The sequence below is a fragment of the Lactococcus sp. FSL K6-0773 genome (genome assembly GCF_038006485.1).
GTDB lineage: Bacteria > Bacillota > Bacilli > Lactobacillales > Streptococcaceae > Lactococcus > Lactococcus lactis.
In genome coordinates this window covers 1-57,671 of sequence record NZ_JBBOVF010000003.1, presented here as the reverse complement: position 1 = coordinate 57,671, position 57,671 = coordinate 1, and the positions used below count along the sequence as shown (strand labels likewise).

59 protein-coding genes and 6 pseudogenes (1 of these 65 running past the window's edge) are annotated in these 57,671 nt (G+C 32.7%); 45 read left to right on the top strand and 20 right to left on the bottom strand.

Features of this window, described 5'->3' with window-relative positions; translation table 11 throughout:
• Nucleotides 1-514 carry the 3' portion of a CPBP family intramembrane glutamic endopeptidase gene (locus tag MHB61_RS13375; protein ID WP_017865272.1) on the top strand. The gene continues 350 nt to the left of window position 1, outside the view, so 514 of the gene's 864 nt are visible here — the last part of the coding sequence; its start codon lies off the left edge, out of view; it ends in the stop codon at nt 512-514.
• 515 nt (nt 515-1,029) lie between these two features.
• Here the strand turns inward: MHB61_RS13375 and MHB61_RS13370 are convergent.
• Entirely contained in the window at nt 1,030-1,194 is a 165-nt protein-coding gene (locus MHB61_RS13370) for a putative holin-like toxin (protein WP_162531832.1), read from the bottom strand.
• A 356-nt stretch (nt 1,195-1,550) separates the two neighbouring features.
• Here MHB61_RS13370 and MHB61_RS13365 point away from each other — a divergent pair.
• A pseudogene (locus MHB61_RS13365) lies at nt 1,551-1,796 on the top strand (IS6 family transposase); the annotation flags it as partial.
• 84 nt (nt 1,797-1,880) lie between these two features.
• Here the strand turns inward: MHB61_RS13365 and MHB61_RS13360 are convergent.
• The gene (locus tag MHB61_RS13360) at nt 1,881-2,585 is read right to left on the bottom strand and encodes a CPBP family intramembrane glutamic endopeptidase (protein ID WP_017865276.1); all 705 of its coding nucleotides are present in this window, start codon (nt 2,583-2,585) and stop codon (nt 1,881-1,883) included.
• Between the two features lie 110 nt (nt 2,586-2,695).
• On the bottom strand, nt 2,696-2,845 hold the full coding sequence (locus MHB61_RS13355) for a lactococcin family bacteriocin (protein WP_017865277.1): 150 nt from the start codon (nt 2,843-2,845) through the stop codon (nt 2,696-2,698).
• A gap of 156 nt (nt 2,846-3,001) precedes the next feature.
• On the opposite strand from MHB61_RS13355, the gene MHB61_RS13350 reads away from it, so the two are divergent.
• Entirely contained in the window at nt 3,002-3,682 is a 681-nt protein-coding gene (locus MHB61_RS13350; protein ID WP_262652344.1) for an IS6 family transposase, read from the top strand.
• Nucleotides 3,683-3,970: 288 nt separating this feature from the next.
• The gene (locus MHB61_RS13345; RefSeq protein ID WP_174131687.1) at nt 3,971-4,525 is read left to right on the top strand and encodes a recombinase family protein; all 555 of its coding nucleotides are present in this window, start codon (nt 3,971-3,973) and stop codon (nt 4,523-4,525) included.
• A 380-nt stretch (nt 4,526-4,905) separates the two neighbouring features.
• Here MHB61_RS13345 and MHB61_RS13340 read toward each other — a convergent pair whose 3' ends face one another.
• Nucleotides 4,906-4,998, bottom strand: coding sequence for a KxYKxGKxW signal peptide domain-containing protein (locus MHB61_RS13340; RefSeq protein ID WP_137016019.1), 93 nt, complete (start codon nt 4,996-4,998; stop codon nt 4,906-4,908).
• A gap of 200 nt (nt 4,999-5,198) precedes the next feature.
• Between MHB61_RS13340 and MHB61_RS13335 the strand changes: the two genes are divergently transcribed.
• From MHB61_RS13335 to MHB61_RS13325, 3 genes and pseudogenes are all read left to right on the top strand, one after another.
• Nucleotides 5,199-7,265, top strand: a complete 2,067-nt coding sequence (locus tag MHB61_RS13335) for a heavy metal translocating P-type ATPase (protein WP_262652340.1) — start codon at nt 5,199-5,201, stop codon at nt 7,263-7,265.
• Between the two features lie 118 nt (nt 7,266-7,383).
• The gene (locus tag MHB61_RS13330; protein ID WP_137016522.1) at nt 7,384-7,551 is read left to right on the top strand and encodes a transposase; all 168 of its coding nucleotides are present in this window, start codon (nt 7,384-7,386) and stop codon (nt 7,549-7,551) included.
• A pseudogene (locus MHB61_RS13325) lies at nt 7,529-8,096 on the top strand (IS3 family transposase); the annotation flags it as partial. The gene MHB61_RS13330 and the pseudogene MHB61_RS13325, both read left to right, overlap by 23 nt.
• Nucleotides 8,097-8,219: 123 nt before the next feature.
• On the opposite strand, the gene MHB61_RS13320 reads toward MHB61_RS13325, so the two are convergent.
• Nucleotides 8,220-9,331 (bottom strand): IS3 family transposase gene (locus tag MHB61_RS13320; protein WP_137016147.1). Its coding sequence is split into 2 segments (ribosomal slippage): nt 8,220-9,115 and nt 9,115-9,331, totalling 1,113 coding nucleotides; the frame shifts between segments, so codons are not numbered across the junction.
• A gap of 151 nt (nt 9,332-9,482) precedes the next feature.
• Nucleotides 9,483-9,866 (bottom strand): DDE-type integrase/transposase/recombinase, encoded by a 384-nt coding sequence (locus MHB61_RS13315; RefSeq protein ID WP_046124035.1) that lies wholly within the window; start codon nt 9,864-9,866, stop codon nt 9,483-9,485.
• Nucleotides 9,867-10,147: 281 nt separating this feature from the next.
• On the opposite strand from MHB61_RS13315, the gene MHB61_RS13310 reads away from it, so the two are divergent.
• Together MHB61_RS13310 and MHB61_RS13305 are read left to right on the top strand one after the other, a co-directional pair.
• A complete protein-coding gene (locus MHB61_RS13310) occupies nt 10,148-10,846 on the top strand; it encodes a CPBP family intramembrane glutamic endopeptidase (RefSeq protein WP_021721726.1) in 699 nt (232 codons plus the stop codon).
• 367 nt (nt 10,847-11,213) lie between these two features.
• Nucleotides 11,214-11,495, top strand: coding sequence for a hypothetical protein (locus tag MHB61_RS13305; RefSeq protein WP_137016144.1), 282 nt, complete (start codon nt 11,214-11,216; stop codon nt 11,493-11,495).
• 185 nt (nt 11,496-11,680) lie between these two features.
• Here MHB61_RS13305 and MHB61_RS13300 read toward each other — a convergent pair whose 3' ends face one another.
• Entirely contained in the window at nt 11,681-12,508 is an 828-nt protein-coding gene (locus MHB61_RS13300) for a hypothetical protein (protein ID WP_058225184.1), read from the bottom strand.
• Nucleotides 12,505-12,822, bottom strand: coding sequence for a PadR family transcriptional regulator (locus MHB61_RS13295; protein ID WP_046124268.1), 318 nt, complete (start codon nt 12,820-12,822; stop codon nt 12,505-12,507). The genes MHB61_RS13300 and MHB61_RS13295 overlap by 4 nt, the downstream gene beginning before the upstream one ends.
• Before the next feature lie 193 nt (nt 12,823-13,015).
• Here MHB61_RS13295 and MHB61_RS13290 point away from each other — a divergent pair.
• The 24 genes and pseudogenes from MHB61_RS13290 to MHB61_RS13175 all read left to right on the top strand — a co-directional run.
• Nucleotides 13,016-13,204 (top strand): annotated as a pseudogene (locus MHB61_RS13290) (replication protein); the annotation flags it as partial.
• Nucleotides 13,205-13,340: 136 nt separating this feature from the next.
• Nucleotides 13,341-13,481, top strand: coding sequence for a lactococcin family bacteriocin (locus tag MHB61_RS13285; RefSeq protein WP_081041458.1), 141 nt, complete (start codon nt 13,341-13,343; stop codon nt 13,479-13,481).
• A complete protein-coding gene (locus MHB61_RS13280; RefSeq protein WP_011834671.1) occupies nt 13,478-13,780 on the top strand; it encodes a hypothetical protein in 303 nt (100 codons plus the stop codon). Before MHB61_RS13285 ends, MHB61_RS13280 begins: the two co-directional genes overlap by 4 nt.
• Before the next feature lie 593 nt (nt 13,781-14,373).
• Nucleotides 14,374-14,544 (top strand): DUF805 domain-containing protein, encoded by a 171-nt coding sequence (locus tag MHB61_RS13275; RefSeq protein WP_262652336.1) that lies wholly within the window; start codon nt 14,374-14,376, stop codon nt 14,542-14,544.
• A 14-nt stretch (nt 14,545-14,558) separates the two neighbouring features.
• Complete coding sequence (locus MHB61_RS13270) at nt 14,559-14,927, top strand: hypothetical protein (RefSeq protein ID WP_262652334.1); 369 nt, start codon at nt 14,559-14,561, stop codon at nt 14,925-14,927.
• A 100-nt stretch (nt 14,928-15,027) separates the two neighbouring features.
• Nucleotides 15,028-15,696 (top strand): CPBP family intramembrane glutamic endopeptidase, encoded by a 669-nt coding sequence (locus MHB61_RS13265; RefSeq protein ID WP_167593682.1) that lies wholly within the window; start codon nt 15,028-15,030, stop codon nt 15,694-15,696.
• Between the two features lie 266 nt (nt 15,697-15,962).
• A complete protein-coding gene (locus tag MHB61_RS13260) occupies nt 15,963-16,241 on the top strand; it encodes a hypothetical protein (RefSeq protein WP_137016072.1) in 279 nt (92 codons plus the stop codon).
• A gap of 671 nt (nt 16,242-16,912) precedes the next feature.
• The gene (locus tag MHB61_RS13255; RefSeq protein WP_137016070.1) at nt 16,913-17,314 is read left to right on the top strand and encodes a hypothetical protein; all 402 of its coding nucleotides are present in this window, start codon (nt 16,913-16,915) and stop codon (nt 17,312-17,314) included.
• Nucleotides 17,311-17,802: a hypothetical protein gene (locus MHB61_RS13250; protein ID WP_128268025.1), complete on the top strand. Its 492-nt coding sequence runs from the start codon at nt 17,311-17,313 to the stop codon at nt 17,800-17,802. The genes MHB61_RS13255 and MHB61_RS13250 overlap by 4 nt, the downstream gene beginning before the upstream one ends.
• Nucleotides 17,803-17,816: 14 nt before the next feature.
• Complete coding sequence (locus MHB61_RS13245) at nt 17,817-19,652, top strand: VirD4-like conjugal transfer protein, CD1115 family (RefSeq protein ID WP_137016068.1); 1,836 nt, start codon at nt 17,817-17,819, stop codon at nt 19,650-19,652.
• A gap of 14 nt (nt 19,653-19,666) precedes the next feature.
• Nucleotides 19,667-19,942 carry a hypothetical protein gene (locus tag MHB61_RS13240; RefSeq protein WP_032398578.1) on the top strand — a complete coding sequence of 92 codons (276 nt, stop codon included), beginning with the start codon at nt 19,667-19,669 and terminating at the stop codon, nt 19,940-19,942.
• A 97-nt stretch (nt 19,943-20,039) separates the two neighbouring features.
• Nucleotides 20,040-20,321 (top strand): hypothetical protein, encoded by a 282-nt coding sequence (locus MHB61_RS13235; RefSeq protein ID WP_181022889.1) that lies wholly within the window; start codon nt 20,040-20,042, stop codon nt 20,319-20,321.
• Between the two features lie 25 nt (nt 20,322-20,346).
• Nucleotides 20,347-21,087, top strand: coding sequence for a hypothetical protein (locus MHB61_RS13230; protein WP_012477771.1), 741 nt, complete (start codon nt 20,347-20,349; stop codon nt 21,085-21,087).
• A 2-nt stretch (nt 21,088-21,089) separates the two neighbouring features.
• Nucleotides 21,090-21,458, top strand: coding sequence for a PrgI family mobile element protein (locus tag MHB61_RS13225; RefSeq protein WP_137016065.1), 369 nt, complete (start codon nt 21,090-21,092; stop codon nt 21,456-21,458).
• A complete protein-coding gene (locus MHB61_RS13220) occupies nt 21,400-23,787 on the top strand; it encodes a VirB4-like conjugal transfer ATPase, CD1110 family (RefSeq protein ID WP_347450171.1) in 2,388 nt (795 codons plus the stop codon). Before MHB61_RS13225 ends, MHB61_RS13220 begins: the two co-directional genes overlap by 59 nt.
• A gap of 557 nt (nt 23,788-24,344) precedes the next feature.
• Nucleotides 24,345-25,649 (top strand): CHAP domain-containing protein, encoded by a 1,305-nt coding sequence (locus tag MHB61_RS13215; protein ID WP_170959141.1) that lies wholly within the window; start codon nt 24,345-24,347, stop codon nt 25,647-25,649.
• Complete coding sequence (locus MHB61_RS13210) at nt 25,639-26,229, top strand: hypothetical protein (protein WP_137016061.1); 591 nt, start codon at nt 25,639-25,641, stop codon at nt 26,227-26,229. The genes MHB61_RS13215 and MHB61_RS13210 overlap by 11 nt, the downstream gene beginning before the upstream one ends.
• On the top strand, nt 26,210-26,557 hold the full coding sequence (locus MHB61_RS13205; protein WP_218976155.1) for a thioredoxin: 348 nt from the start codon (nt 26,210-26,212) through the stop codon (nt 26,555-26,557). Before MHB61_RS13210 ends, MHB61_RS13205 begins: the two co-directional genes overlap by 20 nt.
• Entirely contained in the window at nt 26,554-26,781 is a 228-nt protein-coding gene (locus MHB61_RS13200; protein WP_012477778.1) for a hypothetical protein, read from the top strand. The genes MHB61_RS13205 and MHB61_RS13200 overlap by 4 nt, the downstream gene beginning before the upstream one ends.
• Before the next feature lie 103 nt (nt 26,782-26,884).
• Entirely contained in the window at nt 26,885-28,126 is a 1,242-nt protein-coding gene (locus MHB61_RS13195; protein WP_249351719.1) for a conjugal transfer protein, read from the top strand.
• Nucleotides 28,113-29,348, top strand: a complete 1,236-nt coding sequence (locus MHB61_RS13190) for an ArdC-like ssDNA-binding domain-containing protein (RefSeq protein WP_262652316.1) — start codon at nt 28,113-28,115, stop codon at nt 29,346-29,348. Before MHB61_RS13195 ends, MHB61_RS13190 begins: the two co-directional genes overlap by 14 nt.
• Nucleotides 29,345-29,635, top strand: coding sequence for a hypothetical protein (locus tag MHB61_RS13185; RefSeq protein WP_137016249.1), 291 nt, complete (start codon nt 29,345-29,347; stop codon nt 29,633-29,635). Before MHB61_RS13190 ends, MHB61_RS13185 begins: the two co-directional genes overlap by 4 nt.
• 210 nt (nt 29,636-29,845) lie before the next feature.
• Nucleotides 29,846-30,214: a plasmid mobilization protein gene (locus tag MHB61_RS13180; protein WP_014011576.1), complete on the top strand. Its 369-nt coding sequence runs from the start codon at nt 29,846-29,848 to the stop codon at nt 30,212-30,214.
• Nucleotides 30,215-30,218: 4 nt separating this feature from the next.
• The gene (locus MHB61_RS13175) at nt 30,219-31,736 is read left to right on the top strand and encodes a relaxase/mobilization nuclease domain-containing protein (protein ID WP_137016247.1); all 1,518 of its coding nucleotides are present in this window, start codon (nt 30,219-30,221) and stop codon (nt 31,734-31,736) included.
• Nucleotides 31,737-32,211: 475 nt separating this feature from the next.
• Here MHB61_RS13175 and MHB61_RS13170 read toward each other — a convergent pair whose 3' ends face one another.
• From MHB61_RS13170 to MHB61_RS13150, 5 genes are all read right to left on the bottom strand, one after another.
• Nucleotides 32,212-33,360 (bottom strand): replication initiator protein A, encoded by a 1,149-nt coding sequence (locus MHB61_RS13170; RefSeq protein WP_235587401.1) that lies wholly within the window; start codon nt 33,358-33,360, stop codon nt 32,212-32,214.
• Between the two features lie 396 nt (nt 33,361-33,756).
• A complete protein-coding gene (locus MHB61_RS13165) occupies nt 33,757-33,960 on the bottom strand; it encodes a hypothetical protein (RefSeq protein WP_058225200.1) in 204 nt (67 codons plus the stop codon).
• A 76-nt stretch (nt 33,961-34,036) separates the two neighbouring features.
• Complete coding sequence (locus MHB61_RS13160) at nt 34,037-34,879, bottom strand: ParA family protein (RefSeq protein WP_052719839.1); 843 nt, start codon at nt 34,877-34,879, stop codon at nt 34,037-34,039.
• Between the two features lie 204 nt (nt 34,880-35,083).
• Nucleotides 35,084-35,434: a hypothetical protein gene (locus tag MHB61_RS13155; RefSeq protein WP_262652304.1), complete on the bottom strand. Its 351-nt coding sequence runs from the start codon at nt 35,432-35,434 to the stop codon at nt 35,084-35,086.
• A complete protein-coding gene (locus MHB61_RS13150) occupies nt 35,424-36,890 on the bottom strand; it encodes a Y-family DNA polymerase (protein ID WP_262652301.1) in 1,467 nt (488 codons plus the stop codon). The genes MHB61_RS13155 and MHB61_RS13150 overlap by 11 nt, the downstream gene beginning before the upstream one ends.
• A 462-nt stretch (nt 36,891-37,352) precedes the next feature.
• Here MHB61_RS13150 and MHB61_RS13145 point away from each other — a divergent pair.
• A pseudogene (locus tag MHB61_RS13145) lies at nt 37,353-38,669 on the top strand (type I restriction enzyme subunit R domain-containing protein); the annotation flags it as partial.
• A 120-nt stretch (nt 38,670-38,789) separates the two neighbouring features.
• Here the strand turns inward: MHB61_RS13145 and MHB61_RS13140 are convergent.
• Entirely contained in the window at nt 38,790-38,975 is a 186-nt protein-coding gene (locus tag MHB61_RS13140) for a hypothetical protein (RefSeq protein WP_137016514.1), read from the bottom strand.
• A complete protein-coding gene (locus MHB61_RS13135) occupies nt 38,965-40,002 on the bottom strand; it encodes a hypothetical protein (protein WP_249351778.1) in 1,038 nt (345 codons plus the stop codon). Before MHB61_RS13135 ends, MHB61_RS13140 begins: the two co-directional genes overlap by 11 nt.
• 393 nt (nt 40,003-40,395) lie before the next feature.
• Here MHB61_RS13135 and MHB61_RS13130 point away from each other — a divergent pair, with 393 nt between their 5' ends.
• The 8 genes and pseudogenes from MHB61_RS13130 to MHB61_RS13095 all read left to right on the top strand — a co-directional run bounded on the left by MHB61_RS13130 (nt 40,396) and on the right by MHB61_RS13095 (nt 51,179).
• Nucleotides 40,396-40,599, top strand: a complete 204-nt coding sequence (locus MHB61_RS13130) for a helix-turn-helix domain-containing protein (protein WP_003139701.1) — start codon at nt 40,396-40,398, stop codon at nt 40,597-40,599.
• An 18-nt stretch (nt 40,600-40,617) separates the two neighbouring features.
• Nucleotides 40,618-43,875, top strand: coding sequence for a helicase-related protein (locus MHB61_RS13125; protein WP_137016512.1), 3,258 nt, complete (start codon nt 40,618-40,620; stop codon nt 43,873-43,875).
• Between the two features lie 10 nt (nt 43,876-43,885).
• The gene (locus MHB61_RS13120) at nt 43,886-44,599 is read left to right on the top strand and encodes a DUF4391 domain-containing protein (protein WP_003139705.1); all 714 of its coding nucleotides are present in this window, start codon (nt 43,886-43,888) and stop codon (nt 44,597-44,599) included.
• A gap of 15 nt (nt 44,600-44,614) precedes the next feature.
• On the top strand, nt 44,615-46,684 hold the full coding sequence (locus MHB61_RS13115; RefSeq protein ID WP_003139707.1) for a site-specific DNA-methyltransferase: 2,070 nt from the start codon (nt 44,615-44,617) through the stop codon (nt 46,682-46,684).
• A 124-nt stretch (nt 46,685-46,808) separates the two neighbouring features.
• Nucleotides 46,809-46,931: pseudogene (locus tag MHB61_RS13110) on the top strand (hypothetical protein); the annotation flags it as partial.
• A gap of 42 nt (nt 46,932-46,973) precedes the next feature.
• Complete coding sequence (locus MHB61_RS13105; RefSeq protein ID WP_153950994.1) at nt 46,974-47,294, top strand: hypothetical protein; 321 nt, start codon at nt 46,974-46,976, stop codon at nt 47,292-47,294.
• A complete protein-coding gene (locus tag MHB61_RS13100; protein ID WP_231288821.1) occupies nt 47,291-48,139 on the top strand; it encodes a DNA methyltransferase in 849 nt (282 codons plus the stop codon). The genes MHB61_RS13105 and MHB61_RS13100 overlap by 4 nt, the downstream gene beginning before the upstream one ends.
• Before the next feature lie 16 nt (nt 48,140-48,155).
• A complete protein-coding gene (locus MHB61_RS13095; RefSeq protein WP_249351776.1) occupies nt 48,156-51,179 on the top strand; it encodes a restriction endonuclease in 3,024 nt (1,007 codons plus the stop codon).
• A gap of 43 nt (nt 51,180-51,222) precedes the next feature.
• Here the strand turns inward: MHB61_RS13095 and MHB61_RS13090 are convergent, their stop codons facing one another.
• The 4 genes and pseudogenes from MHB61_RS13090 to MHB61_RS13075 form a co-directional block, all read right to left on the bottom strand.
• Complete coding sequence (locus MHB61_RS13090) at nt 51,223-51,426, bottom strand: helix-turn-helix domain-containing protein (protein WP_040526182.1); 204 nt, start codon at nt 51,424-51,426, stop codon at nt 51,223-51,225.
• A 283-nt stretch (nt 51,427-51,709) separates the two neighbouring features.
• Nucleotides 51,710-51,911 (bottom strand): annotated as a pseudogene (locus MHB61_RS13085) (IS3 family transposase); the annotation flags it as partial.
• Nucleotides 51,912-52,159: 248 nt separating this feature from the next.
• Nucleotides 52,160-52,798, bottom strand: coding sequence for a hypothetical protein (locus MHB61_RS13080; RefSeq protein WP_003139711.1), 639 nt, complete (start codon nt 52,796-52,798; stop codon nt 52,160-52,162).
• Nucleotides 52,798-54,780, bottom strand: coding sequence for a DEAD/DEAH box helicase (locus tag MHB61_RS13075; RefSeq protein ID WP_137016510.1), 1,983 nt, complete (start codon nt 54,778-54,780; stop codon nt 52,798-52,800). The genes MHB61_RS13080 and MHB61_RS13075 overlap by 1 nt, the downstream gene beginning before the upstream one ends.
• Before the next feature lie 457 nt (nt 54,781-55,237).
• Here MHB61_RS13075 and MHB61_RS13070 point away from each other — a divergent pair, with 457 nt between their 5' ends.
• The 3 genes from MHB61_RS13070 to MHB61_RS13060 are packed head-to-tail and all read left to right on the top strand — an operon-like array spanning nt 55,238 to nt 56,610.
• On the top strand, nt 55,238-55,534 hold the full coding sequence (locus tag MHB61_RS13070) for a BRCT domain-containing protein (protein WP_137016508.1): 297 nt from the start codon (nt 55,238-55,240) through the stop codon (nt 55,532-55,534).
• Nucleotides 55,535-55,563: 29 nt separating this feature from the next.
• Nucleotides 55,564-56,019 carry a hypothetical protein gene (locus MHB61_RS13065; RefSeq protein ID WP_058207054.1) on the top strand — a complete coding sequence of 152 codons (456 nt, stop codon included), beginning with the start codon at nt 55,564-55,566 and terminating at the stop codon, nt 56,017-56,019.
• 3 nt (nt 56,020-56,022) lie between these two features.
• Entirely contained in the window at nt 56,023-56,610 is a 588-nt protein-coding gene (locus tag MHB61_RS13060; RefSeq protein ID WP_058207053.1) for a recombinase family protein, read from the top strand.
• Between the two features lie 214 nt (nt 56,611-56,824).
• On the opposite strand, the gene pepG1 is transcribed toward MHB61_RS13060, so the two are convergent.
• Nucleotides 56,825-56,968, bottom strand: a complete 144-nt coding sequence (gene pepG1, locus MHB61_RS13055) for a type I toxin-antitoxin system toxin PepG1 (RefSeq protein ID WP_220093432.1) — start codon at nt 56,966-56,968, stop codon at nt 56,825-56,827.
• Nucleotides 56,969-57,671: the final 703 nt, after the last annotated feature.

Genomic DNA, 57,671 nt, shown 5'->3' with positions numbered 1-57,671 from the left:
TCAGATAACGATGGTATGGTCCATGTCTAATTTCAGATTATTAATTCTTTTTTTCTTAGGTTATGGATTTCAAGGTATGGCTGAAGAAATAGTATGTAGAGGCTATTTACAAGGAAGATTGATGAAAATAACCCAAAAAAGAGTCGCAATAATTATTAGTGCCTTATTTTTTTCATTTATGCACGCTACAAATGATGGAATAACACTAATGGCACTAATTAGCTTATTCTTATTTGGTATTTTTACTGGTATTATTAGAAGCTATACTAATGATTTATGGACAGTAGGAGCTTTTCATAGTGCATGGAATTTTATGCAGGGCCCTGTTCTTGGAGTTTCAGTATCAGGAAATAGTAATCAGGCGTTAATTCTTGAGTCGAAAGATACTCCTAATAAAGTTTTTTTCAATGGAGGTTTATTCGGATTGGAGGGCAGTGGGTTAACAGTAATAATTTTTATAATAGTTATTACTTTAGTACTATTTATAGGTAAAAAGCGTCGAAAATATAAATAAGGGAATTTATAGATAAGTAAATAAAAAACTTGTCTTTTTCGGAAAGTTATTTCAAGCGGAAAACCCACAGTTGAGCCATTCACATATTATGAGTGATAAAAAAGGGCTAAAAATCGCCGAATATGGTAAATTTATGAGAAAATGAGAGTTTTTTAATCGAAATACCAGGGGTTTTTTTAAAGTAATATGAGTTGTTTATCTTCAAATTTTATGATATTTTTTAAGAGCCATGAACTTAAGCAAAAAGCATATTCTGATTTCACACACGATTCGTTAGAGTATGTTTTTGATTTTATTAGTAAGAAGCATAATTTTAATTACAAGTTTTCAAGTAATTATTCAATTAATTATTTAAGTAAGTTTTCACGTAAGTTTATTTGCGTATATGTTTTTGGAGTGGTATAATAAAGATAAAGAAAAAAGGACTTGCTATAACAAGTCCTAATGTAGCCGTGTTAAGAACGGTAGCACACATATTAATCTAAATGACCTTCAATGCCCGCTAAGCAGAACGGTCATTTTTTGTTACTCGTATTTATAACAAGAATCATCAAGGTTGCAAATGCAATCATGAGACTCAATGCCTGAAATACAGTCAAAAAATTTTCGCCTTTCATGTTTTGTGAGGTTTTGCCCACGAAATAATCATAAGCACCACCTCCAATCAGGCTACCGTTCATAAACTCTACTACAATATTATAACAAAAAAACCACCCACAAGCCATTATGCTTGTAGGTGGTTTTTTGATTGAGAACACTTTATTTTCATATTTAGAAGTATAGAATTTACATCTCCATTTCTTCAACATTTTCATAATCAGATGTGACGTCACGAACCTTACCTGAGCGTTCTGCTTCGAGGCTTTCTTTCAAATCATTGTATCGTTCCATCTTTTCTTTATACTCCTCCTCTTTTGGATATGGAGCATTCTCTGCTTCTTCAATTTTATTGATTGCATTTTTGGTTCTGTTGCAAAGTTTTCCAAAAAATCTATTTTAGTGTAAAATTGAGAAAAAAGACAGAGAGGACAGAGTAATGAATCATTTTAAAGGCAAACAATTCAAAAAAGACGTCATTATTATCGCTGTTGGTTACTACCTGCGTTACAATCTAAGCTATCGTGAAGTTCAGGAATTGTTATATGATCGTGGAATAAATGTTTGTCATACTACGATTTATCGTTGGGTGCAAGAGTACAGCAAAGTCCTCTATTATCTTTGGAAGAAGAAAAATAGACAATCCTTCTATTCATGGAACATGGACGAAACCTATATCAAAATCTTATTGGGAATATCAGCCTAAGATAATTGAAATTCAGAGAGGTTGTATTTTATTTTAAAACTTCGCAACAGAACCTCTCTTCTCCTATACTATAAAATGAAAAAAAGAATTTAAAAATTGAGCAGATAAAGGGCTTAAAAGATTATAGGAAGCATGGATAAAGATACTTTCTAATACATTCTCATTGCGATAATATGCCCAAGTAACAATGAAGGATAAAAACAAATAAGGAATTATTTCAAGAGAAAGGCCTGTGTGAGCAAAAGCAAATAAAGGCCATGAAACAAATAGGGCAAGATTTTTATTTCCTACTGCTTTAAATAAAAATACTCTCCAAAGAATTTCTTCAATAATAGGAGCTACTATTCCAATAATATAATATTGCATAACTTTTGGCATGGTAATCAAATAGTTTTGTGATCTACCAACATGATTTGAAGATGAAAAACCTAACCTAATCATTAACACATTAGTAAAATAGATAAGGAGCAATAAAACAAATAGAATTACTAGTAGTCTAAATACTCTTATTGTCGACCACCCTTCAAACGTATTCTTAAAAAAACCTAAGTAATATGGAATAATTATAACAATGACTGCCACCAAAGTTAATAAGATTGGAAAAGCTAACGCAGAATTTGTATATAGAAAATCTGTAAAGGGCAATATCAAAGGATTGTCTAAATAATATGCGAATACCAAATATCCAGGAATCTTATAGAGTGTATGTAGGAGAACAAATAACAATAAATAAAAAAGATTTAATTTATATTTTTTTATAGTTTTCATATAATACTTCACCTAAAAAACAAGAAATAGATAATCTATTTCCTGTCCAATACTTAATTCACTAACAATTAATTCGACGGTTGCAAGACTACTGACTTGTCATTTAAGAATCAATATTCTAACAAAGGACGGTTTTCATAAAGAAGTGGGCCCCCATATTGATTATAGTAACCTTCACGAGTAAGTTCCAAAGCTACCCCTCCATTAATTTTAGAAAGTTCTTCATCTGAAACTACTTCAAAATTTGTTTGATTTTCCATATGTAAATCTCATTTATATTCAATAATATCAGTATACTCTTAAAATTAAAGGCATGCAATAATTTTCAAACAATTGCCAAAATGGTTCTGTTGCAAAGTTTTCTGATAAGTCTATTTTAGTGTAAAATGAATAAAAATGACAGCGAGGATATATCAATGAACTATTTTAAAGGTAAACAATTTCAAAAAGATGTGATTATTGTCGCTGTTGGTTATTATCTACGTTACAATCTAAGCTATCGTGAAATTCAAGAACTCCTTTATGATCGTGGGATTAACGTTTGTCACACAACTATTTATCGTTGGGTACAAGAATACAGTAAAGTCCTCTATCATCTCTGGAAAAAGAAAAATAGACAGTCCTTCTATTCGTGGAAAATGGATGAAACTTATATCAAAATCAAAGGTCGTTGGCATTATCTCTATCGTGCAATTGATGCGGATGGATTGACTTTAGATATCTGGTTACGAAAGAAGCGGGATACTCAAGCTGCTTATGCATTCTTGAAACGACTACATAAGCAGTTTGGTGAACCTAGAGTAATTGTCACGGATAAAGCTCCGTCTATTGGAGCTGCATTTAGAAAGTTGCAGAGGAACGGTTTATATACCAAGACGGAGCATCGAACAGTGAAGTATCTCAACAATTTAATTGAGCAGGACCATCGGCCAATTAAGCGGCGTAATAAATTTTATAGAAGTCTTCGTACTGCCTCAACCACGATAAAGGGCATGGAGACCATTCGAGGAATATACAAAAAGAACCGAAGAAATGGAACACTCTTCGGATTTTCGGTGTCGACCGAAATTAAAGTTCTGATGGGGATCCCAGCATAGTCAAAATGTTAAACTAGGACTTCTATACTCTTTTGGGAAACTTTGCAACAGAACCTAAGAGATAATAAATATTTTGGACCACTATCAGATAATTAGATATAAAATGAGCAATATTTTTTCAAAAGAAGAGTGTCCAGAAAATGGTCATTTTCTGAACACTTTTCTTTTCCTATTAAATTTCTCAAAATCATTTACATTTGTTGTTCATTAACCCGTAATTTATTCTATGTTCATTTATATATATATTTCTAAGTTATGATACAATAAATTAGAACAAAGGAGAAAAAAATGAATATCGGATATGCACGAGTTTCAACTGGACTTCAAAATTTGGATTTACAAAAAGATAGTCTAAAAAAATATAACTGTGAAAAAATATTTACTGATCATATGTCAGGAAGTAAAAAAGATAGACCTGGATTAAAATCCGCCATCGAATTTTCTCGTCCTGGGGACACGATCGTTGTTTGGCGGTTAGATCGATTAGGTAGAAATATGGAGGACCTCATTAATATTGTTAATTCTTTTAATAATAAGGGGGTAAGTTTTCATAGTCTACAAGAAAATATTACAATGGATAAATCAAGTTCGACTGGACAATTGATGTTTCATTTATTTGCGGCCTTTGCGGAATTTGAGCGAAACCTTATTTTAGAACGTTCTGCCGCTGGTAGAGAAGCTGCACGTGCAAGAGGACGACTTGGAGGAAGACCTGAGAAATTTTCGGAGCAAGACGTAAAGCTTCTTAAAACCTTGGTAGAAAGTGGTACGCCGATTAAGTCGATTGCGGATTCTTGGGGAGTTTCAAGAACCACAATTTATAGATATATTAATAAGTTTTAGAATAAAATAAAAGACCGGCTCACAACGATTAAGTTATTGGCTGGTTTTTAAATATTCTACTTTTATATATTTATTTTTTGGAAAAAAATAAAGTTAATAGCTTATAAATTGAATAGTTATCTCAATTCTTTCTTATTAATTTTTTTAACTTTGCAACAGAACCCTTTGATATATTGCACCACAAAATTTGAACCAAAATTGTCCAATTAATTAAAGGAGGCTCAGTCACATTATAGAGTATCCATTTGCGTTAAAACAAAAATCTATTTAAAACAAGGGGAGTGTACTGAACTTATTGTTTATGAAAACGGTTGAATTAGAAAAGCGCCTTTCAAAAGGTGCTTTTTGTCTTTCTAGTTTGAAAAATATACTCTATTTTTTTATTCTTCGTAACTCATTCTTTTCCCTGATTTCCAAGTTCGAAAATGAGACTTGGAGGTAACCGTAGTCACTTCTGGCCGTATTTTTTTCATTTATTCTCTCCTTGCCGATACTTTTTTATTGAGTATCACTATGAATATATATTATAATATCACATTTAGGTAACAAAAGAACCTTAAGGTTATTGATTTGTAATATTTATAGAATACAACTTTTTCCCTTGACTTTGATGGTTTACAATTGTAAACTATATATAGATAGAAATTTCAAAGCATTCATTTAGGAGGAAAATATGTCAAATAAAACTCATTCGTCTAATCACGATGAAATGATGGATATGGAGCACGAAAACCATGAGATGCACAACATGCACAATATGGATAATATGCATGATATGCATGATATGGACAATATGGATATGATGAATCATGGAGGACACATGATGCATATGGGTGATATGAGTAAAAAGCTCAAAGTGGCTATCCTTCTTATGATTCCGCTTCTACTCATTTCACCAATCGCGGGCTTTACTATCCTTAAATTCCCCGGAAGTGAAATTTTGCAACTCATCCTTGGTACAATTATCTTCTTTTACTCTGGGACTCCTTTTTTTAGCGGAGCAAAAGGTGAATTAAAAAGCCGTAAGCCAGCCATGATGATGCTGATTACAATGGGAATTACCGTTGCCTATGCTTATTCTGTTTATGCCACAATCATGAGTCTTAACGGACATATGGGTATGAACTTCTGGTTTGAGCTGGCAACTTTAATTGTCATTATGCTGATTGGTCATCTGATTGAGATGAAAGCAATCATGGGTGCTGGCGATGCATTGAAAGATTTAGCAAGCCTTGTTCCCAAAAAAGCTCACTTAAAAAGTGGGAAGGATGTGGAGCTTTCAGAACTAAAAGTTGGTGATTTGCTTTTAGTGAAAGAAAATGAAAAAATACCTGCAGATGGCCTTATATTAAGTGAAGCGCTCGTTGATGAGTCAATGATTACTGGTGAAAGTCGAGCAGTCAATAAAAAAACAAATGACCTTGTTTATGGTGGTTCCCTCAATCAAAACCAACCATTTGAGATGAAAGTCACAACCCTTGGAAAAGATTCATTTCTCAATCAAGTGGCCGAGTTAGTCAAGAAAGCCCAAGCTCAAAAATCTAATTTGGAAAATATGGCAGATAGAGTGGCTGGTTACCTTTTCTATGCCGCACTTATTGTCGGTATCTTCTCATTAATTTTTTGGACAATTAGTTCCAACTTTAGTTTTGCTCTACTTCTTGCGGTTTCTGTTTTTGTAATTGCATGTCCACACGCTTTAGGTCTTGCGGTTCCACTTGTTGTTTCTCGCCTAACCAGTATTTCTGCTAAAAATGGTTTATTAATTCAAAACAGAACTTCTCTAGAAAAAATAAATACAATTAAATATGCCTTAATGGATAAAACGGGAACATTAACTGACGGTAAGTTTATTGTTCGTAATGTTATTGATTTTACTGATGAAACAGACGTTCTCCAAATCATGGCAGCACTTGAAGGAAGTTCCACTCACCCGATTGCTCAATCAATCGTTGCAGCTGCTAAATCTCTTGAAAATCTAAAAGTTGAAGCGGTTGAAAATATTCCAGGAGTTGGAATTAAAGGGCAAGTTAATCAAAACTTTTATCAAATTGTTAACTATAAATATCTTCGTGAAAATCAACTTTCTTATGATGAACAAAAGATTGCTCAATATTTAGATTTAGGTTTAACTGTATCTTTCCTAATCAATGAACAACAAGATGTTTTAGGATTTATTGCCTTAGGAGATTCTCCTAAAGCAGACGCGAAAGCCTTTATCAATGGTTTATTAGCCCAAGGAATTACCCCTGTTATGCTCACGGGTGATAATAAAGAAACTGCTCAAAAAATTGCTAGTGCACTAAATATTCCCGAATTTAGAGCGGAATTAAAACCTGAAGATAAAGCAGAAATTGTGAAAGAGTACCAAAAGAAAGCCGGCGTGCTTTTCATTGGTGATGGTGTCAATGATTCCCCAGCTCTTGCAACTGCTACGATTGGTTTTGCGATTGGAGCAGGAACTTCGGTTGCTATCAGTACCGCTGATGTCGTCCTAGTTAACTCCAATCCAAGTGACGTCTTGGATATGATTAATATCTCCAAACGCATGCTTAGAAAAATGAAACAAAACCTCTGGTTTGGAGCAGGCTATAACATTATTGCTATTCCTGTTGCAGCGGGTATTCTTTATCCATTTACAGGGATTTATATTGACCCTCTCATTGCAGCAGTCCTGATGTCAATCTCAACCGTGATTGTCTCAATCAATGCGATGGGATTGAGGTATGATAAAAAATAGAAGAGCCTATGCTCTTCTATTTTTTTCATATTCATTATAAATCTTTTATCACTTAAATATTGATGTTATCCTTAAATCTTAGAGTCACTATTGTATAATTTAGACAAAGGACAAAAACATGCAAAAACGCTACTCAAAAGAATTTAAAGAAACCCTTATCACCTTCTATCATTCTGGTCAATCCGTCACCCAGCTGTCTAAAGAATACGACGTGGCCCCTGCAACAATTTATAACTGGATAGACCTCTACTCTAAATCTAATGAAAGCTCCTGTATTTTCTTTTGATAATCTGCTTAAACAAGAATTTAACCCGAACTCCCCAAATCAAGTTTGGACAACAGATTTCACTTATATCTCTATAGGACCTAAACGACATGTTTATCTCTGTGCTATTCTTGACCTCTACTCAAGGAAATGTATTGCGTGGAAAGTAAGTGATAGGATTGTTGCCAAACTCGCCTGTGACACCTTAGAAATAGCTATAAATAAGAGGAAGCCTAAGGAACCAATTATCTTTCATTCGGACCAAGGAAGCCAATTTAAATCAGCTTCCTTTAGAAAGTTATTAGATGAGCATCAATTGCTTGCTTCTTACTCCAAGCCTGGATATCCTTATGATAATGCCGTCACTGAGGTCTTTTTCAAGTATCTTAAACAACGAGAAATTAATCGCAGAACTTATCACTCCATTCAAGAAGTTCAACTCTCTTGCTTTGAATACATCGAACAATTTTATAACAATTATAATCCTCATTCCGCCAACAATGGTTTAACTCCAAATCAGAAAGAAGAAAACTATTTTAAGAAAATATAGCTCATTTTGTGTCTAAATATTTGATATTAGTCCACTTGGACTATTATCAAATAATTAGACATAAAAAAAAGCGTTAATAATTGTTTGACGTTAAGTCAAGTTTTTAGAGTCACAAACGTAGAATTTTAATGTATTTATTTTAAGCAATTCCTTTTTCAAATTGATTAGGTGTAAGATAGCCTAAACTTTGATGGATTCGTTTTGAATTATAAAAGGCTTCAATGTACCAGAAAATACTCTGATAGGCTTCTTCAAAGTTCTTATATTTAAATTGATACACCCACTCTCTTTTTAAATGTCCATGCCAAGATTCAAGACTGGCATTATGATAAGGATACCCCTTACGACTGAAGGAGTGGGTGAGTCCAGAATTTTTTATTGTCTCTTCATACTCATGACTTGTATACTGACTTCCTTGGTCAGAATGAAGCATCACAGCTTCTGGATAGTTTTGTGATTCCAATGCCTTAATCAAAGTCCTTTGTACTAATTCTACAGTCATTCGCTTGTCTAAATCCCAAGCAATGACTTTTTTAGTGTAACGATCCATAATGGTTGAGAGATAAGCCCAGCCTTGTTGAGTCGGGATATAAGTAATATCGGTTGACCAAACCTTATTTTTCTTTGTAGGCTCATTTTGTATGAGGTTCTTTCTTTTAATGCCATCCCTAACGGAGTGTCCTGGTTTAAATTTTTTAACGACGACTGACTTGATCTGAAGTTGTTTCATTATTTTTTGTACGAGGTTTAACCCTACTTTTTCCCATTGATTTAGTAAGAGGTGCTGAATCTTAGGTGCCCCATAGATTCCCCGATTCGCCTTGAAAAGTTGGACAATCTTAATTGCCAAGTGTTGCCTCCGTGATTGAGTTTTGGAAGGACGTCGATTGATCCGTTCATAATAACTTGATTCAGGGACACCAAGAAGTTGACAACTGAGCCTGACATTGAGTGCTAAAGTTTTAATGGTTTGAGTCATATCCGCAGCACTCACTTCTTTTTCTCGGCGAATATGGTCAATACTTTTTTTAAGATGTCTCGTTCTTCCTTAACTTTTGCTAGTTGTCTTTTTAATTCTAGAAAATCAGCTTTAGAAACTGAGCTTTCATTAGACTTAGAGTAGAGGTCGATCCATTTGTAAATTGTTGCAGGAGACACGCTGTATTCTTTAGAAAGCTGTGTAACGGATTGCCCAGAATGATAGAAGTCAATAAGGGTTTCTTTAAATTCTTTTGAGTATCGTTTTTGCATATTTTTTTCCTTTGTGTAAATTATACAATAATGACTCTAAGATTTAAGGATAACATCAATGGAGCTTTGGGTACCAATTGTAAAGCAGTAAATTATTGGTTCTGTTGCAAAGTTTTAAATAAAGAATAAAATCCCTTACGGTATCTATGATTTAAGCTGGGATTCCCAATAATACCTTGATTTCAGTACAGACCGAAAACCCGAAGAGAGTGCCTTCTTTTCGGGTTTTCTTATATAATCCTCGGATGGCTTCCATGCCTTTAATCGTGGGTGAGGCAGTGCGTAAACTTCGATAGAATTTATTGCGTCTCTTTACTGGACGATGGTCTTGTTCAATCAAATTATTCAGGTATTTAATGGTACGATGTTCTGTCCCTTGATAAAAGCCGTTTTGATAGAGTAGTTTGCCATATTCTTGCACCCAACGATAAATCATAGTATGACAAACATTTATTCCACGATCATATAACAAATCCTGAACTTCACGATAGCTTAGATTGTAACGCAAATAATAACCCACAGCTACAATTATCACATCTTTTTGGAATTATGTTATTAGAATGATTGCAGCGCTTTTTGGACAAGGATATTAAGTAAAAAAATGTATTTATAAAATTCTGAAAAAAGTTGTATTTTCAAATTATTTTGAGTATACTGTTGTTATTAAATATAAAGGAGATTTTATAAATGGAAAATCAATTGAATTTTGAAGTTGTTTAAAATAAAGATCTTATGACTATTAATGGTGGTCAAAACATGAGTATGAATGATGGTATTAGCACTTGGTTTCGTGTTGTATAGAATGGTTGGAAAAAAATGATTAAAAATCATTGGATGAAAAAACTAAAATATCTTAGTTTATTCTTTTTATTATTTGCTATTTATTGGTTTCCTGATGTAATCTTAGCTTATCCAGAGGTGTACTTAAAGTCTCTCGTAGGATATGAGAGACAAGTAGTGGCTACTTGGATTTTTTTAGGGAATATGTCAATTTCTCTTTTTCTAGGAATTCTAATTTGTTATAAATTGGGATATTACAAAAATACAATATCTATTTTTAAAATAAAAAATCTTCTATTTTTACTGATTACAACAATTATTTTATTTGTTATATATTTTTTTAGCTATACCTATTACAATTCTCATTTTATAACACCTGGAATTGCTAAAACACAGGCAGCTTTTTCAATACAAATTGTATTTCCTTTTGTTCAATTTATTACTATTGCTATTTGTGCACCAATTTTTGAAGAAGCAGCTTTTCGGACAACTATATACCGTTTTTTCAAAAATGATAAAATCGCATATATTGTGTCATGTGTAGGATTTGCATGGATGCATACAGGCCCTAATCCTATCCTCATTGTTTATTTACCGATGTCAATAGTCTTAACATCTATTTATCATCGAAGAAGAGTATTAGGGGAAAGTATATTAGTTCATGGGGTGTTTAATGCTTTATTACCAATAGTTATTCCTCTTCTTCAAGTAATAACTGGGTTATATTATTTATAATATAAAAAAGCCTAATAGGTTTTTTTGAACGCTCGAAGAGCGTTTCTTCTTATTTTAAGTTTCCATTTTTAAAAAATTCCTATCTCTTAAGTATTTGCACCGTCAATAAATGAACATAAAATAAATGGGTTGGCAAAAGATGACTAAATTTTGAAGTAGCTTTACAAACCCATATTTTTCATTTTAAAAAGTCTTAAGTAGTTTATCGTAAGTAAACATTCAAAACGGATAAAAACATCACACTGAGCCTAATATAAGCCCTTCCAGGGTATTTCAACGAATACTTACGTTTTTTCAAGACTGTCGTATGATTTTTTGTAATAAGGAATACCCACGGAGCAACAAACACTTACAGGAGGAATGACGATTGAAATATTTTGTGACCGCTTTATCTCCATCAAAAAATATGGGGACAATGAATTGGCAAACGATGATATTGGGTGATTATTGTGTCAATGATTCTTACTGGGAGAAGGCAAAACGAGAATTATCAGAAGAAGTTCAATGGGTGACACAAAGTGACCTTTATAAAAAGATAAAGCGGAATCATGATTCGAACGATGAGATTATATTATCAAAACCAGTAAGTATCATTTTAGAAACGGTAAAATCAGATTTTCCTCATGCCAATGTCTGGGTTTATCAATAAAAAATTATTGGACTATGTCAAATATTTAGACACAAAATGAGATACATCTTCTTAGCCCAATGTTCTTTGATATTTTAGTGATCAGAAAATGGTCATTTTCTGATCACATAATTGGTGTGATAAAATCAGACCAAACAAAAAAACAGATTTACATTTTAAAACAATCTGTTTTTTTTGTTTCAACTTTAATCTTCATTTCTCATGATATAGTAGTAAGTTCCGACTCCACATACAATTGCAACAATAGGTCCGCCAATTATTATAACCCATAATGCCGTTGATTTTGATATTGGTTGTGTTAGTAAATCATCAAGGATCGGAATTCGACTACCAATTCCAAGTATCGCATCAATTATAATTAAGACATAAATAGTAATCAGAAATGGCATTCGTTTACGCTCAATTATGAATATTATTGTTGTGATAACTAATAAGATTAAGATAATACCAATTCCCCACCAACCCGGTATCCTAAAAGAAAGTGGTGTTTTTAAAAAAATACTCCCGATGATTAGGCTAACAAAAATTACAATACCAAAAGCATAACTAGTGTATTTTTTTATTTTATTTGTTTGATATGTTTCTTTTCCTATTAGCCAAAAAGCTGTAATTGAAAATATAAAACCAAGTGTTCCAAATATTATTAAATTACCAAGATCTAATTTCCGTGAAGGATCCACCATATTGGGAATAGTAAAGAAAAGAACATAACCAATCACGATATACCAAGCTATCTTAAAAATATCAAAAAAATGTTTGGGTAATGTTTTAAGGATCTCATCTGCCAAAGACTTTGGGTCTCTACCAAAATAGAACTCGGCAGATTCTCCATTACTTTGAGCATCGATTAAGTCATGCAACATGTCTAACAAAAGTTGTTCCACATCTTTTTCTCTGTTGAACGTTGATTTACTACGAATATAGACTAACAAATCTTCATAGTATCGTTTGTTTTCTGAGTTTAAATTTTCCCGTAGTTGATTATTTTCATTAATTAACTTATCACTGTTCATAAATCACTCCTTCTTTCATTAATTAAATCATTGACACTAAGTGAGAGTATATTCCATTTAGCGAGAAATACTTTTCGTGCTTGTTTACCAGTATCTGTTATATAGTAATATTTTCGTTGTGGCCCTTCTTTAGATGGTTCAATTTTACCAAGGATTAATCCTTTTTTTTCCATACTGGTTAGCAATGGATAAATTGTTCCTTTAGGAATATCAGCAAACCCATACTTTGAAAGTTCCTGACTGATCGCATAGCCATAATATGGTCGTTGATTAATTAAAATTAACAAACAGCCTTGTAGAATTCCTTTAAGCATTTGACTAGAAATATCTGTTTGAGACAAGTTTTACTCCTCTTCTTAACTATCTTGCATTGCATATTAGTATTATAACATAAAACACTAGTTTGTAAAGCATAATAGTTGATGTAAGTATTTTTATTTAGCATTCTATACCTCAATGTTGTGAACTAGTTCAATTATGACGTTAAGTCAATTTAAGAGTAGTCCAATTGCTAATATGCGAGAATTAAGAAGGTTTGTTAGAAATCATGGTTCAGAGCATAACTTGCCAAGTATGAAAGTTATTAATTCTGTTTTACGTTCACATACTGGATTAGTCCGATTGTATTTTGATGCTGTTTATCAAGAGCGTAAATATGGTTCTAAAATCGACGAGGAAACAGACGAAATTTTATAAATATAATTTAGTGATTCTATTTTTACAGCTAAATTAGTGAAATTATTCTTGATAATTTTTTTATTAACAATTGTTAATGATTTTTTTAATTAAAGAATTATAATCAAATCATTAACAATATCAAAGGAGTTAGAAAATGGAAATTCAAACAAATTTTCAAATTGTATCTGATGAAGAACTTTCAGAAATAGTTGGGGGTGGTTATCCTAATAATCAAAGTATGAATGATGTTCTTCATTGGCTTAATGGATGGGTGGATTGGGGTGAATTAGATTGACAAAATATATTTACCCTAATTTAAAAGATAATCAAAAATATTTATTAAAAATTATTGATGGGATTTTAACTAGCAATAATATTTCAAGCGAAGAAAAGAAGCTTTTTCTGATTGCAAAAAGCAATATTGAAAAGGGTAGAAATTTTGATCCCCAAATCAGTGAATTAATTTCTAGTTTACAGTACCTTGTTCATTCAGATGATGTGCTTGTTTTTTTTGAAGAAGCACGAAAAATAATGCAAATTAACCCAGGAACCGGTGGTTCTCCATATGGTTGGTCAAATTTTGAAAGTAAATAGTCATTTACTAAAAGCAGAGAACAAAAGAGACAGGAAACTGTCTTTTTTGTTTGCTTGGGGTCCGGGGCAAACGCCCAATTTTGGCAACTGCAGTTGCCAAAACTTTCCGCAGGAATCGTCAGACAGACCTTACCTTTATGTTAATAATGTCTAGTAAGTTATACTTTGATGCCGTTTATCAGGAACGTAAGTACGGCAGAGAGGACATAAACAAAGAGACTGGTGAGATACAAAATTAATTATAAAATGGGAAGTGGGTGCTCAAAATGAGCGCCCTTTTTTGTTGTCGGCTAGCCGACTTCTGATACATTTTTTTAAGCACAAAAACCACCCAATTTTGGAGTGGTGTGTAAGGGTTCTGTTGCAAAGTTTTACATTAAAATAGATTTTTTGGAAAACTTTGCAACAGAACCATCTTATGCATACTAGCTTTCGTTGTTACAATGCTCGTCTCATGGTTTAAGCATTAATAATGAACAAATGACTAATAAAATAGCTATTTTGGGGTTGGATGTTAGAGAATTAATCTATAGGATTCTCTTTTTATTCTTTATTTTGTTATGATTGATTTAGAAGAAGGAGGATTTTTAATTATGGAAAAAATAAATGAAGTTCCTGGGCAAGTGAGTTTTGGACGAGCATTGAAGGATTTTTTTATTGGATATATTGATTTCAAGGGAAGAACGACTCGAGCTGGATATTGGTGGATGACGTTAATTTTAATGATTATTTCATTTGTTCCAATTATTTTTTTGTCTATGTAGCAATTGGTTCTGATATGAGTATTTCAGGGAGTGCAAACGAAACTGATGTTTTGGCTTCTACGTTTGAAAGCTTTATTATTCCATTGTTTATTATGGCTATTATTGGGATATCATTATTTCTCCCAAGCCTCGCTATGGCTGTGAGACGCTATCGAGATGCTGGTTTACGAGGGCGAGGATTTTTAGTTTTATGGGGCATATCCATTGCTTCTAGTTACACAGAAACAATAAGTACCTTACAACAAAGCGGCGGAAGTGCAATATTCACATTTTTGACATACGCGATAGGGTTACTGTTCTTTATTTTGACAGTGTTACCAACTAATGCAGTTACTACAAAATCGGATAATGGCTTTATACTCTTTTTCTTACGAGCAAAATAATAATAATCTATATTTGAATTTACAAAGAATAAAAAAGGTTCTGGTATAAAAATTTCCAGTACCCTAAATTTAATCTATTAATGAAAGTTGGAAAAGAATTTTGAATTATATTAAGAAATTTTTTATTGTATTGGGGCTTGCAATACTCAGTCAAATAGGGATGGCTGTTTATGGTGGAGCAAAAGGTTTTTCTTTAGAAACCGGTGCACACAAGTTATCCTTACTAGCTGTACTCATTCTAATTATATTTATTGTGGGGAACATCTACTTATTAATGTATTTAGGTAAAAAGTTAGGTTTTTTAACGCCAAGCAAAGATTTCCTCACTAAGAAAAACATTATATACATCTTAGTGGGTACTCTAATTGCTCGGACTATCGGAATTGGTGGTACATTATTGCTTAATGCCACAGGAGTCACACAGACGGCAAATGATGAAGCGATAGGACAACTTTTTACAGGTGAAAACCCATTATTAATTATCTTACTTATTGGTATCGCAGCTCCAATAATGGAAGAAATCGTATTTAGAGGAGGAATTGTCGGCTATTTATTTAAAGACCTTCCAGTTGTTGGAATTATTGTAAGTAGTGTGCTTTTTGGGTTGATGCACTCCCCAACAAACATCATCAGTTTTCTTATTTATGGTTTAATTGGATTGACCTGTGCTATAGCTTACTTTAAGACAAGACGATTAGAAGTTAGTATAGCTATACACTTTTTAAACAACATTTTACCTGCATTGGTACTTGCTTTCGGTATATCATAGTAAATAACGTTAAGTTATGAACAAAAAGACTTGTCAAAGGTTTTTCTTGGCAAGTCTTTTTGTTCATGCTCGTTGGTCTGCTTGACGACAGAAGCAGTCCGCTTGCAAAGCGGAATTGGTATATCTATAAAAGATGTTGTTGCCTTGCAATTCTGAATTATCAGACAATTAAGATAAAGGTAATATAAAAGTAACCGCAACGGAACGGTAATGTTAATTTAGATTGATAATAAGTATATAATAGTAGTTATAGAAAGGAATAAACATTGAAAGAAAATAATTGGTATACATTTTCAGAGGGTAGTAAAAAACTAGGAAAAAGCCATTCGTATTTGTATAAAAGTATGAAAGATAGACCTGAACTATTTAAAAGTACAATGATTCAAAAACAAGGTCGAATTTGGTTAATTTCAGATGAAGGTTTGAATCATATTAAAAAGAACACAAAAAAAGAGGGCGACCGCCTAAGAACAGCAATTCTTAAAGCAGTCTACAAAACAAACTACCACTTTGTTTTTACCCCTTTCAATCTTAAAATTTTTTAAGTGCTATTAGCCTTAAAAAATTTAATGAAAATAGTCTGAATAATCAAAATATTAGTACATGCCAATTATACTATGGTATATGAAAGAAGTGGTAAGTATGAAAAAAGTAAAGAACATTTTTGGCAAACTTTCTTTGATAATACTAATACCTTATTCATTTATTCTTCTGATATGTGCTATTGCTATGTCGTTGATAACTAAATTGATACCTATGCTATTTATGTTTTTACCTGTAAGTGCATTAACAATATGTATATGGCGAAGTTGTGGCATTGATTACAGCTCACAAATTTATCAAGTGGAGTTATTTTACACCTAATGAATATCCGCAACCAATACCACATCTCTTTAATACTCGTATTTGTATAAAAGTATGAAAGATAGACCTGAACTATTTAAAAGTACAATGATTCAAAAACAAGGTCGAATTTGGTTAATTTCAGATGAAGGCTTGAATCATATTAAAAAGAATACAAAAAAAGAGGGCGACCACCTAAGAGAGGTAACTCTTAACGTGGTCTACAAAACAAACTACCACTTTGTTTTTACCTCTTTCAATCTTAACATTTTTTAAGTGCTATTAGCCTTAAAAAATTTAACGAAAATTGTCTGAATAATCAAAATATTAGTACATGCCAATTGTTATATGGTAAATGAAAGAAGTGATAGTTATGAAAAAAATACAGAATATACTAGGTAAACTTTCTTTAATAATACTAATACCTTTTTCCTTGATTTTACTAGTATGCAATATTTTTATGTCTATGCTAAAAAAATTCTTTCCTATGTTATTTACTTTTATCCCTGTCGGAGCACTGACAATATGGATATATGGGGAAGTTGTGGCATTGATTATTGCTCACAAATTTATCATGTGGAGCTATTTTACCCCTAACCAATATCCGCAACCAATACCACATCTTTTTAATTGTGGAATGACTTGGGAAGCCTTCGCAAATTGGTATTTGTTACCAATTTCCATAATTGTAATTTTAGAATTTATTTCAATTTATGGAATTTTAGTATTATCAGATATTAAAGAAATAAGCGGAAACAAGGAGGATACAAAATGAATGATGAAGAAGCGGTTAGAGCAGTTCTTGGAATTGGTAAATTCACCATTAGCAATATTTATCGGGCAGTCAAAAAAGTTATAGATGATAAAAATAGAAAACTTAGCAAACCAATATTTAATGCAAGTGAAGTTTTAAATGAAAATCTATCAGAGAATAAAGAGGCTATCAAAGCATTAGAAAAAGAATATAAACAAAATGGAGTGGATTTTAAAACACGAGAATTACCTGACGGTAAAACAGAACTCCTTTTCCATGCTAAAGATAAAAACATGATTTTAGCCACAACGGAAAAAATTATGCACGATATGCAAGAAAACCCTAAAAAATACATCAAAAAAGAGCATGTCTTGACAAAACAACCTAGAAAATCAAAAACGATGCAGGAACGTATCGCTAATGCTAAAGCAAAAGAACAACAATTGTTAAAAGCTAAAGGAGTTAATAAAGCAGTAAGTAAAGGGAAAGGAATGGACTTAGAAATGTAAGTCTGATAAATGATATGGTTAAAAAAACAAAAATAATACTTTTATCAATCTTGGCAATTTTCATAGGTGTATTTTTCAATCATTTTACTTACTATTTCCTTTTAGAAAAATCTGACGGAATTTACAAACTTATAAATTGTTTAGAAAAAGTAACAAGTTCTCCTTATTTATTTTTCAGTATTCAAACCTATCCTTTATTACTATTCTTACTGGGTTTATTTATTGGAGGTTTAATACTAATTCTTAGCTTGGGTACAGGTAAATATAGACAAGGTAAAGAGTATGGTTCAGCAACTTGGGCAACTAAAGGTCAATTGAAACCTTTTCAAGCAAAACCACCTAAAATAAAAAAAGGCGAAACACCACCGGAAGAAGATATGAATATCATTCTTTCTAAAGATATAAAAATGAGTTTACCTACTCATTCAATGCCTTTTAAATATCAACGTAATAAAAACATCTTGTTAATTGCCGGAGCAGGTGCAGGTAAGACAGAAATGTTTGTCAAACCTAACCTATCTCAATTACATTCTTCTTATGTTGTTACTGACCCTAAAGGGAAGTTACTACATGAAACAGGAAAAATGATGAGTGAACACGGATATACCATTAAATGTTTTAACGTAAATGACTTTTCCAATTCAAACAAATTTAACCCCTTTAAGTATATTCGAGATGAAGTTACTTTAAAGCGTGTTATTCAATGTATTATAGATGCGACCAATGGAGAGAACAGTAAAAAAGGCGAACCTTTTTGGGATAAGTCAGAAGAATTATTGTTGAGTTCTTTATTTTCAATGCTTTATTACAACTATAAAGATGAAGTAGAAACAAACCCTGACAAAGAAATAGAGTTACCAAAATTATATGAGGCTTCAGATTTAATCAGATTATTAAATAGAACAGATGAAGAAACACCCTCTCCCTTAGAACTGGCATTTGAAGAATTTGAAGAAGATTTTGGTTCAGATAATTACGCTGTTACACAATTTAATAGTTTCAAAAACTATAAAGGTAAAACAAGAAGTAGTGTTTTAGCAATTGCAACCGCTAGATTTTCAATGTTTGATTTAAAAGATATTCGAGAAGTTCTTGATGATGATGAGCTAGACATTGACAGTTGGATAGATAAAAAAACTATTGTTTATCTACCTATCCCTGACATGGATACAACCTTTAATTTCTTAACGACCATGATATTTGTTTTAGCTTTTAGAACACTAGAATATAAAATTGATAATATCCCACCTAAAAATGAATACTTGCACGTTCGATTTATACTAGATGAGTTCGCAAACTTAGGTAAAATACCGAACATCAAAGAAGCCTTAGCTGTTTTTCGTTCAAGAGAAATGAGTATAAATATCATTCTACAAAACCTTAATCAGCTTAGAGCGTTATATAAAGACGACTGGCAAAGTTTTGTTGGTAACTGTGATACTATCATGTATTTATCCGGTTCTACGGAGCCGGAAACGGAAAAATTCTTTTCAGAGAGAGCCGGAAAAGAAACAATAAATATGAGAAAACAAACAGAGAATAGAGGAGGTCAAGGCTCATATTCAATCAATCATGATGTTTTAGGAAGAGATTTAATCACTAAAGATGAAGTTAATCGCTTGCCACGTGATGAATGCTTGATTTCAATATCATCAATGCCAATGTACAAAGGTAAAAAATTTAAGTTTAACGGACACAAACGTTCAAGTGAATGGAGCAGAAGTTCAAATGATGAAAATTGGTTTGATTTCAAACCAGTACACAAGAAAAAAATTGTAAATGTAGTTGAAGAAGAAACTTTAAAAGATGATGAATATGTAGAAAATATTTATAGCCAATTTAATGACTAAAGGAGAAAATAATTATGAATAAACTTGAAAATTTAGTACAAGCTCACTCTAACACACTAGTATTTTTAGCAGCAAACCCCGCCCTTGACGGAATTAAGAAGTTATTGACTTGGTTCTTTGGTGCAGGCTCAATCGGTTTAATCATTGTTGGAATTGTTCAAATTGCCGAAAGTATGGCAGAAAGTAATGGAGGACAACGTACAAGAGGAATTATGCTAATTATTGGTGGCTTGTTACTTGGTGGAGCAACATTACTAGTTAATTTACTTTCAGCACCTCCGACAGCTTAATATTAAAAAAATAGCTTTCGGGTCTAAAAATTTATTTTTAGAGCGGATAAAAAGCTATTTTTTTAATACAGATAGACAAAAAAGAAATGCAAAAAATATGGAAAACTTGATAGAAGACATATCAGAAGCAAAGGGTGTCCTGATTGGAGAAATTGTTCTAGTTATTGCATGGTTTTATTATTTAGGACACTTGGATAAGTTAAATGAAAAGCTGAAAGAATACTATTCATCATCGGACGGAGCGGTTGTAAGAGCCTTTAAAATCGTTTTTTCGGAACAAAATTCGTCTATTATGGGGTATCTGTTAGGCGGACTAGTATTATTAGCTTTGCTTATTGGTGTTGTTGTTGCCATAGTTATGTTTTGTTTTAATAATTAGCAAAAGAAATTAGGAGGTTCATTTTATGGACTTATTTAAAGTTTTAGGAGGACAAGAAGCCGATTTTAACACTAATGCTTGGAAATATGTAACTGATGTACTTTCTAGTTCAACTGTTAAAGTAGGAACATATTTAATCATATTTTTCCTGATTTTTGAAATAGCAAAAATTTTTGAAGAAGCGAATAGAAATAATGAGGGAACAGTAGTACCTATCACAATGCTACAAGCAGGAGTTACCGCTTGTTTAGCAGGTGCTATGGTCGCAAGCGTTCATTTAATTTTTCCTTTTATTAATTCAATTAGTGCAGGTGCTATTTCTTTAATTAAAGATTTAGGAACGTATAATGTAATTTCTCCGTCAAGTCCGTCAGCACCGTCAATTTGGGACGGTTTAGGAAAAATTATGGCTTGGGTAATTGAGTATTTAGCAGGAACGGTAGCTAGTATCATTGTCTTAGTGGTTATAGTAATGAGGACTTTGCAAATGTACATCTATACAATACTAGCCCCTATAGCCTTTTCATCTTTCGCTTCAAGGGAATATCGCTCTATCGGTATCAGCTTTTTAAAACAATATTGTGCGGTATGTTTGCAAGGCTTTGTTATTTTAATCATTTTAGGAATATCTAATTATTTTTCAGCTCCAAACGGTAGTGGAACACTAGCAGGAGGACTTGTCGCTATTATAAAACCAATTGTTGTTGCGGTTCTAGTCTTTCAATCAGGAAGAATTGCAAAAGAAGTCGTTGGTTTAGGAGGTTAAAAATGAATTTTAATGTACGAGTATATAAAGACGGTTCAAAAATACATGCAAAAGTTTGTGGCATGACATTCAGACAATTTTTAGCACTATTGATGATATTTTTAGCTACCTGTCTATTGATGTTAAATTCTTTCATGCTACATATCAATGAGGTTTTATATAACATACCTATCTTGCTGTTATTGTTTGTTGGGTTGTTTATGTCACTATTTAAATTAAAGGGCTTGACAGGCGACAAATATTTTAAATTAAAATGGAAATATCTAACTACACCTAAAGTAAGGACATATCAAACAGAAAGGGTATTAAAATATGAACATAAAGAATTTATTCAATCAAAAAAAGTCAAAGAAACAGCCCCCTTTATCTAAGCATGAAAAGTTAAAATTGAAACGTTTGAAAACTAATGCTAATCGAGCTAAAAAAACTTCTAGTCAAAATACGTTAAAATACACTTCTCTTTTTGAAAATGGGTTGATGAATATTGTTGATGATAACTATTCTATGACCTATGAGCTGGGTTCAACTAACTATGCAACTGCGACAATTGAAACGAAACAGACCATTTTTGAAAAATACAATTCAATGATAAACACTATTTCTGACGAGGAACATTTTCAATTAACAATATTAGTATCAAAAGTTCATAGTAAAGAATATCAACAAAAAAATGAATTTGAATTACAAGGAGATGATTACGATTATTTAAGAGAAGAATTAAACCATTTAATACTCGAAAATTATCAAAATGGCTATAACAATTATCAAATAGACCGCTACATTACTATTTCAACAAAAGCCGAAAATAAGAAAAAAGCGTTAAGTAAATTAAAGAATACTGAAACGTTACTAGCAAGCTCACTAGCTCCTATCGAAGTGCCTATTAAGCAACAAACAGGTTTAGAGAGATTATCTTTATTCAACAAAATTTTAAACTATGACAAGCCTTTATATGGAAATTTTGACGATATAAAAAAATCTTGTCTAACGACAAAAGATTTAATCGCCCCTCAATCTCTGAAATTTAGTCAATCAGGTGTGGAAGTTGGCGAACGATTTAATCAGGTGCTTTATTTAAAGGAGTTTCCAATGGAATTATCGGATGGACTTTTTAAAGATTTAAGCATGTGTGGGCAAGAATTAGTGATTACAATACAAGCTGACCCTTACTCAATTATTGAAACGAGTAAACGTTTAAGAATGCAAGCAACAAGTATTGAGAGTGAAGTTATTAAACAACAAAAAATTGCTATTAAAGACGGTTATTCGCCTGATTTTATCGGACGAACAGCAAAAGAAACACAAGAAGATTTAAATGAGGTTATCAATTTAGTTCGTGAAACAGGAGATAAGCAGTTTTCATCTATCTTTTTAGTCTATATAACAGGAAAAACTAAAGAAGAAAGAACTGAAAACTCAAGAATTATTAAAGCACTTGGAGAAAAATATGGTGCAAATTTTGAAACTTTAGATTATCTACAAGAAGAAGCCTTAAATTCTGTGTTACCTATTGGAAAGAACTATACAGACTGTGAAAAGACTTTTCAACGTGATTTGATAACACCTAACTTATCTGTCAATTCGCCTTTCACAACAGTTGATATTAACCACAAAAAAGGTAAATTCTATGGTATCAACTTATTCTCTCATAACATTATTTCAATTGATAGACGAGATGAAAGTATGGACAATTCCAATGGGCTTATAACTGGCGTTTCCGGCTCTGGTAAGTCTATGACAGCTAAAAATGAAATTGTTACTACTCTCTTAAAAAACCCTAAAGATGAAGTAATAGTGTTATCTCCTGATGATGAATACAATGATTTACCTGAAAAATTGGACGGACAACTCATTAAAATAGCACCAAATACTAAACATCATATCAATATTTTAGATTTACCAAAAAAAGAAGATTTAAAAGACGGAGATGACCCAGTAGGTTTAAAATCAAGTTTTCTTGTCAGTTTATTTTCATCACTTTTTGAAACAGTATCAGAAATACAAGAAAGTATTATTGATGAAGTAACAATAGAAACTTACCAAAAACATGAAAAACCAACGCTTTTAGAATGGTACGAGGTGCTAGAAACTAAAACCTTTAACAATGAAGAAGCCTTAGATTTAACTCAAAAAATTAAAATGTATATCACTGGTTCAATGGATATTTTTTCAAAAGAAACCAATGTTGATTTAAATTCAAGATTTATCGTATATGACATTAGTCAATTGACAACTAAATTTAAACCTTTTGGCTTTATGGCACTAGAAGAAAACATTTGGCAGCGTGTGGTTAAGAACAATGCAAAAGGGATAACAACGTGGGTTTATTTTGATGAAATTCAAGTTTTACTATCCGGAAAATCAAGTGAAATAAGTCGTGAAAAATTCAAAGATATTTGGTCAAGAATACGTAAATATGGCGGAAACCCTACTGGTATTACACAGTTTATTGATACCGTCCTAGAAACACCGGAAGGGCGGTCAATGTTTTTCAATTCAGAGTTTTTAGTTCTCTTGAAACAGAAAAAATTTGCCATTGAAATAATAAAACAGCACTACAACATTACAGAACAACAAGAACAATACCTAAAAACACCTAAAAAGGGTAGTGGTCTAATTATTGCAGGTAATGCGATTGTTCCTTTTGAAAACACAATTCCTAGTAGCACAGAACTATATAAGATTATGCAAACGGACTAACGAGGTGCTTTATGGCAGGAAAGTATATTTTTAAGAATGGAGATAGATTAAAAAGAGAATTAAATAAGGTACTCAATCGCAAAGAGATTAAGAATAAGATTATCTTAAAAAAATCAAGCACGAAAGCTATCAAATTTAAAACTACAAAACCTTTAAAAGAGTTTAAATTTAACATAAAACCTATTAAAAGAACAAAGTTTAGAAAAATAAAAAAAATCACAAGAGTTGCCAATAAAGCTAAACAGATAAGCAACCCTTATGTTGTTGGTTTTTCAGAAATAAACGAAAAAGATAATAGTAGTGCAGATGAAAAGGCAGTTGGGTATACTAAAAAGACAGTAAATACTACTCGAAAGAAAGTCGCTGTTAAAACTAATAGAGCTATTTCTAAAAAACTACTCCAAACTAAATATTTTGGTAATAGTAGAACTCTTTCAAGATATTTAAGAAAAACAGACCCTAACCAAAAGTTCTTAAAAAGGAACTTTAATAGAGTTGAAAAAAAAGCAAGTCAAAAGATAGCCTTTGAAGCTGTAAAAGTAGCAAAAAATGTAGCAATGGCAAGCAAGGCAGTTGTTGGAGCAGTAGCAACAACCGTATCAGGTATTATCTCTTTTCCTTTTCTAATTGTCGGAGTGCTTGTTATTGTAATTGTCATGGTCGTTTGTGTGTTTACCGGACAAAATGATAATTGCGTAAAACCAGTTGACCCACAACACGAAGAGGTTGGAAAGCCGGCAAAAAGCATTGATGATTTCATTAAAAGTCATAAAGAAGCCTATATTCAATCATGGAAAGCAGGAGGCTTTCTACCGTCCGCAAGTATAGCTCAATCAATGGTAGAAAATGGTTTTAATTTTACAAACCCTAGTGGTACTTCCTTTTGGAAAGCACACAATATGGGGGGAGTTAAAACAAGTAAACTTTCTGATTTTCCAATAACAATTGCCACGTATGGCAAAGATAGTATTGATATAACAGGAACGAAACAAGGAACAAGCGTAGGCGATAATACAGGAGGAGCTTACACTTGGTTTAAGGATTATAACGCAGGCATAGTTGGTAAAGCAGAGTTTATGGCACATCAAACTTTGTATAAAGGAGCAATCAATAACACAAACCCACAAGCAACCTTAACAGCAATTTATATGGGAGGTTGGGCAACAGACCCTAAATATTTAAGCTCGCTTTTAAGTGCTTATAATACGTTAGGTCAAAATTATAAGTTTATTGATGATGAAGCCATTAAAAAATATGGAAAAACACCATATCAAGCAAACCATATTATACCTAATGTAATACCAAACAATGACCCACATAAAAATGATAGCAAGAATACAAACGAAGTAAATGCTGATGATAATGGTTGTGTGGTAGACCCTAACACATCTAACGGTAAAAATGGAGCACCTGTTTTAGATTTGCCTAAAGAGTATATTGGAAAACTCACTTTACCAATGCCTGACGACAAAAACTATTCAGGTAATAGTTATCCTTTTGGGCAATGTACTTGGGGAGTTTATAATCGTCTTGCTCAAATTGGAATGCCGATTGAATGGTTTAGTGGCGACAGCGGAAATGGCGGTAATTGGGGAGCAAGTGCTAAAGCTAAAGGCTATAAAGTAGAAAAAGGAAAACCACAAATTGGTTGGGGGGCTAGTGTACCGGCAGGAGTAGCAGGTTCTGACCCAGTAGCCGGTCATATAGCAGTAGTTGAATATATTAACCCTGACGGTTCTATTCTTGTAAGTGAAACAAATGTAGTAAAAGCAGGAACTGGTACACGTAGTTGGCGAGTTTTAAGTAAAGAAACAGTATCTCAAATTCTATTTATTCAAGGAAAGGCACAGCATGGAAAATAAATTTTTTAAAATATTAAGTGGTGTTTTCGGAGTAGCATTGCTTATTGCAGTAGTAGCTCTGTTTGCAACAAGCATTAGTGCGAACATGAAATTGAACGAAAAAAATAACAGTATCTCTAAATTATCTGCTGAAAATCAAAAAATTAAAAAGCAAAATGAAGAAGCACAAAAAGCAGGTCAAGGCAAAGTAGATGAACAAATAGAAAAATCAACAAAAGGTATTTTAAATGCTTTCTTGGTATATGATACAAAACACGTTACTGTTAAAGAACAACGAGATGAAGCCGGAAAATATATGACGGAAGAAGCCTTAGAACAAAACATAAAAAAAGTTGCTAAAGATTATAAAGCAAGTGTAAGTTCTGTATCAAAAATTAAAGGAAGTCCGGATATATATATTCAACCCACCAAAGATAATTTACAGAAAGTGCTTGTTGTTGTAGACCAAGAAATGGTAATTGATACTTACCCTACCGAAGCAAGTTGGCAATATGTTGGTACTTTTGATAAGAAAAAAAATATCTTTGTTGATTTCCATGTGTTAGGAGAATTAACTAAACTTGATACAAAAAATAATTAAAGGGTCAATAGTGATAGCCCTCACAGGCTTTCTGTTACTTGGTTTAAATTTTTATCGCACCGAACATAGTCAAGTGCCTATAAAAAGCATAGATAAAGACAAAATACAATTATTCTATCGTGATGACTGTCCGGACTGTAAAAAGATATTCAAACAAATTTATCTACACAACCTAATCAAACAAGATATACAGTTTATCAATCTTAAACCAATCAATAACAGACACTATATTGATGAGTACACAATTCATACTGTACCTACTTTCATTCACAAAAATAAAAGATATGCAGGTACTCAAAAAGAGAAAATAAAGGAGATTTTAAAATGAATAACCAAACCTTACAAGAAAGAAAAGAAGCATTAATTAAGCAACAAAAAGCTCTAATTAAAAAAAGAGATAACATCAATCAAGAACTTAAAGAAGTTAAAAAGAAAATCGAGGATAGCGAGAAAGACTATCTTATGGAATTTCTAAAAAATTCTAAAATGACAATTCATGAAGCGATTGAAAAACTTAAATCAAACAATGATAATCAAAATCATTATCAGTAACTAGCTTTAGATAACTAATTTAGCGTGGATCTGAAATTTTTGGTTTTTAAAATTTAAGACCAAGCGGAAGCTATCCGAGAATATAGCTATAAGGAGGTTTAAAATGAATTTAGGGACAAAAAAAAGTTACTATGTGTTTTCAAAAACGGATATTAAGAAGTTTAAAGAAGAAAATAACAAACCTTTAGAATACATTGATTTAATTAAGTTAGTTATTGATACAAACTCTGAATTGTTGAAATTATATGAACTAAACACAAAGTCAGTTGAAATATCAAAATTTAATAAAAATGATAGCCTTATTCACTCACAACTTTTGAAATTACCTTTAGAAGCTGACACCGATTTTGATAAAATACTAGTCAATTTTAACGAAACCAAACCACCCAAAATTGGAAAAGCTACTAAAGTTGATAAAGCTACAAAAGACTTGACGGTAATCAATGACAAGGCTAATTACATTGAAAGAAAAGATTTTGAAAAAATATCAATCAAAAAAATATCAATCATAGGTTTTTCATTTATGACTGTGCTTATCATTGTCATTGGTTTTGTACTTAATCAATCAATCAATCGTGGAAATTCAGAACAAGAAAAGCTATCACAAGAACTGATAATCACTCAATTAGAAACAAGCGGAAAGTATGACAAAGTTGCTCAAAAGATGAAAGATTTTAATTATCCTAAAAAAGATATTGTTAATATGTATCTTGAAAATGGACAATCTGTGAATGCACTAAAAGCCGATAAAAAAGCTTTCACAAGCGTTTTAGATAAAATCGATACAATGAACAACAAAGAGCAACAAAAAGCCTTAAACGAGCTTAAAAAGGCAAATATTACCTCTAAAAAAGAAAATACTAGTATAGACTTACGATTAGCTTTGCTTAACAAAGATATCGATTTTCTCAAAAAGAATATCAAGTCCGTTGATAGTCAAGCCTTGTCAGATAGAATTGTGAAGCTATTCATAGACGAAAAAGAATATGCTTCGGCAAATGAACAACTCAAATTCTTTGCAAACAAAGCACTAGACAAACAAGCAAAGCAAGCCGAACATGACGATAAAAAGCAAGCCCTCACAAACAAAGTGAATGAGTTGAAAAAAGCCATATCAGATACTCAAAAACAACTGGACGGAAAGAACAAACAACTTTCAGACTTGCATAAACAGCTTGATGACTTGAACAAAAATGACAAATCACCAGACAAAGGCAAACACGTTGCTGATAAAAATAAAGAGATTGACAATGCCAACAAAGACAAGAACAAAATCTCTGACATTCTGAAAGACCAACAAGGCAAAGAAAAAGAAGCACAAAAAGCAGTAGATGATTTTAAATAAAAATCACTATAAGTATGAAATGCTTCAAAAAAACGCTTGTGATTTTAAAGGACTTGCTCAAATATCAAAACAATACATTCAAGAAAACAATAAGCAAAACGAAAATCATTTATTTTCAAAAACAAAAAATGAAAGTAGGGAAAACATGGTTATTGATTTAGAAAAAGCAAAAGATAAAAACATAGAAACAACAAAACAAGGTGCTGATTCAAACATTCAAGAATTGTTAGAGAAAAAAGATACTAAAGGTTTATCTAACCTTATCAAAGAAAATATTTCAGACTACAAAAATTCAGAAATGTTTAAGAACTATCTAAAATTTGTTGCTTCTTGCCCTCACTATTCTTCAAGAAATTTGAGATTTTTACAAAAACAAAAACCTGATGTTGGTTTTGTTGGTTCTTTCGGAGCATGGAAAAATCAAGGTTACCATGTAAAAAAAGGCGAACATGGTTTAAAAGTTTTTATGCCTTGTACGAGAGATAAAAAAGATGTCAACGGAAATAAAATACTAGACAAAAACGGAAAACCAAAACAAGAAATTTACGCTTTTAAATTAGGAACAGTTTTTGAAACACACCAATTAGTTGAGTATGAAAATTTACCAAAACCAGTTGCTTATGTGCCGGACAACCCTGATGATAATCGCAAATTATTTTTCTCAATCACAAAGGCAAGTGATGTACCAATTAAGGTTTTAGAAACAGCAGAAATGTGTTCTGGGGCAAATGGTTTTTACTCCCCTACAACGAAAGAAATTTGTTTAAGTCCGGACTTAAAAGGTTATCAAAGAATTAAAACTTTATTGCATGAAATCACTCATTCAAAATTGCACAAAGAGAGTCAAGAAGTGTTCGGTTCTGAAAAATATGCTTTACAAGAATTGGAAGCAGAATCTACCGCTTTTGTCGTTGCTAATCATTTAAATATTGACACAAAAGATTATTCAATTGGCTATTTAAATTCTTGGGGCTTTGATAAAATTTCTGATGAACAATTAGAAAATGTGATGAAAAATGTTCAAGCAACCGCAAAAGAATTAATTGAAAAAATTGATATTGAATTAGAAAAATATGTTGCTCCTGTACCAAAAAAATCAATGAGAATAAAAGAAAGAATTGATAAGGCAAAAACAAAGTGTTCTGAAAAAAAACCACAAGAAACTGAACTAAAAAATGATAAACTTTCAAACAATAAAATCAAAGGAGAAAATGAATTATGATTAACTATCAAGGCGAAGATTTTACAGAAACTGAATTTTATGGACGTGAAATTTTAGAAGCCATTCAACTGACAAATAAATTTCCAACTCCAAAAAAAGTATTGGTAGAGATGTTAGAAGAAATGATACATGAACAATTAGATTTAATTGATAAAGAAGAATTAAATCATTACATTCACGCAAAAAAATATGTTCAAACTTTGACCGAAGAGGAAGTTAAAAATTTGTGTTTTGAAGTCAAAGATTTATACGAAGAGGTCTTAAAAGAATTTAAAATTAAGCTCTAATTTTTTTTCAAAAAGGGGGATTGGGGGACACCACCAAAAATAAAAATATTCGTCTGAAGCGAACAAAAATAAAATTGGAAATTTTAGATTTTGTGAGTGAAAGATGAGTTATTTTTACTGTAAGTGTGTACACACTTGCTAAGTTCACTAAAGACACTTTACCCCTTTTTTAGTGTTTTAGAGTTTACAGAAATTTATGAGGTTGACAAGATGAAAAAAATCAAAAATCGTGAGAGAAGTATTCAAAAAAAGTTCTTTGTAAACGAAAAAGAAAATGAAAGAATTAAATTGATGATGAAAAAAACTGGTATCAATAATTTTTCAACTTTTGCTAGACGAGCTTGTTGCAATAAAGAAATTTTTACACTTGATTTTTCAGAGTACAAAAATATTATTTCTGAAATTTCTTCTACAAAATCTGAACTCAAACGTATCGGAAATAATATCAATCAAATTGCTAAAAGTCTAAACGAAAATAAAAATAATCAGACAGAAAGTTTGATGTCTGATTATCAAAATCAGTTAGAAAATTTGGAAAATAAAATTCAAAAAGTCGTGCAATATATTTCGGAGGGCTAAAAAAATGACAGTAATTTATATGCCTAAAAATTCTAATGGAACGGTTCATTCTTCAAAAGATTTAAACCAACTCATTAATTATGTGATGAACCCTGAAAAAACAAATGATTTTGAATATATTTCAGGTCAAAACATTTTAAATATTCATTCGGCTTGTGATGAAATGTTAGCCACTAGAGAATTGGCAATTTTCACTGGTAAATCTCCAAAAAAAAATGAAATTTTCGGTTATCATTTTGTACAGTCTTTTTCGCCTGATGATAATTTAACTCCTGCACAAGTCCATGAAATTGGTTGTAAAACCATGAAAGAATATCTCGGTAATTCTGCTGAATTTATTATTGCTACGCATACCGATAAACCACACCTCCATAATCATATTGTCCTTAATGCAACTAACCCTTTGACTTTAAATAAATTTCATCAAAATAAAACTGATTTGGAACGATTAAAAGAAATCTCAGATAGAATTTCTAAAGAATATGGTTGTAAAATTATTGACCGTCCTGAACAAAAGTTAGGCAATTCTCACAAAAATTATTTGGTCTATCTTGCTAAAAATTCTTACCGAAAAGAAATTAAAAACAAACTTGAATTTTTAATGAACCATTCACACACTTGGGAAGATTTTAAAACAAAAGCAAGTGCCTTAAATTTAAAAGTGGACGACACCAAAAAATATACCACTTATCTTTTGGAGGGAAGCGAACAAACCAAAAAAATCAGAGATAGGAGCTTAAAAAACGATAAATTTTTAAAGGAAAATCTAAAAGAACGGATAGAAAAAAACACCATTGGTTATTCAGTTGAGGAAGTCGTGAAACTTTGGAATGACAAAGAAAGCATTCAAGAAAAAAGTCAAGAAAAAGAAATTTCAATTTTAGTAGAAGATTGGCAAATTGAGAAAGAAACTGAAAAATACTTGTACGTAACGATTGATACTGCTTTAGATAAAGAAGCGACAATAAAGATACCTGCACGCTGTGTCGATAAATTAGAAAATGGCGATTATCAAGTCTTTATCAAAAATAAAGACCGATTTTCTTATCAAGATAAGAAAAGTCCGGAAAACAATAAAATCATGTATGGAACAACTGTTGCTAAAAATCTACAACGACAAAGTGGAAATGTCCCTCTTTATTCTGACAATGCCAATATCAAACTCAAACAAGTCTTTCATGAGTTCGATTTCTTGATTAGTCAAGGACTTGGTTTTGATAGGAGTTTTGAAACCATAGGAAAGGACTTAAAAGCCACCTATCACGAAACAGAAAAGCAATTAGATAAATTAGATACAAAAATTGTGGAGTATGTCGAAAAAAATAAAAGTTTAGATTATGTAGATACCTCTATCAGAGATACAATTAAAAATCTAAAACTAGAACGTGATGATTTGAGAGATACGTTATATAAAGTCGATAAAAACATTCAATACTATCAAAAATCAGAACAGCGATTAGAAGCCTATCAAAAAAATCAAAGTCCAAAACATAAAGCACGTGATGATGATTTTGAAATTTAGTCCGTTGAAAATTCTTATGAGTAAACAATAAAACAAGTCGGATCTAAAATTTTTGGGCTTTAAAATTTAAGACCGGACTTTTTTATTTGAGTTTTGAAAAAACTCTATTTTTTACCAAGTAAAAAATAATGCTCCTGTCGTTGAGCAAACCAACGAAAAAGCACTAAAGAAATTGAAAAATGAATTTTTCACTCCCTTTAATGCTTGAATCGTCCTATAAGCTCATATTTTGCCTTTTAAGCCCTTTTAAAAGCATTCTGATGGCCGTTTTATTCATTGAGTTGACTCCTCTCTAACATACAACTATAATTGTAATTATAGTTGTAACTATAACTTTAGTTAAAGTAATCTTTATTCTTCTTGAAATGCTCTATTAAGGCTTCTCTTATAACAGCCTTTACTCCAATTGAAAAAGTATAAAAAAAATGAAAAACATTATTGATTTTCACTTTTTTTATTAAAATAGTACCCTAAATCATGTTGCTTTAGAATTGATTTTCGCTAGAGCTTCAAGTTTAATTCTTTCAAGACGAGCTAAATCATTTTGACTGGTTTCATTCTCATAATTAGAATTAGACCAAACAGAATCATCCATATTTAGGTTCTCTTTATTTGTTTCGTTTGAGTTTAATCTTTGTTTGAGCGATTGATTATTCCAGTATTCAGCAAACATATTTTTCATTGACCCAAATAAATAGTTTTCGTAATTGGTTATTTTATTTTCTTTAGTTCTAATGGCATTAAAATAGCGTCTTAGAGTATTAAGGATTTTTTCTTGTAATGCTTCTTCTTCGAGGACAAAGAATACTCCAAGTTCCTCATTCTCTTTGCATACAGCATTTTTAGCATTAAGAATAATACCAACCATCTTTCTAAGTTGTTGAGGAGAGTTACACCACATTTGAAGTAAGTTAATGGTTTCTTCACTAAGAAATAGTTCATGTGTCCCTTCTTTGAGGAAAGATTTTGAGTTCTTCACTAAATCTTGATTTTGGACTTTAAGTTGAGCTTCTGAAAAATTAGAAGATGAAAAGTCAAGTTCTTGAGTATCTTTAATATTATCTAAAGAGGTATCTAAGTATTCTTTATATTGATTGTGTGTGATTTTCACACTTCCGCTCGTAGCAAGGGTTCGAGGCTCGTTTTCTGGAAGTGTGATTTTCACACTTCCGCTCGTAGCAAGGGTTCGAGGGGGTTGCTCTGGAAGTGTGATTTTCACACTTCCGCTCGTAGCAAGGGTTTGAGGGGTATTTTGCACATAAACATCAGTTGCTTCAACAACAGGGCGTAATAAATATAAACGATTTGGTTTGTTGACTCCCATCCTTTTTTGAAATAATAATTCTGATGTTTGAAGTTCTTTTTTGATTTTAATTACTTTTTGATTCCCACTATCGAGCATTTCCATTAGTTCCTCATTTGTGAAAATAAAGTATAAATTATCATCTTCATCAACCCAGTTATTTTGTACGGAATAATTAAAACGGTCTTTTAATAACGCATAGGCAACTTTTGCATCGTTGCTTAATTTTTTATATTTAATATTACTAAATAAAACCTTTGGAAGTTGATAGTATGTTTCGCCATAAACTTCTTTGGCTTTGTAAAATTGCGGTTGGCTCATAACTTCGTACTCCTTGTTTATTAGAGCAACAAAAAAAGACTAAGCAGCCTATACCTACTTAGTCTTTTTCCTTTTCAAGCTTAATTTTACTTTAATTATTGTGGTTGCTTTTTTAGGAGCAATACGGTATAATTGTTAGTATAATTAAGAATGAAATGTGTGTCAAAGTTTAGTCCGCCAAGATAAAACTTTGATAGGCTAAGTAGTTTCGTTACAACTACTGTTAAATTTATCTCACTCATTAGGGTGGGATTTTTTTGTTCACTCTTTAAATTTTTTCGTTTAATATTTAACTAGATTCTAGCATAATGTAAGCAATTTAGCAAATAGTGAATAAGGTTTAATAGTTAATAAATAAACTAGTATTTAAATATACTAGTTTATTTATTAACTAGTTTAATTATTTCTTTCTAAAAATTCTCTTATTGCTTGCTCAGCCGTTTCTTTTATATTTTTCCCTGTCCTTGCAGAATATATTTTCAAGTCTTTATGAATATCTTCGTCAACTTTAATTAATTTTGTTGGTTGTGAAATTTTTTCTTTCACTTCAAAAGGTGTTTCTTTTTTTCCTGTTTTTTCTAAAAAATCATCTAATCCCATTATATTTTCCTCACATATTTAAAAGCTCATATAAGTAAATTAATTTAATAATCTACTTGTATATTAATATATTATTTTACTTGTTAATTCTTTCAAGAAACTCTTCAAAAACTGAAAGATACATAGCCAAGGTTTGTTTATCATATCCTTGATTTTCTGTGATACCTTTCGTACCCCAAGTTAGAACTCTAGCACTATATTTTATTATATTTTGAAAAGTAAGGTCACCAAAAGTTTCATAATATTTTTTTAAAAATGACCTGTTTGTTGCATTATCATCTTTAGTTAAATATGGAACAACTCCTAGTATCTCTAACTTCTCATTGTATTGTCGCATGTCATTCAAATAATTGAGATAAGAGATTGTATTCTCGTAGCTTTCTTCCTCAGCTTGAGTTGGTGCAATAACATAATCACTTGCAACTATACAGTTATGTGTGTAAAGAGAAGTGGTAGGTACACTATCAAAAATTATAAAATCATAGTCTTTTTTCAAATCATTAATTAGATAGGAATAAAGAAAGTATTCGTTGCTTTGTTTTAGATTTGTACGAGCGTATCTATCAAGTTTTGCTAGTTCCCAATCTCCTTGCACGATATATAAGTAATCGTCCAATTGAGTAATACAATTTTTTAAAGAATTATTTTTGATGCCTTCCATAAATGTTTGAGAAGCTTCATTTTTGACGGTAAAGTTCTTCATTAATTTTTTGGTTAAAGTTCTTTGGGGGTCGCTATCAATCAGCAATACTTTAATCTTAAATTTTACCATTATAAAAGCAAAAAGTGCAATTAACGTTGATTTACCCACTCCGCCTTTGAAGTTATTAAAGGTAAGTACAGGTGCTACAGGAAGAGATTTAATCTTTTTTATAATCTCTTTACTTTCTTTTGAAATAGTCCATAAGTTACTATCCATTATTTCTCCTTTTTTAAATATACTAGTAAACTAATTTATAAGTATATTATAATATAAAAATACTATTATGTCAATAAACAAGTTAATAAATTTATAAATAAATTAGTTTACTAGTTTATAAATATAATAAATCATTTATATACTTGATTAAATATAAAAGGCTATCCAAGTTGTTGTAGTAATATACAGCAAGGATAGCTTTTTTTATGATATATTTACGATTTGCTCAATGGATATGAGGTAGATTTTATCTGTTGATTTTATGCGAACTTGGTTATTGATAAATTCTGAAACAAAACCATAGACTTCAGTTAATTTATATTTTGATTGATATTTAACTTTGATTTGTACTTGATTTGAAAAAGACTGATTAAGAAGATGAAGCACTACATGATGTGGTAATGTTTGAATTACCTTATCATCTTTTTTTTCTTTTTCAAAAGTATTTTGAGCCTCCGTGAGTTCTCCAGTCGCAAATGCGCCCCATTTCATCATCCCTCTATCGTGATAAGCACGGATGACTTCATAGGGGCTGTATGAACGGTCAACTGACATCTTTTACCTCCTTGTCTTGACTTGCTGCATGACCTCCAATGAGTTTGTTCCGATAAATGACACGTGAACCCTCGGATAAACTACTTGCCTTTTGTATTGAAAGAAAATCGAAAGTTTCTCTAATCTCATCAATAGCTTTTTGGAGTGATTCTTGCTTTTTATTAGTTTGATTTTCTTCAACACTTTCAAATAAAGAGAGCTGTCTAACAGAACTATCAGAAAGTTGATTTCCGCTTATCCCTATTTGTCTTATCGCTCCCCCTTGGTACTTTTCACGAAATAAAGAGATTGCGAGGTCTTGCAATTCCTTTGTGTTTTGCGTTGCTTCAATATTGCGAGAAACCTTAACAGAAGAGTATTCAGAAGTAGAAGCAGCACCTGCATAAAGTGAAAGATTGCTTGCTAGTTTTCTGCCCTTTCTCAATCTTATCGCTAAGTTCTCAGCCATTTCTTTAATCACAAGTTCAATTTCTCTTTGCTTATGATAGTCACGTGGCAGAATTTGAGAATTGCTGAAGCTAGAAGATTTTGGAGTATATTTTTCCCTTACATTGCTTTCGTCGATACCGTTAGCATGGAAAAAATGTTGAAGTCCAATTGTTCCTAATTTTTGTTTAAGGAGAAGTGGGTCAGCATTCGCAAGCTCTTTGATAGAAGTGATTCCAAGTTTGTTTAATCGTTTCTCAGTTCGCTTTCCAATTCCCCAGAAATCTGTCATCTTAGGAATTGTCCATAGTTTATTAGGGACATCTTCATAACGGATTAGGGCTCTCATATTATCATTGTGCTTGGCATAGTTATCCATTGCAAGTTTGGCAAGCAAGGGGTTGTCTCCCATCCCAACAGTCACATATAGTCCTAGTTTATCTCGAATCTCACGTTGCAAGTCTAAAGCAATTCGATTCATCTGTTCATAACGATTTTTAATCTCAGGGTAGAAGAAGTTCAATGATTCAGTGATATCCAAAAAAGATTCATCAATCGAGTAGGAGTGAATCTCATCAATTGACGTATAATTGGTCAGTATATCTGTCACTTCAATTTTATAGTCCACATAGAGCTGCATTTGTGGAGGAACAATCCACGTGCGTTTCGCCCAAGATTCAATAAAAGCGACATATTGCAAAGTTGGTTCAGTTCGCTGTCCATGAATGTCTGTATGTGTTCGATACCATTTCGGATAATTGAACTTTCGTGTTTCTATAAGAAAAGGTAAATCGCTGGCACGACTGACATTTTTCATACCAAAAACTTTTTTAAAGGTTGGACTAGAGGCAAGCGTTAACCCTTTAGAATGATCTGCTCGACTCATGACACAAAGAGAAGTGGTCAGAGGATTTAAATTTCGCTGAACGCATTCAATTGAAGCATAATTAGACTTGACATCTTGAAAGAGGATGGCACGACGTGGTTCAAGCGAGTAGTCAAAGTATTGATTTAATTTTAATTGTTCCATTGTTCCTCCTAAATCAAAAATATCAGTTTTACTGATATTATATCTTTTTTTAGAGTGAAAAACAATCGAAATAAACACCAAAACTGATAACTTGGAATATTTAAGGGAAATTCTTAGTCCTTCAACATCCTTCCTATGCTTTTGGTTTAATAGAGTTAAACATATTATCATTTGAAAGAGAACGTGGAGAAATAATGGATAAATACTTAAGGCGATCCTATCAGAGAATGAATCAAATGTCTTTTGGAGGACAGGTTTTGGCTTGGTTCATTTCAATAAAGTTATCAGATTTGGTTTTAAAAAAATTTTAAAATATTGGTGTTCCTTTTTTTAATTTAATCCTAGGGTTTATATTATCAGTGCTTTTTCTGACTGTCGGAATGCTGCTTCTTGACTCTATTGAAAAAAATAAATAAGCGCTTTGTCCTTCGTCACGTCTTTTCCAAAATATAAAAATACATCAATTTGAGGGTGGCAATGACTTTTTCTCGAGATGAATCTAATCAACCTGGAACAAAAGAACAGAATGAAGCCTTAAAAAAAGCGATCAAAGAATACAGTAGTTGCTTCAATGTCCCTAGTCTTTTAAATGCTCAAGATCCGGCACGGGCCTACATGATTGATATCACTAAACGGCTCGCTCGTAAAAAACCATATAACCAAGGAAAAGATGAGGACCGATTAGATCTAGTGATTGTCTCGGATCAACTTCTGACAGGATTTGACTCAAAATATATTAATACGATTTATATGGATAAAGAATTGAGAGAGGGGATGTTAATTCAAGCGATGTCTCGGACCAATCGAACGTTTCAGTTGAACAGTAAACCTCACGGAAAAGTTCGGTTCTATCGTCAAGGCGAACAAATGAAGTCTTTTGTAGAAAATGCCCTTCGGATTTATACACGAGGGGGTAATGATACGCTTCAGGAAGCAGATGAAGACTAAAAAAATGAAGATATCCAATCCTTAGAAGACGAGCATAACCTGGCAGAACGCCAAAGTCATCAAATCCAAAAATTAACACCCGCTGTTCAAGAACTGAAAGCCTTTGCGGGAGAAGATTTTAGTCAAATTCCTCGTGGTGAGAAAGATTTAAAGCAATTTGTAAGGCTAGGGCTATAAACACAAAATAAAATTCAACAATTGGTTCAACAAGGCTATGAATTAGGGAGTGAAATAGACCTATTAGATGCTCAAGGAGAAGCCACTGGTGAAAAAGTTCGACTTGATATTTCTAGTTTTGAGGAGTTTGGGGCTTTGCAAGCAAGGCTTAATGATGCTAGAGAAAAATTACCCGAAGAGGAGCGTCCAGACCTCACAGAAATTAAAGTGGGCTTATCTTTATATGACCATGAGATTATTGACTACGATTGGCTGGTTGATCTCTTAAACCTCTTCATGGATCAGAAAACTCCTGAAAACAAAGCTTCAATTGAAAAACATATTCTCCCATTGGATGAAATGAGCCAACAAGAGCTCAAGGATATTATTGTAGATATAGAATCTGGGGAAATTAAGGAACACTTTACAAAAGCAACCTTGGAAGATCAAAGAAAGCACAAACGCTCGGATCGACAAGAGTTAAAAATCCGTCGATGGGCGGCCAATCAAAATGTCAATGGCAATCGTATTGTCCAAGCCTTCGATCTTTTCTTACCTGGTCACAGCCTAGTAGACAATTCTCAACTATCAGCGCTTGTTTCAGAAATTGAAGCAGAGGAAAACTTAAGCTTTTTTGGAGCCTCAGAGTTTGAGACTGCATTAATGAGCTTCTTCTATTTCCATGTTGTCTTGGATACAATGAAACGGCTTGAATTTCAGAGTATAGGTAATCGTTTCAGAGTATCAAAAAAAGCCCTAACCACGAGGGTTAGAGCTTGAAACACACATATTTATTTATGACTTGCCGCCACCAATTTTTCCTTTAGTAATAAAACTTAATGTTATAGAACCTAGCCCTGCTACTGCCACCAGAATATTGCCGATTCTCTTTTTATGCTTTTTTTGATGAAATGAACAATATTTTTCACCTTCTGGAATCTCTCTGCCACATTTTTTCTCTCTACAATAATTATTTGTCATTCTCGATTTCCTCCTCAATTGATAAACTATTAGGTATAAAGTGGAGTTCTAATAAATCTTCATTGTTTTCAATAAATTCAATAACGGCTGAAGTTGTATCAACGATATCCTTAGACAGGTAAGTGAATGGGTTTTTTGAAGTAGGCGGAAGATGACCATCCAGAAACAATGATTCTTCGCCTGAAAAATCTTCCATGATCATTTCTCTGAAGTCTTGAACAGCATAATTAAGAGCTTCATATTCTTTCAACTCATAAAGAGTTGCAATTTGAAAACTGAATGCATCTTTCAGGTAATCAAGATTATCTAGTGCTGTTTCAGCTAATTTTGCCTCTTCTTCAGCTTTGCTTTTAAATAAGTTAGATATGATACTTTCGTTTTGTTGTGACAATCTTAAATTCATCTTTGTTTCGTATAACTGGTTTAATAGTAGGTTATATGCATTTGTAGATTGCGATAATGATTCTAGAAATAATGTTTTTTTCACTTCTGGATCTTTGCTTAGTAAGGCGAATTTATATTTATCTTGAGCAGATTGAACCTCTGCATAACGATTCAAGTCAAAATTGCGATTTACCTTATTAATCTTGCCATCAAGTTCTTCAAGTTTGTGCGATATTTGTTGCAACTGCATCGTTAATCCTGCTGTTGCAATTGATGCCCCTAATTCTAATGGCATCTCTTTTATTGGCAGTTGTGCGAACATCTTTTTAGAGCTGGCATCACGTATTATTCCGACTGCTTCACCAGTTTTACTTTTTCTAATGAATTCTAACTCACCATTTGCAATTTTGGATGCAATTTCTTTTGAAATATCTAATGCGACTTCTTTTCCTTTCGATAATTGTTCCATTAATTGCGGTACATTATAAATCTGTGCACTCAAATCACCAATCAACTTTAACTTTTTCTTCTCTTCATACCTATCGAAAGGTCTTTTTCTTAGAGAGTTTTTATCACGATTTGAAATCCCAAACTCTTTTTTTATAAGTTCCCTGTCCGATGAATTGCCCATGAAATCACCCATTCTTGTTTTCTCACTTAATTATACCATTTTCAACCCTTTTCGCCTTATTGCAGATATGAATTTTTATTTAAACAGATAATCAAAAGAAAAGCCACAAGCGTCTCAGCCAGTGACCCTTTTACCGTTTTGCTTAATTGATACGAAACGGAGTGGGCTGAATAGCCTTATATAAATAGAATTGTGAGCTGACAGAGGTCAGGCTTTTTTATTTTGTAGGTGATTTTGTTGATTTTCAGATTTTGGATTACCTTGATTTATGCCATAGGGGGTAAGGGATGTTTTGGAACTAAAATGTTTGCGAACGCAAAAATAATTCATTGATACAAGATTTTTCTTTATTATTTGTGATACAATGGATAGTATATATGAAATTGCGAAGAGGGGGAGATGTTTATGGATATTACCTACAAAAAATTATGGAAGTTGCTAATAGACAAAGAAATTGGCAAAGGGCAGCTCAAAGAGCTATCTGGGGTAAGCGGTAATATTATCGCAAAACTTGGTAAAGATGAACCAGTGTCGCTGGAATCGCTCGTAAAAATAGCGGTCGCACTTAAAGTTGATATCGGAGACATCATCAGTCTAGAAGAAAAATAGGCAATTGGAGGCATCAACGTGGAAATTAAATTAATTGATAACAAAGGTGATAATACACTTGAGAACTTATTAAGCGACAAAATCACCAGCCATTCAAAGATAAATATTCAGACTGCGGCTTTTTCTATCTTTGCTTTTAACGCCCTGCAAAAGGAAATTAAACGCTCTAAAAAATTAAGAGTCATTTTGACGAAGTCTTTCTTTGAAAAAGAAGAAACTGGTTTTTTGAAACGTTATGAAATAGCCCAAGATTTAGAAGATATTAACGGGAATAAGTACGAGATTAAACTACGTAATCAGATGAATACGGCTTTCATCGCTCGTGAAACTGCAAAATTGATTGAAGATAAGGTAAAAGTGCATCAACTTGCATATGGTCACAGTGCTCTTGATGAATTGCTTATTGAAAATTCTCATGATATAGATGGAAACGTGGTTATTCCTGCTATGTTTAAATTTACCTCAGATGGTATTGGATTGACTAAATCAAACAACTTAACGCCGATGACTGCAATTATTGGAGAACCCAACCATTTAGCGGGTCTTAAAGCTGATTTTGACGAAGTGTGGAATGATTCATCGAAATCAAAAGAAGTTACTCAAAAAGTCCTAGAAAAGGTTAAAACCATCTATCAGGAAAATTCGCCTGAGTGGATTTATTTCGTTTCGCTTTATCATATCTTTCATGATAAATTGAGTGAGCTAGATGAGCAGGACATTGCACCAGACGGATCTGGATTCAAAGACTCAGTCATTTGGAATAAACTCTATCAGTTTCAAAAAGATGGAGTTATGGGTCTCATCCGTAAGCTAGAAAAGTACAATGGAGCGATTCTAGCAGACTCGGTTGGTCTTGGTAAAACATTCTCTGCTTTAGCAGTTATCAAATATTTTGAATTGCAGCGTAAGAGAGTACTGGTTTTGGCTCCCAAAAGATTAAGAGATAACTGGACTCTTTATAATACGCCAGATATTCGCAATGTCCTATACGATGACTTCTTTAACTATACTGTTCTCAATCATACAGATTTATCACGATACTATGGCATGAGTGGTGAAATTAAACTAGATACCTTCATGTGGTCTGATTTTGATTTAGTAGTCATTGATGAATCGCATAATTTCCGAAACAATGATACATCCGTTAATCGAGAAACAAAGAGTCGCTATCAAAGATTGATGGAAGATATCATTCAAGCAGGTCGTAAAACTAAGGTCTTAATGCTTTCTGCAACACCAATTAATAACCGTATGGCAGATTTGAAAAATCAGATTGGTTTTATGACTGAGGGTAAAACGGATGCTTTATCTAAGTATGGAATCGCAGATATCGATACGGAGTTAAAATTGGCTCAAACTGCCTTTAATCGATGGATGGAATTAGATGAAGAAGAACGCACAACGCAACATTTCTTAGATGGAGTGAACCCAGGATATTTCAAATTGCTCGATATGCTTACAATCGCACGAAGTCGAAAGCACATTGAAAAATACTACGATAAAAATGCAATTGGTGATTTCCCTGAACGTTTAACGCCAATCACAATAAAATCAGATATTGATTTAGCTAATGGCTTTCCAAATCTTCAAAAGGTATATGATGATATTGGTGGTCTAAATATGTCCATGTACCAGCCGATGCAGTACGTGAAGTTGGATAAAAAAAGATATTATGAAGAATTGTATGATACTAAAGTAAAAGATGGAAAATCATCATTCAAACAGGCTGACCGAGAACAAGCACTTGCCAAATTAATTCGTGCCAACTTGCTGAAACGACTAGAAAGCTCTATATATTCGTTTGGCTTAACGTTAGATAGAATGGTGGACGGTATCAATGGTATTCTTGAGCAAATTGAAAAACACAAATCAGGAAATGTAGAATTATCTTCCATTACAGATTTCGATGATGAAGATTTGGAAAATGCCTTTGATGAGCAAGCAGTCGGTACAAAAACTAAAATTCTATTTGGAGATATGGACCATATTAAATGGAAACAGGCTCTTGAAGAGGATTTGCTTGTGCTGAGAAGTTTACAGGTAGTGTCGCATCATGTGACACCAGAGTTAGATGCTAAACTTCAAGATTTAGAAGATATATTGAAAACAAAATATGAGCATCCGTTAAATGATAACAACAAGAAAGTCATTATCTTTACGGCCTTCGCAGATACTGCTAACTATCTATATTTTAATTTGGCTCAAAGAGTAAAGGAAAAATACGGCTTAAATTCAGCTCTAGTAACGGGTGGTTCAAGCAAAAATCAGACGACCCTAAAAGGCGTGAACGTCAATGACATGGATGATATTTTGACGAACTTCTCACCACTATCAAAAGGTCGTGCTCAAATCAATCCTGGTGCAGTGGATGAAATTGACTTGCTGATAGCAACTGATACAATCTCAGAAGGTCAAAACCTGCAAGATGCTGATTTCCTTATCAATTATGATATTCATTGGAATCCAGTCAGAGTGATACAGCGTTTTGGGCGAATAGACCGTATTGGCTCACAAAATAAGCAAATTCAATTAGTCAATTTCTGGCCGAATGTTGACTTAGACGCTTATTTAAACCTAGAGCAGCGTGTAAAAGGTCGAATGGTTATACTTGATACAGCAGCCACAGGAGAAGATAATCTGCTCTCTACTGAAGCAAAACGTGAAATGAATGATTTGAAGTATCGGAAGAAGCAGCTTGAGCAATTACAAAGTGAGGTTATTGACCTTGAAGATGTATCTGGGGCAATTTCCATTACAGACATGACCTTCAATGATTTCAAGGCAGATTTACAAAATGCTTTGAAAGACCATGAGAAGCAACTCAATGAAGCCCCACTTGGAATGTATGCGATTGCTGATAGTCAAATTTTCCCAGAAGCGGAGCCTGGAGTGTTATTAACGCTTAAACAACGGGATGAAGGACTTGGTAAAGAAAATTCAATTTTACCTTACATTGTAATTTACATGAAAATGGATGGCAACGTAAAAATCAACTATATGTATGCCAAGCAGGTATTAGACTTCTTCAAGAAGTTGAGTATTGGCAATAAAGCTGTAAACCAAGAATTAGTTGATGCTTTCTATGCTGAAACAAATGGTGGCAGTGATATGAGCAAGTATTCTGAACTGCTTTCAAAAGCAATAGAAGCTATTAAAGGTAAGCAAGAAGAGGTTGGGATTGCTTCCATGTTTTCACCAGGCGGGACTAGCGTTCAGATGGAACTATTAGATGATTTGGATGACGTAGAATTGGTTTCATTTCTTATTATCAGATAGGAGTCAGTAAATGGAAACAAAAAATATCGTGAAGTGGTGGCTCTTTCCAAAGGCTACTATCATTAATAAAAATTTGCCGAAAATACAAATCTTCCCACATATGAAAAATGCAAAAGATAAGCAGTTTTTAACTGACTCGGTACAAAGTATCTATATGCTTGCCAACTTCAAATCAGAGAATACCAACATTCTAAGTTTTGAATCTGAAGATGAACTTTATACGGAAATTTGGTTCTACTATGTAAAGACGAAAGAAAAAGGGAATTCAGAGAAAATCTTCAAATTGCTTTCTAGTTTAATTCCTTATCCGTTGGTTGTTTTGACGGATGAAATAGAAGACTTTACGCTTTATACAGGTCGCTTTGAAAGACAGCCTAATAATTTTCTAAAGTTAAAGAATATCTATCCATCACCAATCTACAACATTGATAGTGCAGAATCTGTTCTTGCTGATTTAGATTTGTCGGAATTACCCCGTCAGAATTTTAAGGTGTTTTATGATGGCTTGCGTGACGAACTAGCAAAACAATTAGCAGCCAATCAATATGGTGTAGAGTCAGACGGCATCACGGCTGACAAAAAAGACCAACTTGATATATTGAATAAGCAAATAGAAGCATTGAAAATGCAAGTCAAAAAAGAAAAGCAACTCAATCGAAAAATTGACTTGCAAATGCAGCTGAAAAAAGCAAAAGATGAGTTGAAAAAATTACTTGAACAATAAGGAGCTATAACTATAATGACTGAGACCAGGCCAGACCAACTAACTAGTGTAGATGTTCATTCTGTTGATATTACAGCCGAGAACATTCAAAAGCTAAAAGAATTGTTTCCAGAAGTTTTGACAGAAAAGAAAATCGACTTTGAGAAACTTCGCTTGATACTAGGTGATGAAGTCGATAATTCACCTGAAAAATACAGCTTTACATGGAATGGCAAGAAACAAGCGATGAAATTGGCACAAAAGTCAACTACGGCAACGCTTAAACCCAATAAAGAAAAGTCAAAGAATTGGGATGAAACAAAGAATATCTACATTGAGGGCGATAACCTCGAAGTATTAAAGTTATTGCAGAAGTCTTATTCTAACAAAGTCAAAATGATATACGTGGATCCTCCGTATAACACGGGTGGCGATTTTGTTTATAAAGATTCTTTTGGCGATAATTTGAATAACTATTTAGAACAAACAGGTCAAATTGATAGTCAAGGTAATAAATTATCAACCAATAGTGACACGGATGGAAGATTTCATACCAACTGGCTAAATATGATGTATCCAAGATTGAAACTAGCTAGAAATCTTTTAACTGAAGATGGCGTAATTTTTATCTCTATTGACGATAAAGAAGTTGATAATTTGAGAAAGGTATGTGACGAAATATTTGGGCCAACTAATTTCGTTAACGCAATATCGGTAAAAATGTCCGAATCCTCAGGTGTAAAAATGGCTCATACGTCTAAAAGACTTCCAAAGTTAAAAGAGTATGTATTAATTTATAAGAAGAAAGATATTATTCTAAAAGATATAAAAATTGCCAAAGAGAAGTGGGATGATGAATATAAATCCATAATGACTGAAATCACAGAAGAAGAATGGAATAAAATGTCTGAGATAATTTCAGATGTTGAACGTTCCGAGTCTGATTTTACTTTTGTTAAAAAGTTATTGGACAAAGCAAACTATATGAGTCTATCAAAATATTTTCGAGAAAAAGAAATTACTTCTAACGAAGAGAAAAATAAATTCAAGTATGCTAATGCTTGGAGAATTTTCCAAACTGTATCTATGGGGAGTGGAACATCGAGTGAAATCGTAGAATCCCGAAGAAATTTATTAAAAAAAATATTTTTTCCTTATGTTACCAGTACAGGACAGCTTTATGTAATCAAAGGTGATTTTGATGAATCGTCAAGAAAACCTAGAATGCAAGTCTTATTTGCTCAAGATTATTTAAGTTATCATCCCGGGGATTTTTGGACAGATATTAAGACAACTGGGCTAGATAATGAAGGTGGAATTCCATTTAAGAACGGAAAGAAACCTTTAGCTCTAATACAGCGATTAATTGATATGGCAACAGATTCAAACGATGTTATCTTAGATTTTTTCTCTGGATCAGGTACAACAGCAGAAGCGATAATGAAATCATCCGCAACTGACAATAAAAATCATAATTTTATTCTAGTGCAGTTGCCTGAAAGTTTGGAAGAATCGTTGAAACAAGCCAAGGATAATAATGAAAAGAAAGTAATTAAGAATACGATTGACTTTTTAGATGGATTGAATTTGGAAAGAAATATTACGCAAATTGGTGAGGAACGCATTCGACGTGCAGGGGAGAAAATTATTTCTGAAAATCCTGATTTGAAAGGCAAACTCGATATTGGTTTTAAGGTCTTTGAGCTTAGCGACTCAAATATCAAAAAGTGGAATGTCGATACAGCAGATTTGAATGAGCAAATCGAAATGCAGCTTGAAAATATTCACTCTGATGCAAACAATCTTGATTTGGTTTATGAAATTATGTTGAAGCAAGGTTTGGATTTGAATTTGCCAATCGAAGAAATTAAAGTTGACGATGCAACGATTTATAAGATTGCTTATGGTGCATTGTTCATCGTGCTAGGTAGCAACATCAAATCTGACGTTGCAAGTAAGATAATTAATATCGTCAAATCAGACGAATTAGAGGAAGTTTCTATTGTCTTGCAAGACACAGGTTTTGTGAATGATAGTGAGAAATTAAATGCCATCGAAATATTGAATGCTGGAGGCGTGCAATATGACGATATATTAAGTGTATAAGAAAGGGATTGTCGGACTTGACAAGCATAAGGAGGAATTTATAATATGACGAACGAACGAACAGGTGAATTAGGTCAAGTATCTAGTCATTCACTGGATGTTCGTGAAGATTTGATTCAACGTTATCTTTATTTCTATTGACGATAACGAACAATCAAATTTAGAGAAACTATGTGATGAAATTTTTGGAGAAAATAAATTTATCGGAAAATTTTTATGGAACAAGTCTCAAAATCCTCCAAGTTTGTCTATAACTATTAGGCATAAATATGAATATGTTCTTTGCTATGTGAAAAATGAAATCTCCAATAAACTTTTTGGAGGCATTGCCACTGGTGGAGATAGTCCATTGTTTAATTCAGGAAATAATATTGGTGTTTTAAGATTTCCCGAAGGTAAAGTTAAATTTAACATACCAGATGGCACATACAGTCGAAAGATAATTGAACAAGTTGAATTGTTAGATGACGTAATTGTTAAAGATGGTTATAATTTGAATGCTTTTAGTCTTAAAAGTCAATTCCGTTGGGGGCAAAACACATTAGAGAAAGAAATAGAAGATGGAACTTTACTTTCTATAAAAGCGATAGATTTGCTCCAAGATATGTGATACAGGGAGATAGAGTTGTAATACCTTCTGATATCCTTTCTAATAGCGAAAATGGTGTAGATACGAATGAAAGAGGTCGAAAAGAACTCGAGCAATATGGATTAGACAAGTATTTCGATTTTCCCAAACCAACGAGTCTAATTAGCTATTTGGCTAACATGGTTACTTATGATAGCAAAGATAATATTATTCTTGATTTCTTTTCAGGATCAGGTACTACTGCGGAAGCTATAATGATAAATAATCAAGAATATTCTTCTAACAATAAGTTTATACTAGTTCAGTTACCAGAAGTACTTGATGTAAATTCAGATGGTTATAAAGATGGTTACAGAACAATTCCAGAAATAGCTGAAAAGCGAATAGATTTAGCAGGTGACAAAATTATTGCTGAAAATCCATTGTTAGGTGGCCAACTAGATATTGGTTTCAAAGTTTTCGAGCTTGATAAATCAAATGTCAAAAAACGGAATACAGAAGCTCAAGATATTGTGCAGCACTTAGAATTTATCGAGGACAATTTTGAACAAAATTCTACACCTCTGGATGTTGTTTACGAAATCATGCTGAAACAAGGTCTAGATTTGACTTATTCAGTTGTAGAGCACCAAGTAGGTTCATCAACTATCTATGATATTGCTTATGGAGCCATATTTGTTGTTTTGGGTGATGCGATAGAAAGTAACGTAGCAGATTTCATTATTCAACAACGGGATGAAAATAGTGCAGATAATAGTGTGGTCGTCTTCCAAGATAACAAGTTTGTAAATGACAGCGAAAAGCTAAATACGATTGAAGCACTGAATGCCAATGGTATTCAATATGACGATATTTTGAGTATTTAAGAAGGTGAAAATAATAATGACAAACTCAAATATGAAAATTAAATTTGATACGCTTGATTACCAGACTGAAGCAGTCAATGCTGCAGTCCTCGTTTTCGAGGGGCAAACAATTAAAGAATCAAATTTCACCATTACGGATGCGTCACCGCAAGGAACGTTATTTGCCGATGATGGAATTGGTGTTGGTAATCGAGTAATTATTAATTCCGAGCAGATGTTAAAAAATGTCAATAAGGCACAAATCCTGAATGGCATCGCACCTAGTGATAATCTTTTTGGGAACAATGATAACTTCCCTCAGTTTAACATTGATATGGAAACTGGGACTGGGAAGACTTTTGTTTATCTCAAAACTATTCTTGAATTGAATAAAAAATACGGTTTCTTGAAGTTTGTAATTGTTGTACCAAGTGTTGCGATTAAAGAAGGGGTTATGAAGTCTTTTGAAATTACAAAAGACTATTTCAAGAATCAATATAGTGGTGTGGTTTATGACTTGTTCATGTTTGACAGTGCCAAGTCCAAGTTGAATCGTGTACTCTCATTTGCTTCTGCCAACACCATTGATATTATGGTTACAACCATTCAAGCTTTTAACAAAGACACGAATGTCATGAACCGTGATAATGAACAGTTGTCTGGAGCGCGTCCGATTGACTTGATTGCCGAAACGCATCCAATTGTCATTATTGACGAACCGCAGTCGGTGGATAATACTGACGGTGCAAAAGAAGCCATTTCTAATTTGAATCCCTCCGCAGGATTTCGCTACTCAGCAACCCACAAGGATACATCTTACCCAACGATTTATCAATTGACGGCGGTAGATGCTTATGATAATCAATTGGTAAAACAAATTGAAGTTGCTGGTATTCATATGGATGAAGATGGAAACCGTGCACATATGAAGCTTGTAAGTGTTAAGAGCTTAAAATCAGGCATATCGGCTCAAATCGAAGTTTATAAAAGAACAAGAAACGATGCCAATAAAAAAACAATCAAGTTTGTTGCTGGCAATGATATGTATAATAAGACGGGGTTGCAAGTGTATGAAGAAGTCGGTTTTATTAAATATATCGATACAACTCCCGGACAAGAAGCTGTCTATTTTTCGGGGACTCCTGATAAGATAACTCTTGATATGGCAACACTAGAAGATGAAGCAATAAAACGTGGTCAAATCACAAAGACGATAGAATCTCACCTAAATAAAGAATTACAGTTTGCTAAAGATGGGAAACGTATCAAGGTTCTAAGTTTATTCTTCTTGGATAAGGTTAGGAACTATCGTATATATGATGAAGAAGGTAATCCGCAACTTGGGCGATATGCTAAAATTTTTGAAGAAGAGTATCAAAAGTTAATACGTTTACCGAAATATAAAGTGCTTAATGACGCAGAAGTACCTGTTGGAGAAGCCCATGATGGTTATTTTTCAACTGACACTAAAGGAAAATTGAAAGATTCTAGTACAGGTGATTCAAAAGACGATGAGTCAACTTACACGATGATTATGAAAAACAAAGAAGGCCTGTTGACCTTTTATGATGAATCGAAAGGCAAAACTGCTAAGGCTAACAAGATTCGATTTATCTTCTCGCATTCCGCTTTGAAAGAAGGATGGGATAATCCGAATGTCTTCCAAATTGCGACCTTGATTGAAACCAAAGATACGATTACCAAACGTCAAAAAATTGGACGTGGTTTACGTATCGCTGTTGACGAAAATGGGGATCGTGTGCCAGGATTTGACGTCAATACATTAACGGTAATGGCAAATGAAAGCTATAAGGATTTTGCTGAAGGGCTGCAGAAAGAATATGAAGATGATGGGGTTGTCTTTGGTACTTTTGACAAGGATACTTTCGCAACTATTATCATCAAAAGAGATGAAATTACTGATGAAATTGAAGTTCTTGGTAAAGAAAAATCCGCTAAATTATTTGATGAGTTAAAAGAAAAGGGCTATATCAATGGTGCAGGTCGTGCAACAGATGAATTGAAACAAGCCATTAATGAGAACCAGATTGAAGTGAGTGAGGAATTTGTGGTACTCGCTCCAAAGATTCTTGAAATTGCAAAATCGAAAGTGAAGAGTCTCAAGATTAAAGATGCAGCAGAAAAAGTAGAAGTCAAGGTTATCAAAGAAGCCTTACCAGAAGACTTCTTACAACTGTGGGATAAAATCAAATACAAGACTACTTATCGAATTGCATTTGATACAGATGCGCTAATCAAAGCAGCAGTAGAGGGACGCGGACTTCTAAAGGGAATTAATTCTATTGAAACACGTAGGGGAACGTATCTTTATAAAACAGGACTTCTTGAAATGAATGAAGCAGGTGTAACAGCTCAAGATGGTAGTGAATCAGTTGTACGTGCAACGACAGGTGATGCTTATCAACTGCCAGACATTATCACCTACTTACAAAATGAAACGAATTTAACTCGAAAAACAATCGTTTCAATTTTGAAGGCAGTCGATAATTTAGAGATGTTCAAGAACAATCCTCTTGCCTATATGAATCAGGCAGCTAAGATTATCAATACTTATAAGAATCAACTTATTGTTGAGGGTATCCAATACACTAAGACAGACGATGCATATGAGCAGTCATTGTTTACGACTGAAACTTTGAATGCTTATCTTGGCGAAAACGGTAATTCCGTAGCAGTGGATAAAGGTAAAGCCAAAACCTTATATGATTATGTAGTGACTGATTCAGAGGTCGAACGAGAGTTTGCTCGACAAGCAGAACTAGACGATAACGTGAAATTCTATATCAAGATGCCAGATTGGTTCAAAATTCGCACTCCGCTTGGTCCTTATAATCCCGACTGGGCGATGTTGTATGAAGAAAATGATGAACAAGTTCTTTATTTCATCGTTGAAACTAAAGGTGATACTAATGATGACCAATTACGTCCTCATGAACTTGCTAAGATAATAGCAGGAGAGAAACATTTCAAAGCTGTGAGTACAGATATTACATTCAAGCGAGCGAAAACAGAAGCGGATGTTCGTCCAGCTTCATTTTAATCAAAAAAGATGACAAGCAAAATTTTTGCAAGTCATCTTTTTTCTATTCTTCCACAATCTCAACGATATCATGTAAATTGCAATCAAGTGCCACGCAAATACGAAGTAGGATATCGGTTGTGACGTTATCACCTTTGCCCAGCTTCGCAATAGAAGCAGAGCTAATGCCAGTCATTTCTCGTAGTTTTGCTTTGTTCAAACCTTTATCAATTAGTAATTTCCATAATGGGTTGTAACTAAATTTCATATCAATCCCCCGTCTATTTATTCATCATTATGTTATAGTGTTGTTCTTGCTCAAGTTTCTTGAAAATTAATTCAAATGTACTTTTACATTGTTCAACTGGAATACTCTCAGTCACAAAATTAATATCGTCATTGAACTTATTGCTTGCACGGCTTAGGTATGCCAGCATTGATTGAGCAATTGAATACTGAGTAGTATCTTGCTTTCCATCTGGTGCGGTTATGATGAAATCATCTTTGTGCTTTTCTAAAAGCGTATCACGAATTGGACCAATGTCAAATATTTAGACACAAAATGAGCTATATTTTCTTAAAATATTTTTCATCTTTCTGATTTGGAGTTAATCCATTGTTTGCTGAATGAGGATTATAGTTGTTATAAAATTGTTCGATGTATTCAAAACAAGAGAGTTGCACTTCCTGAATGGAGTGATAAGTTCTTCTGTTTATTTCCCTTTGTTTAAGGTACTTGAAAAACGGTTCTGTTGCAAAGTGACGTTAATTCAAGTTTTTAGAGTCAAAAACGTATAATTTTAATATCTTTATTTTAAGTGATTACTTTTTCAAATTGATTAGGCGTAAGATACCCTAAACTTTGATGTATTCATCATAAAAGCGCAAAGTTGATTGCCTTTGCCACCCCCCCATATTTTTTCTCTATTCTTTTTATTCAATTTTATACTTATCGAATAAACTTTGCAATAGAACCTCTTTTCTCATCAATGCTAATTTCATCATAAATCTAAAAAATTTTGCTCTGTTTCTATATTCAATAGATCATGAAGTTTTTCCATGGTAATTTTTCTATTTGGAACACCTATTTTATAGGTAGCATTACTTTCATAATTTATATCTAAATGTTCAAGAGGGTGTAAATTCCCATTCTCATGCTCAAAATCTTTATCATATCTGATGTATCCTGTTTCATATGTTAAAAGATTTTGTAATATTTTCCAATCAAATCCTAATTCTGACTTCTCTGCTTCAGCAAGTACATCAATTATTGCATCTGTGGGATTTATATTATCCTGCAAGTTATCAAATAATATTTTCAAATCATATTTACTTTCTGAATCAATCTGGATTCCCGAACAATACAATAAAATTTTATTTCCTTTCTCAATACTTACGTGAAATGGAAAGGCTATTGAAAAATATTTTTCATCATTCAATCTGAAAAACAACCGATTCATCTTACTTACATATAATCTAAAATACGAATCATTATTAGGGCATCTGTCTTCAAAATTTAACGATAATAGAGTAGTAACTGTTTCAAATAAAATATTTAATATATCAAATTTAGAGCGAACAGGTTTTTGAGCTAATTTTACTAAATTTGGAGTCATCGGATAATAAAAATCTTTTTCCATTACTTATATGCCTTGTTTACTAGTTCAACACTATTTTTTATCTTTTGATAGTTAATTGGATCATTCTTAACTTCCGGAGTAGTCAAAACGAATTCTTTTATTGAACGTTTAGCGTCTTCTTTTATAATACCAAGTTCTTTGAATACCTCTTCAAAAACTTGTGCTTGTGTTTTAGTTTCTGCTTCTTTTAAATTATTTAACTCTGTCTCATCCATTACTTCTTGCGGTTCATCAATCATTAAATATCCAGTATTTAATATATCGCAAGCAATATCATTATATTTTTTCATAAATCCTATCGTATCAGAACTAATAAAAATAGATTTTATAAATGAACGAGTCATTGCAACATAAGTAGCATTTAATTTTTTTATATTGTAACTATTATTTTTTTGGACGCATATCACAAATGAGAATTCTAATCCCTTAACATTATTAATATTAGAAAGTGTTAAACTCCCCTTTCTTTTTGCTTTACTTTCAACAAGGGAGTTAACTTCCCAGTTCATTTCTAAACCAATTTTTGTTTGTAAACTATCCAAAAATTTCTTACCATTATCAAGGGAGATAACACATATATCATCAGGAAGTAGAGTGGAATAATTATCTTTAAGTTGTTTGATTTGCTCTATTACTTTATCAACAACATCTTCATTCTCCTCTGTAACAATTATATCGAAAGGTAAGTCATTTTGTGGTAAAGTATTGTTAAATCTCTTAAAATCTGGCCTAGAAATTTTATACTTACCATTTTTTTGTTTTTCGGATTTATATCCTATTTTTTTAAATTCTTCGGGAGAGAACCATCTCACGGCTTTTTTTTCTAACCAGTTAAATGCATATGTTTGCGCAAATAAAACCGTCTTAGAAGATGTACGATAAATCTTTTTTAATACAAAATCTACATTATCATTTACTGGAATATTATCAAAAATATTTTGAAAAATATCACTTGCAACATAAACCCGACTTCTCGTTATCTTTTCAGCAAGTTTGAAAAAATTTTCTCCAAAATCTTGGCCCTCATCAATCAGTAAATAATCAATAATTGGTTCAAAATCCGAGATTAGCTCTAGTTGCTTTAATGCATTCTCACAGACATTTTCAAAATTATTATTTTGAGAATAATTCTCAAACTTCAATCCATATTCTTTTGTTATATGATAATAAAGCCCAAAATTACCACTACTTGCTGATCCCCAACTATGTCCAATATACAGTCTATCATCCTTAATTTGGACATCAACTTTTAATAAATCAAAAAACTCAGGAATTCGATTTCTAAGAGAATCAGCTAATGCCTTATTATAACAAGTGAAAAAGACTTTAGAATCTGTATTTGTTGCATAAATTGTTCTTAATTTATGCAACAACAATTCTGTCTTCCCACTTCCAGCAAGACCTTGAATTGTTATTCTTTTATGATTGGGCTCATTAAAAATAAAATCAGATTGATTTGAATCAAACAACATTATATTTCGTTTCGTTGCCTCAAGTAAATCCTGAGTTGGCTCTAACACTTTATTAGTTATAGTATTTACATTTCCAAGATAAAGTCCTACAAGAGCTTTGACTTTTGGTAATTCTGTTTCTGATAGATTTTCTAGATTATCTTTGAATGTGTCAAAGTCATTATAACTAATTGGCTCTGAAAATACATCTTTTCTCCATTTTCTGATACGTCCAAGCTCATTATCATATTTGTACTTACTGACCAAGACTCCAGTATCCTCAACAAAGTCCTCAATATAGTCAAAAAAACCTTCATCATCATTCCCTAGATTAACAAATATTCCTTTTTTCCCTGAAATAAACACAGTCAGGGCATCAACATAATCGGATTCTCGCCCAATCTCTGTATTTTGGAATACATAACACGGTTGATTCTCTCGTTCAGACCAATCAGAAAGTTCTTTTAAAAATTCATTAAACTTCTGGTTATCAATTGTTCTGCTAAAAAAATATTGCTTTTTTTCTTCCATAATTACTCCTTGTTCGACTTTATTCCTTCCATTATTTTTAGAGTGTATCGAAAATCTCCTCAGATTCCATTGCTATACTACCACATATTTTATGATTCATACATTTAGCATTGAATAAGTTGAATCTGAATCTATTTCTAATAAAGAAACATTTCTTTATTTTTATTATAACACTAATCGGTTCTGTTGCGAAGTTTATCAAAAAAGTATAGAAGTACAATTTTAAGTTTTTGCCTATGCTTATATTGACGTTAAGTCAAGTTATTAGAGTCCAAATAATATTGAAAAATAAAAGAAGTAGCAATGACTTTTGATTATCGGGTACTTTTTTATATCTTTATTTAAATTTAGTCCATCAGGGTATACTCTAATGGGCTGTTTTGTTTTTGTGATATAATAGGCTTTATGAAGGCTCATTAGAGTCTGCCAAAATGTTAAATTAAAAAGAGGTGGGGAATTGTTAGAAAATGAATATTTCGTGTTCACTGGAACACTCACCACAATGACGAGAAAACAGGCGCAATCCATTATCTCAGGGTTAGAAGGTCATAATCAAAGTAGTGTTACGAAAAAGACCACACGACTGGTAACAGGTTATTTCCCAATTGATTTAATCAAAGGCTATTCCCCTTCTCAAAAATTGACAGAAGCAGAACAAGCGATTGAATCAGGACAACCTTTAATTATCATGAGTGAGAAAGAGTTTGTGGATTTTTTAGCCCAATTTTTCCAATTACTATCAAAAGGATTGTAAACAATAGAAACAGAAAGAGAGAAAATATAATGAGAAAAATAATTACATTTGGTAGTCTTGTTCTTCTAGCTGTTTTTGGACTTGTCGCATGTAGCATGAATTCCAAAAAATTATCTGAAGAGAATATTGACCGTATTCATTTTACTATTACCAATGGAAGTATCTATCAATTTCAAGAAACAGATCTTAATATCAAGAAAAAAGAAATGGTTTCATCAATTGTTGATTCTCTTGATGAGTTGGAATTATCTCAAAAAGATGAAGTTAAAGATACTGGTGGTTTAGTCGGTGCTAACACCTATACGCTTGATTTGAATCGTGGGACAAAATTCGTTAGAAGATATATGATTTATGGCGATTACATCACTATTGGTAAAGAGAAAAACCATCAAGTGATTTATAAAGTGAATCATGAAAAACTAGATGATTTAATGAAAACGTTGGACGATCTAGCAGAAGCCGATAACGATCAACAAGGGGAGTAGAAAATGGCAAAAATAGGTTATGCTCGTGTTTCTAGTAAAGAACAAAACCTAGAAAGACAAATACAGACTTTAGAAGGCGTTTCTAAGGTCTTTTCAGATAAAATCAGTGGACAATCTACCGAACGTCCGCAATTAAAAGCTATGCTGGACTATCTACGTGAAGGCGATATAGTCATTGTGACTGAATTAGATCGTTTAGGACGAAACAGCAAGGATTTAACGTCCCTAATGAATCAGATCCAACAAAAAGGCGCAACATTGGAAGTTTTAAATTTACCTTCAATGAATGGGATTGAAGATGAAAATTTGAGACGATTGATTAACAATTTAGTCATTGAACTCTACAAATATCAAGCAGAATCAGAGCGAAAAAGAATTCGTGAACGTCAAGCACAAGGTATCGCCATAGCCAAACAAAAAGGACTATTCAAAGGGCGGAAGCCAAACTATCAGATTAATGATCCATTACTACAAAGAGCTTTTGAATTGTATCAATCAAAGGAGTATACCTTAAAAGAGATCGAACAGCACACAAGAATACCGATTAGTACACTCAAACGTTATTTACAAAAGCATAATATTAAAAGATAGTTTTTTACTGTCCCCCACACTCCAACCACCGCCACCGTTTAGGGGGACAGTAAAAAAGAAGGCTTACGCCTTCACTTCCGCTCAAAATATGATATAATAGTAATGAAAAGAGAGATACGCGACAACGTACCCCTCTTGGTGTAGAACCGTTTAAGACGGTAGCAACTTTTAGTTATAAATTGTAACCAGTAAACCTGCTAAAGTTTATGACTGGTTACTTTTTTTTGTCGTTTTTTAGCAAATTAACAATCAAACTGATTAATGCAATGGTAAACATACCAAAGCCTAAAATCGTTTGAATTGTCTCATATGCGGACAAAAGGCTACTCCTTTCAACAGATTTTGTGAGTACATTCATACGCACCACCTCCGCTTCTATTGAGTCGCCACCGTCATAACTTTTCTACTCTTCTATTATACCACAAAACATGCTATAAACCTAGATATGACAAGGTTTTAGCGTGTTTTTTTGTTTCTAAAAAGAACAAAGTGCAAGTTTCTTCTTCGCTCCAGCCACCTCCACTGCTACGAAGAAACGCCTTGCCTGCAAGGCTAAAATCAAAAGCGGTAGAAACGAGGCTTCGCCTAGTTTCTTTGCAAATACAAATACCTTTGCACGCATAAAAATCTTTGCAAATTAATTTGCAAATATACGTGTAAAGGTATTTGTATTTGATTAAAGACTTTCCTCGAATGGTAAAAGCTAAACGTTCGTTACTCTACCTCAGCTACTTTCTTTTTTCAGGCGTCTCATTTTGCAGTGAGTAACGTCTCATTTACTGTTAGCTACCTTAACATAAGCAGTCAAAACCGCAAGGGTCAAGATGAACTCACATTGTTCGCCCTTGCGGTTTCTTTGTGCGTATGTTTCGTTCACGTCACAGCAAACGAAACGAACACACTGGCGAAAATGAACCACCTAAACGAAAAAAGAAAGGAGCAAAATATGTAGAACACTCACAGCTTTTACCATTCGAGGAAAACAGCTTCACTTCCTCAAAAGCCTAACAAAAATGATTTGTCAAAAATCAAAAAAAGAAAGAAAAGAGGACAATACAATG

Coding starts and splice junctions, on each gene's coding strand:
- MHB61_RS13170 (WP_235587401.1), bottom strand. CDS start 33,360: ATGAGCCAACCGCAATTTTACAAAGCCAAAGAAGTTTATGGCGAAACA.
- MHB61_RS13240 (WP_032398578.1), top strand. CDS start 19,667: ATGAATAAACTTGAAAATTTAGTACAAGCTCACTCTAACACACTAGTA.
- MHB61_RS13255 (WP_137016070.1), top strand. CDS start 16,913: ATGAAAAAAATACAGAATATACTAGGTAAACTTTCTTTAATAATACTA.
- MHB61_RS13135 (WP_249351778.1), bottom strand. CDS start 40,002: ATGGGTGATTTCATGGGCAATTCATCGGACAGGGAACTTATAAAAAAA.
- MHB61_RS13140 (WP_137016514.1), bottom strand. CDS start 38,975: ATGACAAATAATTATTGTAGAGAGAAAAAATGTGGCAGAGAGATTCCA.
- MHB61_RS13345 (WP_174131687.1), top strand. CDS start 3,971: ATGAATATCGGATATGCACGAGTTTCAACTGGACTTCAAAATTTGGAT.
- MHB61_RS13370 (WP_162531832.1), bottom strand. CDS start 1,194: ATGAACGGTAGCCTGATTGGAGGTGGTGCTTATGATTATTTCGTGGGC.
- MHB61_RS13310 (WP_021721726.1), top strand. CDS start 10,148: ATGATTAAAAATCATTGGATGAAAAAACTAAAATATCTTAGTTTATTC.
- MHB61_RS13335 (WP_262652340.1), top strand. CDS start 5,199: ATGTCAAATAAAACTCATTCGTCTAATCACGATGAAATGATGGATATG.
- MHB61_RS13230 (WP_012477771.1), top strand. CDS start 20,347: ATGGACTTATTTAAAGTTTTAGGAGGACAAGAAGCCGATTTTAACACT.
- pepG1 (WP_220093432.1), bottom strand. CDS start 56,968: ATGAATGTACTCACAAAATCTGTTGAAAGGAGTAGCCTTTTGTCCGCA.
- MHB61_RS13065 (WP_058207054.1), top strand. CDS start 55,564: ATGAGAAAAATAATTACATTTGGTAGTCTTGTTCTTCTAGCTGTTTTT.
- MHB61_RS13185 (WP_137016249.1), top strand. CDS start 29,345: ATGATTAACTATCAAGGCGAAGATTTTACAGAAACTGAATTTTATGGA.
- MHB61_RS13155 (WP_262652304.1), bottom strand. CDS start 35,434: ATGTCAGTTGACCGTTCATACAGCCCCTATGAAGTCATCCGTGCTTAT.
- MHB61_RS13340 (WP_137016019.1), bottom strand. CDS start 4,998: ATGAAAAAAATACGGCCAGAAGTGACTACGGTTACCTCCAAGTCTCAT.
- MHB61_RS13300 (WP_058225184.1), bottom strand. CDS start 12,508: ATGAACAGTGATAAGTTAATTAATGAAAATAATCAACTACGGGAAAAT.
- MHB61_RS13075 (WP_137016510.1), bottom strand. CDS start 54,780: ATGGAAGAAAAAAAGCAATATTTTTTTAGCAGAACAATTGATAACCAG.
- MHB61_RS13160 (WP_052719839.1), bottom strand. CDS start 34,879: ATGGATAGTAACTTATGGACTATTTCAAAAGAAAGTAAAGAGATTATA.
- MHB61_RS13195 (WP_249351719.1), top strand. CDS start 26,885: ATGAATTTAGGGACAAAAAAAAGTTACTATGTGTTTTCAAAAACGGAT.
- MHB61_RS13175 (WP_137016247.1), top strand. CDS start 30,219: ATGACAGTAATTTATATGCCTAAAAATTCTAATGGAACGGTTCATTCT.
- MHB61_RS13180 (WP_014011576.1), top strand. CDS start 29,846: ATGAAAAAAATCAAAAATCGTGAGAGAAGTATTCAAAAAAAGTTCTTT.
- MHB61_RS13350 (WP_262652344.1), top strand. CDS start 3,002: ATGAACTATTTTAAAGGTAAACAATTTCAAAAAGATGTGATTATTGTC.
- MHB61_RS13200 (WP_012477778.1), top strand. CDS start 26,554: ATGAATAACCAAACCTTACAAGAAAGAAAAGAAGCATTAATTAAGCAA.
- MHB61_RS13270 (WP_262652334.1), top strand. CDS start 14,559: ATGAGTATTTCAGGGAGTGCAAACGAAACTGATGTTTTGGCTTCTACG.
- MHB61_RS13330 (WP_137016522.1), top strand. CDS start 7,384: ATGCAAAAACGCTACTCAAAAGAATTTAAAGAAACCCTTATCACCTTC.
- MHB61_RS13295 (WP_046124268.1), bottom strand. CDS start 12,822: ATGCTTAAAGGAATTCTACAAGGCTGTTTGTTAATTTTAATTAATCAA.
- MHB61_RS13130 (WP_003139701.1), top strand. CDS start 40,396: ATGGATATTACCTACAAAAAATTATGGAAGTTGCTAATAGACAAAGAA.
- MHB61_RS13080 (WP_003139711.1), bottom strand. CDS start 52,798: ATGGAAAAAGATTTTTATTATCCGATGACTCCAAATTTAGTAAAATTA.
- MHB61_RS13210 (WP_137016061.1), top strand. CDS start 25,639: ATGGAAAATAAATTTTTTAAAATATTAAGTGGTGTTTTCGGAGTAGCA.
- MHB61_RS13285 (WP_081041458.1), top strand. CDS start 13,341: ATGGAAATTCAAACAAATTTTCAAATTGTATCTGATGAAGAACTTTCA.
- MHB61_RS13220 (WP_347450171.1), top strand. CDS start 21,400: ATGAACATAAAGAATTTATTCAATCAAAAAAAGTCAAAGAAACAGCCC.
- MHB61_RS13190 (WP_262652316.1), top strand. CDS start 28,113: ATGATTTTAAATAAAAATCACTATAAGTATGAAATGCTTCAAAAAAAC.
- MHB61_RS13060 (WP_058207053.1), top strand. CDS start 56,023: ATGGCAAAAATAGGTTATGCTCGTGTTTCTAGTAAAGAACAAAACCTA.
- MHB61_RS13225 (WP_137016065.1), top strand. CDS start 21,090: ATGAATTTTAATGTACGAGTATATAAAGACGGTTCAAAAATACATGCA.
- MHB61_RS13115 (WP_003139707.1), top strand. CDS start 44,615: ATGACTGAGACCAGGCCAGACCAACTAACTAGTGTAGATGTTCATTCT.
- MHB61_RS13245 (WP_137016068.1), top strand. CDS start 17,817: ATGGTTAAAAAAACAAAAATAATACTTTTATCAATCTTGGCAATTTTC.
- MHB61_RS13090 (WP_040526182.1), bottom strand. CDS start 51,426: ATGAAATTTAGTTACAACCCATTATGGAAATTACTAATTGATAAAGGT.
- MHB61_RS13360 (WP_017865276.1), bottom strand. CDS start 2,585: ATGAAAACTATAAAAAAATATAAATTAAATCTTTTTTATTTATTGTTA.
- MHB61_RS13250 (WP_128268025.1), top strand. CDS start 17,311: ATGAATGATGAAGAAGCGGTTAGAGCAGTTCTTGGAATTGGTAAATTC.
- MHB61_RS13095 (WP_249351776.1), top strand. CDS start 48,156: ATGACAAACTCAAATATGAAAATTAAATTTGATACGCTTGATTACCAG.
- MHB61_RS13120 (WP_003139705.1), top strand. CDS start 43,886: ATGGAAACAAAAAATATCGTGAAGTGGTGGCTCTTTCCAAAGGCTACT.
- MHB61_RS13355 (WP_017865277.1), bottom strand. CDS start 2,845: ATGGAAAATCAAACAAATTTTGAAGTAGTTTCAGATGAAGAACTTTCT.
- MHB61_RS13235 (WP_181022889.1), top strand. CDS start 20,040: ATGGAAAACTTGATAGAAGACATATCAGAAGCAAAGGGTGTCCTGATT.
- MHB61_RS13215 (WP_170959141.1), top strand. CDS start 24,345: ATGGCAAGCAAGGCAGTTGTTGGAGCAGTAGCAACAACCGTATCAGGT.
- MHB61_RS13165 (WP_058225200.1), bottom strand. CDS start 33,960: ATGGGATTAGATGATTTTTTAGAAAAAACAGGAAAAAAAGAAACACCT.
- MHB61_RS13275 (WP_262652336.1), top strand. CDS start 14,374: ATGGAAAAAATAAATGAAGTTCCTGGGCAAGTGAGTTTTGGACGAGCA.
- MHB61_RS13150 (WP_262652301.1), bottom strand. CDS start 36,890: ATGGAACAATTAAAATTAAATCAATACTTTGACTACTCGCTTGAACCA.